The organism is Agromyces litoreus (assembly GCF_040496015.1).
Taxonomy (GTDB): Bacteria; Actinomycetota; Actinomycetes; order Actinomycetales; family Microbacteriaceae; genus Agromyces; species Agromyces litoreus.
In genome coordinates this window covers 1-56185 of sequence record NZ_JBEPKA010000016.1, presented here as the reverse complement: position 1 = coordinate 56185, position 56185 = coordinate 1, and the positions used below count along the sequence as shown (strand labels likewise).

The window sequence follows — 56185 nt, the reverse complement described above, 5'->3', positions numbered from 1 at the left end:
CGCGACATGGCCGACCTCGAGGCGAAGCTGCAGGAGGCGTCGGACGCGCGCCGGAAGGTCGTCGTCACCGACGGCGTCTTCTCGATGGACGGCTACATCGCTCCGCTCCAGGAGATCTGCGACCTGGCCGAGCGGTACGACGCGCTCGTCTTCGTCGACGACTCGCACGCGGTCGGCTTCGTCGGGGAGCACGGGCGGGGGACCCCGGAGTACTGCGGCGTCGAGGGACGCGTCGACATCACGACCGGAACGTTCGGCAAGGCGCTCGGCGGGGCGTCGGGCGGGTACGTCGCCGCCCGGCGGGAGATCGTCGACCTCCTGCGCCAGCGCGCGCGGCCCTACCTCTTCTCCAACACGCTCGCCCCGGCCATCGTCGCGGGCACCGTCGAGGCGCTGCGCCTGGTCAGCGAGTCGGGCGAGCTGCGGCAGCGGCTGACCGCGAACGCGGCGCTCTTCCGCGAGCTGATGACGGAGGCCGGCTTCGACCTGCTCCCCGGCGAGCACCCGATCGTCCCGGTCATGTTCGGCGACGCGGCGCTCACCGCGCGGATCGCCGACGCCCTGCAGGAACGCGGCGTCTACGTCACGGCGTTCTCGTACCCGGTCGTGCCGAAGGGGAAGGCGCGCATCCGCGTGCAGCTCTCGGCCGCGCACTCGGAGGACGAGGTGCGCCGGTGCGTCGCCGCATTCGCCGCGGCGCGCGACGCGGTGCTCGCCGCCACGCCCGCCTGACCGTCCGTCGCCGGCCGCAAGGGGCTGCGCCGCCGGCGCGGTCGGCGTAGCGTCGGACCCGCTCCGGCGCGCGATCCGCGTTCGGCGCGTGGTGCGCGTGCGCCGGCGGTGCTGCCGACGGCGGAACCGACGCGGACGTCGACCCGACGCCGCGCCGCGACGCACCGATGACGGGAGGCCCGAGATGCTGGAAGACCTGGTCGTGACCTCGGCGGTCGAGATCGATGCGCCCGCCGAGCGCGTGTGGGCGGTGATCACCGATCCCGAGGCTGCGCGCGAGTACATGTTCGGCACCCGCCTCGATGCGGAATGGAAGGTCGGGGGAGCCCTGCGCTGGCGGGGCGAGTGGCAGGGCCGGCCCTACGAGGACCACGGGACGGTGCTCGAGATCGAACCCCCGCGCCGCCTCGTGCACACCCACTTCAGCCCGCGGCGTACGAGCGGACTGGAGCCGGACGACCACCACACCCTGACCTGGGCGATCGAGGAGACGGAGGACGGGCCCACCGTGTTCTCGCTCTCGCAGGACAACAACGCGACGCCGGAGTCGGCCGCGCACGCGAAGCGCGTCTGGGACTCCCTGGTGGCGAAGGTGAAGGAGATCGCCGAGCGCGCCTGAGCGCGGCCGGCCGTGTCGAATCGATTCGACCGTACAATCGAAGGGTGAGCCCCGAACCCGCACCCACCACCGGCGCCGTCCCGCGCGTGACGCTCGCCGACGTCGCGGCGCGCGCCGGCGTCTCCGCCTCGACCGCCTCGCTCGCGTTCAGCGGCTCGGGCCCGGTGTCGGATGCCACCAAGGAGCGCGTGCTGGCTGCGGCCTCCGAACTCGGCTACGCCGGCCCCGATCCTCGAGCTCGGTCGCTCCGCCGCGGCCGCTCGGGGATCGTCGGCGTCGTGCTCGAGGAACGCGTACGCGCCGCCTTCCTCGACCCGGTGAAGATCCAGACCCTCGACGGCCTCACCGAGGGCATCGCGCCGCTCGGCGCGGGCCTGCTGCTGTTCACCGACTCGGGAGATCCGTCGGCGCCGGTCAGCCTCGACACCGCGCCCGTCGACGCGATGGTGCTCATCGGGTGCAGCCCGAAGTTCTTCGGCCAGGTCGAGGCGCTGCGCCGGCGCGGCATCCCGATGGTGGCCATCGAGGGCGCGCCGGGCGGCGACATCGCCGAGATCACCATCGACAACCGCGAGGCGACCCGGCTCGGTGCCGAGCACGTCCGGTCGCTCGGCCACACGGACGTCGCGACCGTGACCCTCGCCTTCGAACCGAGCCGGGCCCGCGGCCCGCTCACGCCCCGGATCGAGGCCGCGGCCACCGTCGACACGGCGCTCGAGCGCCTGCGCGGCGTCCGGGACGTCTATCCGGACGTGCGCGTGCAGGTGGGCGCGGCGAGCTCGATCGAGGAGGGCCTCGAGGCCGGGCGAGCCCTGCTCGCCGATCCCGGGACTCGCCCGACCGCGATCATCGCGCAGAGCGACCTGCTCGCGGCCGGCGTCATCCGGGCCGCCGAGGACCTCGGCCTCGACGTCCCCGGCGACCTCAGCGTCGTCGGGTTCGACGGCATCCGGGTCGACGGCCTGCAGCACGACCTCACCACGCTCGTGCAGCCGTCGGTCGCGAAGGGACGAGCGGCCGGCGAGGCGATCGTGCGGATGCTGTCGGGCGAGCCGGCCACCGGCACCGACTTCACGAGCGAGCTGCACGTCGGCGACACGACGGCGCCGCCGCGGCGCTGAGACGAGCGTCGGCCCGTGCGGCCGCACGCCGCGTCCCGACCTCGCCGCGACGGCTCAGGCGGGCCCGATCTCGCCGGAGCCCGACACCGTGCTGCGCACCTGCGGTCGACCCGAGTAGCTGACGCTCCCGCTCCCCGAGAGCGTGACGTCGAGGCTCTCGGCGACGTCGACGTCGATCGAGCCGGAACCGGAGAGCACGACCACCGCCTCGATCGCGCGCAGCCGCGACGTGTCGACGCTCCCCGACCCGCTCACCTGCACGTCGAGGCGGTCGGTCGAGCCGTCGGCCTCGATCTCGCCGGAGCCCGAGATCGACGCCCGCACGGATGAGGCGTCCACGCCCTCCGCCGAGATGCCGCCGGACCCGCCGATCTCGAGCGTGACCTCCTCCGCGCCGTCGAAGTCCGCCGTGACGTCACCCGATCCGGTGATCGCGACGGCCTTCAGGGACGTGAGGGTGATGTCGATGTCGAGGTCGCCGGCACCGACCAGGATCGGCCCGCGCTGGACGTCGATCACCAGCCGGCCGTTCTCGACCTCGGTGCGCAGGCGCGCGAGGACGTTCTCGCCTCCGGTGACCGACAGCGAGGGCTCGTCGCCGAGCCGTACGGTCACGTCGCCGGACGACCTGAGGACCACGCTCGTGGCATCCGGGATGTCGCGTTCCTCGGTCAGCCGCTCACCCGCCGTGACGACCGGCAGGCAGCCCGTCAGCACGGCGAGCACGGATACCGCGGTGAACGCAGCGGCGAGTCGTCGGACCGCCCGGCGCGTGGCGCGATCGACGGGCATGGCGACCTCCCTGGGACGGCTTCGCCTCGACCATAGGAGTCCTGCGGCCTGCCCCTCCGGGCCTTTGGTCACGCGCCGCGGCGGTCGGCCGGCGCCCCGGTCACCATCCACGCGCGACCCCTCGACCGCAGCGAGAGCGTCAGCGCACGCGCCGCGAGGTACCCGAGCGAGAACGCCGCCGTGAGCGCGGCGAGGGCGATCGCGCCCGGCAGGTCGGCGTCCGCCGCCCACCAGACCACGCCGAACGCCATCGGGACGAAGGCCGCGAGGTTCACCAGGCCCGTCCAGGCGAGGTAGCGGGCGTCGCCCGCCCCGATGAGCACGCCGTCGAGCACGAAGACGAGGCCGCCGAGCGGCGCCGACAGCCCGAGCACCACGAGCGACGGCGGCAGCAGCGAGGCGACCTCGGCCGACGAGGTGAAGACCGCAGGCAGCACCCACGCGGTCGCGACGACGAGGGCCCCGATCGCCACGCCCGCGCCGATGCCCCATTCGACGCAGCGACGCAGCACGGCCCGGACCTGCGCCACGTCGCCGGCGCCGAGGCCCTTCCCGATGAGCGCCTGGGCCGCGATGGCGAGTGCGTCGAGCGCGAACCCGAGCGTGAAGTAGATCGTGATCGCCACCTGGTACGCCGCGAGCTCGTCGCGCCCGAGCGAGGTCGCGGCCCAGGTGGCCAGCAGCAGCGCGACCCGCAGGCTGAGCGTGCGCAGGAACAGCCACCCGCCGTCGCGCGCGCCGCGCAGCACCCCGGCGTGGTGCGGCCAGGCGCTCGCGCCGACCCGGGCGACGTGGCGCGCGGTCACCACCAGGTAGACGAGGACCATGCCCCACTGCGCCACCACGGTCCCGATCGCCGAGCCCGCGATGCCCCAGCCGAACCCGTAGATGAACAGTGCGTTCAGGGCGATGTTGGCCGCGAACCCGATACCGGCGACCCAGAGCGGCGTGCGCGTGTCCTGGAGGCCGCGCAGCAGCCCCGTCGCCGCGAACACGACGAGCATCGCCGGCAGGCCCGCCATCGAGATGGCGAGGTACACGGACGCCTCGGCTGCGACCTCCTGCGGCGCGCCGAACGCCCCGACGAGCCACGGCGCCGCGAGCCAGCCGGCCGCCGCGAGCAGCGCGCCGAGCCCGAGCGCCAGCCACAGCCCGTCCACCCCGGCCGAGACGGCGCCGCGCTCGTCGCCGGCGCCGAGGCGCCGGGCGACCGACGGGGTCGTGGCGTAGGCGAGGAAGACCATCAGGCCCACGATCGTCTGCAGCACGGCGCTGGCGAGGCCGAGGCCTGCGAGCGGCGCCGCGCCAAGGTGGCCCACCATGGCGGTGTCGGCCAGCAGGAACAGGGGCTCGGCGATCAGCGCACCGAGCGCGGGCACGGCCAGGCGCAGGATGTCGCGGTCGACGACGCGCCGCGCGGCGCTGGCAGGGGTGCGGTCGGAGTCGAGGGTGCTCATGCGGCCTCCGAGCCTACGCGGCACCGCCGACCGGCCGCGCCGGTGCGCTCATGGGAACCGACGGTGCCGTCTGCAGCCGTTCACCCGTTCAGTCGGCGACGATCTCCTTGCCGAGCGGTGCGAGCGAGACCGGGATGAGCTTGAAGTTCGCGATGCCGAGCGGGATGCCGATGATGGTCAGGCACATGACGAGGCCCGTGACGAGGTGCTCGAGGGCCAGCCACCACCCGGCGAGCAGCACCCAGATGACGTTCCCGAGGAACGACCAGGCTCCCGACGTCGGCTTGGACACGACGCGGCGCCCGAACGGCCAGAGCGAGTAGTTCCCGATGCGGAACGACGCGAGCCCCCACGGGATCGTGACGATGAGCAGGCACATGATCAGCCCGGCGAGCATGTAGCCGATCCACAGCCAGATGCCCGCGAGGATGAGCCAGACGACGTTCAGGATCGTGTTGAGCATGCGTCGATGATGGCACCGTGCGCCGACCCGGCGCGATCCCCTTGCGCGGCGCGCGCCCGAGCGGGCGCACCTGCCCGCGGGAGGCGTATGATTCCGCGGTGACCTCCCGCGAGTCGGTCCGCGCACCGCGGCCGCACCGCTTCCGGCGGGGCATCCGGCTCCACCCGGCGCAAGCCGTGGTGGGGGGATTCGCCGCCGCCGTGACGGCGGGCACCCTGCTGCTCTGGCTCCCGCCCATGACCGTGGACCCGGCGGGCACGACCTTCACGGATGCGCTGTTCACGGCCACGAGCGCCGTGTGCGTCACGGGCCTCACGGTCGTCGACACCGAGCTGCACTGGAGCCCGCTCGGGCAGTCCGTGATCCTGCTGCTCGTCCAGCTCGGCGGGCTGGGCATCATGATCTTCGCCTCCCTCATCGGCCTGGTGCTCGCGCGCAAGATGAGCGTGCGCTCGCGGCTGAACACCGCCGCAGAGGCCAAGGCGGTGGGCTTCGACGACGTGCGCGGGCTGGTGCGGGGCATCGTGCTCATCTCCCTCGGCATCGAGGCCGTGACGTGGGCGCTCCTGTTCCCGCGGTTCCTGTTCGCGTACGACGCCGATGCCGGCCAGGCCGCGTGGCATGCCCTGTTCCACTCGGTCTCCTCGTTCAACAACGCCGGCTTCGCCCTGTACACCGACAACATGATGGGGTTCGTCGACGATCCCTTCATCTGCCTGCCGATGTGCGCGGCGATCATCCTGGGCGGGCTCGGGTTCCCGGTGATCATGCAGCTGCGCAAGGAGATCCGGCATCCGCTGCACTGGTCGATGAACACGAAGCTCGTCCTCTGGGGCACGGCCGTCCTGCTGGTCGGCGGCTTCGCCTACCTCGCCGTCGCGGAGTGGAACAACCCGGACACGCTCGGCCCGCTCGATCCGGGTTCCAAGCTGCTCGCGTCGTTCTTCATGTCGACGCAGACGCGCACGGCCGGGTTCAACTCCATCGACGTCGCGCTCATGCACGACGAGAGCTGGGTCGTGATGGACGTGCTCATGTTCATCGGCGGCGGCCCGGCCGGCACGGCGGGCGGGATCAAGGTCACCACCTTCGCGGTGCTCTTCTTCATCCTGCTCACCGAGTTCCGCGGCGAGGGCGCGGTCAACATCTTCGGCAAGCGGCTCTCGCGCGCGGTGCACCGGCAGGCGATCACCGTCGCCCTCGTCGCGGTCGGAGCGGTGATGACCGCGATCATCCTGCTGATGCACATCACGAAGCTCGACCTCGACCTCGTCGCGTTCGAGGCCGTCTCGGCCTTCGCGACGGTCGGGCTGTCCACGGGGATCACCGCCGACCTGCCGCCCATGGCCGAGGTGGTGCTCGTGCTCCTGATGTTCCTCGGCCGGATCGGCCCGCTGACCCTCGGATCGGCGATCGCGCTGCGCGACCGGCGCATCCTCTACGAACTCCCGAAGGAGAGGCCCGCCATTGGCTAGGTTCCCACTGTTCGGCGGCGCGTCCGACACCTCGCGCCGCATCGCCGAGGCCGACTCGGTCGCCGTGATCGGGCTCGGACGCTTCGGCAGGGCGCTCGCGCTCGAGCTCATGGCCGGCGGCACCGAGGTCCTCGGCATCGACGCCGACGAGGAGATCGTGCAGTCGCTGAACGGCGAGCTCACGCAGGTCGTGCGCGCCGATTCGACGAAGGCCGAGGTGCTGCGCCAGCTCGCCGTGGACGAGTTCGACCGGGTCGTCGTCGCCATCGGCTCCGACATCACCGCGTCGATCCTGACGTGCTCGGTGCTGCTCGGCATGAAGATCCCCGTCATCTGGGCGAAGGCCGTCACCGAGCAGCACGCCGTGATCCTCGAGCAGCTCGGACTGCACAACGTCATCCGCCCCGAGGCCGAGATGGGGCGCAGGGTGGCGCACCTCGTGCGCGGAGCGGCGCTCGACTACATCGAGATCGAGCGCGGCTACGCGATCGTGAAGACCGCCGCGCCGGGCCGCCTGCACGGCGTCCCGCTCGGCCGGACCGGACTGCGCAAGGAGCTCGGCGTGACCGTGGCCGCCTACAAGCACCCCGGCGGCGAGTGGCGCAACGCCGACGCGGACACGGTCCTCTCGGACGGCGACACGGTGCTCGTGGTCGGTCCGACCCGCAAGGCCGAGGGGTTCGCGCAGCTGCGCTGACGGCGGGCGGCGGCTCGCGGCATCCGCCCAGCCTGCGCGCGCCGACGCGCGCCTAGGCTGTGGGGATGACCGATGCGACGATGCCCAGCGGAATCATCCTGGACGAGCTCGACGCCGACGTGCGCCCACAGGACGACCTGTTCCGCCACGTCAACGGCAGGTGGATCGAGCGGACCGAGATCCCGGCCGACAAGGCCCGGTACGGCAGCTTCATCGTGCTGCACGAGGAGGCCGAGCAGGCCGTCCGCGAGATCCTCGAGGAGTCTGCGACCGCCGAGCCCGGGACCGAGGCCCGCAAGGTCGGCGACCTCTACTCGTCGTTCATGAACGAGGAGCGCGCCGAGATGCTCGGGTCGACGCCGATCGCCGGCCAGCTCGTCGAGGCGTCGCTGCCCGGCGACGTCGCCCAGCTCCTCGAGGCCATCGGCTCCCTCGAGCGACAGGGCGTCTCCGGCTTCGCGCAGCTCTTCGTCGACAACGACCCGGGCGACCCGGAGCGATACCTCGTCTTCGTGGAGCAGGGCGGCATCGGCCTGCCCGACGAGAGCTACTTCCGCGAGGAGCGGTTCGCGCCCATCCGCGAGAAGTACCTCGCCCACCTCGAGCGCATGTTCGGCCTCGCCGGCCTGCAGGATCCGGCAGAGCGCGCGAAGCGGGTCTTCGACCTCGAGACCGAGATCGCGGCCGGGCACTGGACGAACGTCGAGTCGCGCGACAGCCGCAAGACCTACAACCTGACGCCCTGGTCGGAGCTGCTCGAGTCCGCCGCCGTCGACCTCGACCTGTGGCGGGACGCGATGGGCGTGCCCGACGGCGCCTTCGCCGAACTCGTCGTGCGCCAGCCGAGCTTCGTCGAGCGCGTTGGCGCCCTCCTCACTGCCGACCGGTTGCCGGCCTGGCGCGACTGGCTCGCGTGGCAGGTCATCCGCAGTTCTGCGCCCTACCTCTCGAGCGACTTCGTCGAGGCGAACTTCGACTTCTACGGCCGCACCCTCACCGGCACGCCCGAGATGCGCGAGCGGTGGAAGCGAGGGGTCTCGTTCGTCGAGGGCGCCATGGGCGAGGCGGTCGGCCGCATCTACGTCGAGCGCCACTTCCCGCCCGCCGCCAAGCAGGCCATGGACGAGCTCGTCGCGAACCTCGAGGAGGCCTACCGGGAGTCGATCGCCGAGCTCGACTGGATGGGCGAGGAGACGCGTGAGCGCGCGCTCGAGAAGCTCCGGAAGTTCACGCCGAAGATCGGCTACCCCGTGAAGTGGCGCGACTACTCCACGCTCGAGGTGGACGCCGCCGACCTCATCGGCAACGTGCGCGCCTCGGCCGAGTTCGAGTTCCACCGGCAGCTGGGCAAGATCGGCTCGCCCATCGACCGCGACGAGTGGTTCATGACGCCGCAGACGATCAACGCGTACTACAACCCCGGGTTCAACGAGATCGTGTTCCCGGCCGCCATCCTCCAGTACCCGTTCTTCGTCGCCGATCGCGATCCCGCGGCGAACTACGGGGCCATCGGCGCCGTCATCGGACACGAGATCGGCCACGGCTTCGACGACCAGGGCTCGCGCTTCGACGGCGACGGCCGGCTGATCGACTGGTGGACCGAGGACGACCGGGCTGCGTTCGAGGATCGCACCAAGGCGCTCATCGACCAGTACGACGTGCTCGTGCCGGTGCAGCTCGCGGCGTCCGACGGCGACGGCGACCCCGCGCACGTGAACGGCGCCCTCACGATCGGCGAGAACATCGGCGACCTCGGCGGGCTCGCGATCGCATGGAAGGCGTACCTGCTCTCGCTCGACGGCGAGGAGGCGCCCGTGATCGACGGGCTGACCGGCGCGCAGCGCTTCTTCCTCTCCTGGGCGCAGGCCTGGCAGATGAAGGGCCGCGACGCCGAGGTCGAGCGACTCCTCGCGATCGACCCCCACTCGCCCAACGAGTTCCGGTGCAACCAGATCGTCCGGAACATCGACGAGTTCTACACTGGCTTCGAGGTCACGCCGGATGACGCGCTCTGGCTCGAGCCGTCCGAGCGCGTGCGCATCTGGTAGGCCTCGACTCCGACCCCCGTCCGAATCCGTCGAGCGCACCGCGATGCCGCGGTGGGGGAGCGCGCGACCCGAACGAAAGCCCTACGACCTGCCGTGGTGACCTCCCAGGGATCCGAGCGCCGCGCTCGGCACGCCGGAGCGCGGCGTGGGCGGCACCGGACCGACGAGGCCGGCGAGGACTTCTCGCGCGGGTTCGACGCGCTCGGCGAGCTCGCGCTCGGCGGCGTGCAGGTGTCGGCGCGTGCGACCGACCTGGCCACCGGCCGGGTGCTCTTCTCGGTCGACGACCACGTGGTGATGCCGACGGCATCGATCGGCAAGGTGCTGCTGCTGGTCGAGGTGGCGGCGAGGCTGGGTGAGGCCAATCCCGACGCGTTCGCGATGCTCGACCGCGCGCCGCGCGACGCGGTCGGCGACTCCGGCATCTGGCAGCACCTGCAGACGCCGTCGCTGCCCATGGCCGACCTGGCCGCGCTCGTCGGCGCGACCAGCGACAACCTGGCCACGAACGTCCTGATCCGGCACATCGGGCTCGAGTCCGTGCGCTCGCGGACCGAGACGCTCGGTCTCACCAGGACCGCACTGCTCGACCTGGTCCGCGACCACCGCGGCCCCGATGACGCGCCCCAGCTCTCCATCGGATCGGCGAAGGAGCTGACGTGGCTGTTCGCGTCGCTCGCACGGGGCGAGATCGTGAGCCCCGAGGTGTCGCAGCGGGTGGTGGGCTGGCTGAGCCTCAACGCCGACCTGTCGATGGTCGCATCGGCGTTCGGCCTCGATCCGCTCGCGCACCGAACGCCCGACCACGGCCTGCTGCTGATGAACAAGACCGGCACCGACGGCGGCGTCCGCAGCGAGGTCGGCGTCCTGCGCGGGCCGCGGGCGAGCGTGGCCTATGCGGTCTCCATGTACTACTCCGACACGCGCCTCGCCTCGCGGCTCGCGGTGCTCGACGGCATGCGGATGGTGGGGGCCGACCTCCTCGAGTACGTGCACTGAGCCGGCCGGAGCGGCCCGGGGGACCACGGTCCCTTCCCGTCTTCGCGCTCCGCCGGTACTCATGGGTACGACTCGTGTTACTACCGGACGCGCCGCCCTTCCGCCCCCCGCATCGCCCGGGGAAGGAGAAGGGCAGATGTCGGAGTCGACGCCGAGGGGCGGGCGGATCAGCAGGAGGGCGTTCATCGCCGCAGCGGGTGCGGCCGGAGCCGGGTTCATGCTCTACGCCGTCACGTCGGGTGGGGAGCGCGTCGCGCTCGCACAGATCCCGGGCGGCACCCTGCCGCCCGGCGACGTGCCGAAGTTCATCACGCCGCTGCTCGTCCCGCCCGTGATGCCGCGGGCGGGGATCATCCCGCAGCCCGGCGGGAAGCCGGTCGACTACTACGAGATCTCGGTACGGCAGTTCGAGCAGCAGATCCTCCCGGTGACCCTGCCGGCCACGACGGTCTGGGGATACGGCGCCGTCTCGAGCCAGGGGAAGAAAGGGCTGCTCCTGCACAACGCGCCGTCGCTCACGATCGAGTCGAAATGGGGCCGGCCGGTCCGGGTGAAGTGGATCAACGACCTCGTCGACGAGGACGGAGGGTTCCTGCCCCACCTGCTCCCCGTCGATCCGACGCTGCACTGGGCGAATCCGCCGGGCGGCGACGCCGGCCGGGACACGCGGCCGACGTTCGCGAGCACGCCCGGCGCCTACACCGGGCCGGTGCCCCTCGTCACCCACCTGCACGGCGCGGTGGGGGTGGGTGACGAGAGCGATGGGTATCCCGAGGCCTGGTACCTGCCCGCGGCCGGCGACATCCCCGCCGGGTACGCGACCGAGGGCACCTGGCACGACTTCTTCGCGGGCAAGGCGGCCGACGCATTCGGCGCGACCTGGGGCCCGGGGTACGTGGTGTTCCAGTACCCCAACGACCAGCGCGAGTCGACGCTCTGGTACCACGACCACTCGCTCGGCCTGACGCGGTTGAACGTGTACGCCGGTCCCGCGGGCTTCTTCCTCGTCCGCGGCGGCCCCGAGGGCGAGAAGGCGGTCCTCGACGCCCGCGACGGCTCGACCGCGGTGCTGCCGTCGCCCGCGCCGATGGAGGGCGACAAGTTCCCGCCCAACAAGACGTACTACGAGATCCCGATCGTGATCCAGGATCGCTCGTTCGACGTCGACGGCTCGCTCTTCTACCCCGACACCCGGCGGTTCTTCGACGAGATCGTCGCGGACTACATCCCAGCCGGCGAGTTCTCGCCGATCTGGCAGCCGGAGTTCTTCGGCAACATGATGACCGTCAACGGCAACACGTGGCCGTTCCACGGCGTCGAGCAGCGCCGCTACCGCCTGCGGTTCCTGAACGGGTGCCAGTCGCGGTTCCTCATCCTCGACTTCGGCGCCATCCCCGGGGTGGAGGTGTGGCAGGTCGGCAACGAGGGCGGCTTCCTCGACGCGCCGGTGGACCTCACCGCCGACCACGGGGGCCGGCTGCTCCTGGGCCTCGCGGAGCGCGCCGACCTCATCGTCGACTTCACGAACGTGCCCGCCGGTCCATACCTTTTGAAGAACGTCGGACCGGACGAGCCCTTCGGCGGCGGCGAACCGGGCATCGACTTCGACCCGGCGGATCCCGACTCGACCGGCCAGGTGATGGTGTTCCTCGTACGGCCCGCGACCGGTCCCGACCCGACCACCCCGCCGAAGTACCTCGTCCTGCCGCCGGTGACGCACCTCCCCGCCGAGGGCGGCACGCGCACGCTCGCGCTCATCGAGGAGTCGGCCGTCGGCGAGGACTCGACCGGGGCACCCGTCGAGGGCCCGGTCGCCGCCCTCCTCGGCGACGTCGCATCGGGCGTCTGGACGAAGCGCCTCTGGGCCGACCCGGTGACCGAGAACCCGTCACTCGGTGCGACCGAGGTCTGGGAGTTCGTGAACACGACGGCGGATGCCCATCCCATGCACGTGCACGAGGTCGCGTTCGAGGTCGTGGATCGCGAGGGGCTCGTGCTGTCCGGCGGCGAGGTCGCGCAGCCCGTGCAGCCCGACGGCCACGTCAGGCTCCCGGAACCCTGGGAGACCGGGTTCAAGGACACCGTCATCGCGTACCCCGGCGAGGTCACGCGCGTGCGGGCGCAGTTCGATCGCCCGGGCCGGTTCGTCTGGCACTGCCACATCGTCGAGCACGAGGACAACGAGATGATGCGGCCGTTCCGCGTCGGTCCGGAGGAGCCGGGCGCCCCGGCCTAGTCGGCACGCGACGGGCCGGTGCGGAGCCGAAGCCCCGCACCGGCCCGTCGGGCGGCCGTGCCCCGGGCTCAGCCCGCGACGCGCTCGATCCGCATCTCGAGGCCAGCGAACGAGACGGAGCCGCTCGGCGTCGCCCAGGCGCGCGTCTGCGGCACCCGGGTGAGCGTCGTGCGGAACTGCGGGTCCTCCTCGATGCTCGTGCCGCTCGCGGCGCGCGCGCTCGACGCGACGGTCTCGCGGGCGAGGTCGCGGAGGGAGTAGGTGCCGCCCTCGCCCTCGAGCGAGTCCCAGACGTCCGAGACGTCGGCGACCGGCCCAGCCGTCGGCCGGACCGCGGTCGAGCCGTCCGCCGTGAGCACCCGGCCCCGCTTCAGGTTGATCCCGTCGCCGGCCGTGGCGTAGCTCCAGCGGACGCCGGTGACGCCGCCGTCCTGCTCCAGCGCCGCGCCGAGGTCGAGCAGCGACGCGCCGTGCTCGCCGATGACGCGGCCCACGCCGGTGGTGCGGTCCAGCACCACGGCGGTCGTCTCGTCGATGCCGAGGACCAGGTCGTGGCCGGTCTCGAGGCCGAGCTTCACCGCTCGGCCCTGGCGGCCCCAGGTGGTGAAGTGGCTGTCGATCTGGACGCCCTCGACGAAGCCGAAGCCGCCCGAGGGCAGGTAGCCGAGCTCGGTCGGGTCGTCGAGGTACCCGGCCTGCGCGCCGTCGCGCCACGCCTCGTAGGACTCGCCGCCGGTGACCATGTCCGGCCCCTGCTGGATGGTCAGCCCGGCGCTCACGCCGGCGACCACGCCGCGGTCGGCCGCGGCGCGCAGCGCCGTGAGCACGGGAGTGTCGGTGCACGAGGTGAAGGCCTCGAGCGGCGCCGGGTCGCAGTCCTGCAGGGTGCGGACGTAGCGCATCTGGTCGCCGCCGCCGAAGAAGACCCCGGTGGCGGTGGCGAGCTCGGCGACGACGGCGGGGTCGTCGGCGCGGTCGGGCGTGTAGGCATCGCCCGGGTAGTCGACCGCGGTGTCGACGGGGACGGCGTACGTCTCGGCACCGAACTGCTGGAACAGGTCCGAGTAGTACAGGCCGTTCGCGGCGGCGTTGTTCAGGGACGAGTCGGCCGCCTGCTCCGGCGTGCGCGCCGTGCGCGCCGCGGCGGTCACGATCGCGATGCGGGCCTTCTCGGGTCCGGCGCCGTCCGGATCCGCCAGGTCGACGATGGCCTGCAGGATCTCGGCGTTCTCGTCGAGGTTGCCGCCGATCAGCACGGCGTGGGGGTGGGGTTCGTGGCCGGGCGTCATGGGCGCGGCCACGGCGGGCGATGCCGTGAGTGCGAGCACGGCGACGGTGCCGGCCGCGATCGGCAGTGGGGCGATGCGCATCGGGGATGCCTCCTTGGAATGAGCGTTACAAATCCGGGTGCTTCGCGCCGTACGCTAACGCACGCTACGGCCGATGGGAAGGGCTCCGAGGCAAGATGTCCGCGACGAGCAGCCACGGTGGGTGTTTGTTACAGATTGAAAAAGTACTAGCAATTCTGAAATGTCTGTTACATACTCGACCCACCCGTTCCACCGCACCCCCGACCAAGAAGGGCCGTCCATGATCGCCACCACCACGCCCCTCCGCACGGCGCTCGCCGTCGCGGGACTCTCCGGTGCCGTCCTCCTCGCCGGTTGCAGCGCCGCAGGCACCGCGGCCGAGCCCGACGAGGGCGCCGCCGTCGAGGTCGCCGGCATCGAGATCGGCGTCGACGAGGCCGCCGCCGAGCTCCTCCCCGCCGACATCGCGGAGGCCGGCACCGTCAAGGTCGCCACCGACGCGCCCTACGCCCCGTTCGAGATGTTCGAGGAGGAGGGCTCGGACGTGCTCACCGGCGTCGACGTCGACCTCGGCCACGCGATCGGCGCGAAGCTCGGTATCGACTTCGAGTTCGAGCAGCAGGCCTTCGACGGCATCATCCCCGCGCTGCAGGCCGGAAACTTCGACGCCACGATCAGCGCGATGACCTCGAGCGTCGAGCGCATGGAGGTGCTCACGTTCATCGACTACTCGGCCTCCGGCACCGGCATCCTCACTTCGGCCGGCAACCCCGAGGGCATCGAGGGCTTCCTCGACCTGTGCGGCCAGTCGGTCGCGGTCCAGGCGGCGACCAGCCAGGTCGACCTCGTGAACGACGTCTGGCAGGGCGAGTGCGAGGCCGCCGACCTCGACCCGATCGAGCTCAGCGAGTTCCCGTCCGACGCCGATGCGCAGCTGGCGATCACCAGCGGCAAGGCCGTCGCGTCGCTGCTCACCAAGCCCAGCGCCGGGTACGTCGCCAAGACCACGAACGACGGCGCCACCTTCGAGGTCGTCGAGGACGCCGACGCGCCCAACGGCTACGACGCGACCCTCAACGGCATCGGGGTGCTCAAGGCGAACGAGGACCTCGCAGAGGCCATCCGGGCCGCGCTGCAGTCGCTCATCGACGACGGCACCTACGAGGCCATCCTCGACCAGTACGGCGTCACCGGCATCGGCATCGACGAGGCCACCATCAACGGCGCCGCCGCCGAGTGACCACCACGGTCACGACCGACACGGAAGCTCCATCCATGACCGCAACGCAGCCGTCATCCACGGCGGCGCCCGCCGGACCCCAGGGGTCCGCGGGCGCCGCCCGCCCCGGCCCCATCGAGGCCGTCCCCGTCCGCCACCCCGGCCGCTGGATCGCCGCGGTGCTGGTCCTCCTCATCGGCATCGGATCGATGGCGTCGATCCTGCAGAACCCCAACCTCGACCTGCCCACGGTGGGCGAGTACCTCTTCAAGCCGCTCACGCTGAACGGCGTGCTCATCACCATCTGGCTCACGGTCGCGTCGATGGTCATGGGCGTGCTCGGCGGCATCGTCATCGCGGTCATGCGGCTCTCGCCGAACCCGGTGCTGTCGGTCGCCGCCATGCTCTTCATCTGGGTGTTCCGCGGCACGCCGCTGATCCTGCAGCTCATCTTCTGGGGCTTCATCGGCGCCTTCATCCCGAAGATCGCCCTCGGCATCCCGTTCACCTCGGTCGAGTTCTGGTCGATCGACACGAGCGACCTGATCCCCGCGACGGTCGCGGCGCTGCTCGCGCTCGGGCTCAACGAGATGGCGTACGCCGCCGAGATCGTGCGGGCCGGCATCCAGTCGGTCGACCGCGGCCAGACCGAGGCCGCGCACTCGCTCGGCATGTCGCCGAGCCGGACGCTGCGCCGCATCGTGCTCCCGCAGGCCATGCGCGTGATCATCCCGCCGATGGGCAACGAGACCATCACCATGCTCAAGAGCACCGCCCTCGTCGCGATCGTGGCCGGCGACGACCTCATGTCGAACATCCGCGAGGCGTACACGCAGAACTACAAGATCATCCCGCTGCTGATCGTCGCGGCGATCTGGTACCTCGCGCTCACCTCGATCCTGTCGGTCCCGCAGATGTGGCTCGAACGCCGCTACGGCCGGGGCTTCGACGGCGCCCGCCCCAGCCTCGGGTCGCGCGTCACGACGTTCACGCAGAGCATCGCGCTGCCGGCGAGCCGGTCGCGTGCCTCGAAGAAGGGAGCGGACGCATGACCGCCACCATCCCCCAGGCGACCCCGGCGGCCGCGACCGCGGCCCGCCCGATGGTCGAGGCCACCGACGTGCACAAGCGCTTCGGCAGCCTCGAGGTGCTGAAGGGCATCACGATGTCGGTCGAGCGCGGTCAGGTCGTGTGCCTGCTCGGCCCGTCCGGCTCGGGCAAGTCGACCTTCCTCCGCTGCATCAACCACCTCGAGCAGATCGACGCGGGGATGATCCGGGTCGCCGGCGAGACGGTCGGCTATCGCGAGCGCAACGGCAAGCTGTACGAGCTGCGCGAGAAGGAGGTCGCCGCCCAGCGCCGCAAGGTCGGCATGGTGTTCCAGCGCTTCAACCTGTTCCCGCACATGACCGCGCTCGAGAACGTGATCGAGGCGCCCGTGCAGGTCGCCCGGCTCCCGCGCGCGGCGGCCAGGGAGCGCGCGATGGACCTGCTCGCACGGGTGGGGCTGGCCGACAAGGCCGGCACCTACCCGGCCCAGCTCTCGGGCGGCCAGCAGCAGCGCGTGGCGATCGCCCGCGCGCTCGCCATGGAACCCGAGGTCATGCTGTTCGACGAGCCCACCTCGGCGCTCGACCCCGAGCTCGTGGGCGACGTGCTCGACGTGATGCGGGGACTCGCGGAGTCGGGGATGACGATGATCGTCGTCACGCACGAGATCGGCTTCGCCCGCGAGGTCGGCGACGTCGCGGTGTTCATGGACGGCGGCGTCGTGGTCGAGTCCGGCGACCCGTCGCAGGTCCTCGGCGACCCGCGCGAGGAGCGCACGCGGTCCTTCCTCTCGAAGGTGCTCTGACGTGGCGGGAACGACGGCGCGCACGGCGCCGGTGCGCACGGCGCCCACGGCGCCCACCGCGCCCACCGTCGAGGCGCTCCGGCGGAGCGCCCGGGCGGGCGACCCCCGCTTCCGGGACGACCTCGCGAGCCTCGTCGGCATCGACTCCGGCTCGCTCGACGCCGACGGCGTCGCGAAGGCCGGGGCCTGGGTCGCGGATGCGCTCGCGGAGGACGGCTTCGCCACGGAGGTGATCCCGACGCCTGAGGTCGACGGATGCCGCTACGGCCCCGTCGTCGTCGGTCGTCGCCGTGGCGGCGGCCGTGCCCGCATCGTGCTGTTCGCCCACCTCGACACCGTGTTCCCCGCGGGGACCGCCTCGGCGCGACCGTTCCGCATCGACGGCGACCGAGCCTTCGGGCCCGGCGTGTGCGACGACGTCGCCGGCATCGCGGCCGGCCTCGCCGCCGCGCGCGTGCTGCGCGGGCTCGGGTACGAGGGGTACGGCGAGCTGGTGCTCGTGTTCACGCCGGACGAGGAGGTCGGTTCGCCGGCGAGCCGCGACATCCTCGCCGGCATCGTCGACGGAGCCGATGCGGCCCTCTGCCTCGAGTGCGCCCGCGAGAACGGCGACCTCGTGGTCGCCCGCAAGGGCGTGGCCGACGTGCTCGTCGACATCCGCGGCCGGGCCGCGCACTCGGGCGTCGAGCCGGAGCGGGGCGTGAACGCGGCGCTCGAGGCCGCGCGATTCGCGCTCGACGTGGCCGCGCTCGCCGACCCCGCGGCGGGGCTGACCGTGAACGTCGGCCGCATGTGCGCCGGGTCGCGGGCGAACATCGTGCCCGAGTCCGCCGAGCTCCACCTCGAGGTGCGCGCGGCCGACCTCGTCTCGCTCACCCGCACGCTCGACGCGATCGACGCCCGTGCGGCCGCCCCGGCGCTCGATGGAGCCCGCATCGTCGCGACGCGCCTGGACGTGTGCCCGCCGCTCGAGTCCGCCGCCACGGAAGACCTCGCGGGTGTCGCCCTCGAGGTCGGCGAGCGGCTCGGGCTCCGGTTCGGCCTCGCCGCGACCGGCGGCGCCTCCGATGCGAACTTCGTCGCCCGGCTGGGGGTGCCCACGCTCGACGGGCTCGGACCGGTCGGCGGCGGCGACCACGGTCCCGACGAGTGGCTCGACCTGGCGACGGCGCCCGAGCGGATCGCGCTGCTCTCCGGCCTCGTCGTGGCGATCGCCGAAGGGGGGTCGCTACGGTGAGACTCGGACGGACCGAGGGGAGCACGGCGATGGCAGCAGCGGACACGTCGGTCTCGGTGGCCGAGGCGATCCGGCGCGGGATGGCCGACTGCACACCGGCCGAGCGCCGCGTCGCGCGGGTGCTCCTGTCGTCGTACCCCTCCGCGGGCTTCGAGACCGTCGCGAAGCTCGCGGCCCGGGCGGGCGTGAGCGGGCCCACGGTGCTGCGCTTCGCGAACCGCCTCGGCTACCGCGGCTTCCCCGACTTCCAGCGGGCGCTGCGCGAGGACCTCGACGAGCGGTCGGCGTCACCGCTGCAGCTCTTCGGACGGCAGTCCTCGACGCCCGAGACCGACGAGAGCACGGCGCTCGGGCGCGCGGCGGCCATCACGCGCGACACCCTCGAGCGCACGTTCTCCTCGCTCTCGCCGGACGAGTTCGCGCGCGCGGTCGAACTGCTCGCCGGTCCGCGCGGGCACCTGCTCGTTGCGGGCGGCCGCTACAGCGGCCTCCTCGCGCGGTACCTCGCCCAGCACCTCCAGCTGCTGCGCGAGGGCGTCACGATGCTCCCGGGAGCGGATGCGGGTCGCGCCGATGCGGTGGCCGTACTGCACCGCGGCGACACCGTGGTGCTGTTCGACTACCGCCGCTACGAGGAGCCCACGCAGCGGCTCGCGCGCGCGGCGAAGGCGCGGCGTGCCACGGTGGTGCTGTTCACCGACTCGTGGCTCTCGCCCATCGCGAGCGAGGCCGACGTGGTCCTGCCCAGCGAGACCGCGGCGCCCTCCGCCTTCGACGCGATGACGCCGGTGCTCGCGCTCATCGAGGCCGTGATCGCGGAGTGCTTCGCGCGGCTCGGGGACGCGGCATCCGAGCGGATGGGGCGGGTCGAGCAGGCCGGTCGCGAGCTCGAGCTGTACTGACCGCCCGGTTCGGACGCGTCGGCCGGGCGGTGGCTGTGAAGCTCCCGTGAGCGCTCCGCGGGTTCGCCCCCCGCGCTTGGCGTGCGCCGCGTCGTCATGGTGTCATCGAAGCGGAGGGGAGTAGTCCCCGAAGGATGCGTCGTCAATCCGGGCCCTCGGCCCCGGCGCATCCGGGCCGCACGGGCCCGGTCGCAGGCCGCCCGCGCGACGCCCGGACGAGACCTCCGGTTGCCACTCGACAACTGGAGGACACCGTGGACATCCCCCTCTTCGCCTGGTTCGCCGTGCTCGGCGCGATCGTCGCCATGCTCGCGATCGACCTGTTCGCCCACCGCAGGGCGCACGTCATCGGCGTGCGCGAAGCGCTCGGCTGGTCGATCGCCTGGGTGCTCGCCGGGGTCACCTTCGGCATCGTGGTCTGGAACGCGTGGGGCGCCGAAGCCGGCCAGCAGTACTTCGCCGGCTACCTGATCGAGAAGTCGCTCGCCGTCGACAACGTGTTCGTCTGGGCGCTCGTCTTCGCCTCGTTCGCCGTCCCGCGCGAGCTGCAGCACCGGGTCCTCTTCCTCGGCGTGCTCGGCGCGCTCGTCTTCCGCGGGATCTTCATCGCGGCCGGTGCCGCGCTCATCGAGGAGTTCGCCTGGATCCTCTACGTGTTCGCGGCGTTCCTGATCGTGACCGGCATCCGGATGCTGCTGCAGCGCGAGCAGCACGTCGAGCCCGAGCGGTCGCGCACGCTCCGGCTGTTCCGGCGGGTCGTGCCCATGACCGACGCCTACCACGGGCCGCGATTCCTCATCCGGCGCGCGGGCGCGATCGTCGCGACGCCGCTGCTCGCGGTGCTCGTGCTCGTCGAGGTGACCGACATCGTGTTCGCGGTCGACTCGATCCCCGCGATCTTCGCGGTCACGACCGAGCCGTTCCTGGTCTTCACCGCGAACGCGTTCGCGATCCTCGGCCTGCGCGCGATGTACTTCCTCCTCGCCGACCTCATGCACCGGTTCCGGTACCTCACGGCCGGCCTCGCGCTGGTGCTCGTCTGGGTCGGCGCGAAGATGGCCCTCCTCGAGGTCGTGAAGATCCCGACCTGGCTCTCGCTCACCGTGGTGGTGGCGATCCTGGCGGTCGCGATCGGCGCGTCGCTCGTCGCGACCCGCGGGCAGGGCCGCCACGAGGTCGAGGCCGCGCCCGCCGGGGCGTTCCGTCCGGCCACCCCGGCCGAGCTCGCCGAGGCCGAGCCGCTCTTCCGCCGGCGGCGCGACGACCGCCCCGGAATCCCCGGCCGAGAGCGGGCGGGCACCCGCGAGCCGGTGGAGCGCCGCTAGCCGTCGACGCGCCCAGTCAGCCGCCGCACGCCCTCGATCACGGCCCGGTGCGTCTGGACGGCGCCGAGGATGCGGAAGTGCCCGGCGACGGGGACGCGGATGTTCGTCGCGCCCTCGAGCAGGCTCCCGTCCGGCACGTGGGGGTCGAACCGCCCGAACACCGACACGATGCGGGCGTTCACCGACGTCGCGCTGCCGAGCAGCACGATCGTCTCGTCGCTCGGCAGCAGCGCCCGCACGCTCGGGTCGAGGATGAGCCGCGCCATCCGGGAGCCGGCGAACGGCGTGCAGATCGCCACGAGCCCGCGCACGCCGTCGTTCCCGCCGCTCGCACCCGTGCCGTCGTGATCGGAGACGAGGAGCTGCTTCGCCACCAGTCCGCCCTTGCTGTGCGCGACGATCACGCGCCCGGCGGGCGGGGCGGGCCGCCGCGCGAGCGCCCGGCCGAGCCGCCCCGCGGTGTCCGGGATGCCGCGCCGGTTGGTGCCGAGGCCGTGCACGACGCGCACGCGGTACCCGGACCGGCTGAGCGTGTCGCCGAGCGGACGGAGGAAGGACCAGTGCTCGTAGATCCCGGGCAGCAGCAGCACCTCGGGCAGGTCGTCGCGCCCGGTCGACCAGGCGCGCGGCGGCATCCAGCCCTCCACGACGACGGCGGCGTGCCGGACCCCGGCGTAGAGGTAGTCGCGGGCCCACCACCACGCCTTCGCGATGCGCGACGGCGCCTCCGGATCAGATACCCGGGCCACCTCGTGCCCGACGTGCTCGCCACGGGCGTGACGCGAAACGAGGTCGGCGACGTGGGCGCCCGCGGTGACCATGGTCTCGTGCCCGCGGTCGGCGACTTCGACGTAGCGCCCGTAGGGGAGCAGGCGCGCCACCTGCTCCGCCCACCCTCGGGGCGCGAGCCGGTCGTGCTCGCCGCGGACGACGAGCGCGGGAGCCCGGACGTCCGGCAGCACGAGCTCGATGCGGTGCTCGAGCATGCACCGCAGCTTGCGGAAGTACCATCGCGGGCCCGCCTGCAGGTACGAGTGCAGACCCAGAGCGATGACCTTCGGCCGGGTGAGCGAGGGGTCCTCGAGCAGGCGGATGCCCTGCATGAGGGCCGACCGCTCCCGCGGATTGACGGTCGGCGCGATGAGCACGACCGCATCGACGAGCTCGGGCCGCTGGGCGGCGGCCTCGGCGACCACCTGCGTGCCCATCGAGTGGCCGACGAGCACGACCGGCCCGCCGTCGCGCTCGGCCTCGACGAGCGCCGCGAGGTGCTCGCCCGACTCGCGCATCGAGTGCGGGGACGGGGGTTCCGGCGCGTCGCCGAAGCCCGGCAGGTCGAGCGCGAGCACCCGCCCCTCACGGGCGAGCGCGTCGGCGAGGTCGGACCAGTAGCGGTGACCCATGCCGATGCCGTGCACGAGCACGAACGTCGGGCGGCCGGCGCCGGACTCGGTGATCACCGTCACCGCGTCGCCGCGGCGGAACTCGCGGGTCCGCGACATCCGCACCCCCTCCCCGCTTCGATCATGCCGGATGCCGCGCCGTCCGCCGGCGTCGGCCGCGTCGCGCTCAGTCGATCAGGCCGGATGCCGCGAGCCGACGCAGCACCTCGACGCCCGCCGGCGGGCAGCGGCCGGCGTCGGCCGTGCCGACCCAGTGCACGGCGCCGACCTCGGCGGACGGGACGGGTTCGTCGTCGGTCTCGGCGAGGAACACGTGCATGCGCACGTGCCGTCCCTCACCCTGTCCGTGCGCGAGCTCGCGCACCGTGAACGCCTCGACGAGCCCCGCCGGGTCGAGCACGAGGCCGACCTCCTCGAGCGCCTCGCGCGCCGCCGCCTCGGCGGGCGTCTCGCCCGGGTCGAGCTTGCCGCCCGGCATGTAGTGCACCTCGCGGTCGCGCGCCGTGACCATGAGCACGCGTCGCTCGCGCACGAGGGCGATGGCGGCGACGTGCAGGTCGGGCAGCGGCATCGCTCCAGCGTAGGCGTCGGCGCCCGCGCGGTGCCGACGCGTCGATGCGGGTCGCCTGCGCGAGTGGACGAGCCTGCCAATCGTGCCCAAGGGCGTGCTCCATCCGGATGACGCCGAGCGCGCGATCGACCACGGCGTCGACGGCATCGTGGTCTCCAACCACGGCGGTCGGCAGGTCGACGGCTCGATCGCCTCGCTCGACGCGCTGCCCTCGGTCGCGGCGCGCGTCGAGGGCCGGGTCCCGATCATCCTCGACAGCGGCGTCCGCGGCGGGGCCGACGCCGTCACGGCGCTCGCGCTCGGGGCGACGGCGGTCGGGCTCGGTCGGCCCTACGCGTACGGGCTCGCGGTCGCGGGTGAGGAGGGCGTGCGCGAGGTGCTGCGGAACCACCTCGCCGAGTTCGACCTGACGATGGCGCTCGCCGGGCACGCCTCGGTCGCCGAGATCGGAGCGGAGACCGTCCGCTCGGCGTGAGCGGTGGGCATCCGCCGGCGCGTTCCGCGGATCAGGGGTGCTGGGGCGAGGTGAAGACGTCGTGCAGCGTGACCGTCTGCAGTCCCCGTTCGGCGAGGATCTCCTGCAGCCGGGGGAGCACGTGGGTCACGGGGTCGTGGTTCAGGTGCCCGATGACGATCCGGCCCGCCCCGAACCACTCGTCCGCGAGGTCGAGGATCTGCTGCTGCGACAGCTCGCCCGAGTCGCCGAGCGAGCCGTACCAGAGGGTGGGCACGGTGTAGCCGATGGCCGCGGCCGCGGCATCCACGCGGGCGTCGTGCAGGCCGTACGGCGGGCGGAAGTAGGGTCGCGCGTCGACGCCGTACACCGACCGCAGGTAGTCGTGGTTGTGCTGCAGCTGCCACTGGATCTCGGCGTCGCTGAGGGTGGTCAGGTCGGGATGCGACCACGTGTGGTTCGCCAGCTGGATCTGCCCGCGCTCGACGAGCGGGCGGATGGCGTCGGCGTTCTCGTCCCACGACGGGTACACGCCGTTGACGAAGTACGTGAGCCGGGTGCCGCTCGAGGCGGCGAACGCCGTGTAGGCGGCGACGACGGACGAATCCGTTCCGTCGTCGACCGTCCAGGCCATCACGTCGCCCGCCTCGGCGGGAAGCTCGGTGAGGGTGGCGTCCGGCGCCGGCACGCGGTCGAGCTCGGGTGCGGGATGCGCCTCGGCGACCTCGTCGTCGCGGCGGTCCGACGCCCATCGACCGAACGCGAGGATCCCCACGACCCCGACCCCGGCCAGGAAGACGCGACGTGTGAAGCCCATGCGGGCACGCTCCTCCCCGTCGCCGTCGGAGGCGACCCCGGTGCTGTTCTACCCCTCGGGCGCCGCGGCGCTCGGTCGCGCCCTCCGCGCGGCGCGAAGCCGCGGCATCGGCGGGCCTCGCGATTTCGTAGGATGGAGGGCGACTTCGCGGGCGCTCGCCCGACGACACCCTCTCCCTTGGACCATTGGAGCCACCGTGGCCGCACCCAGCCGACTCGAATCCGTCATCACGCTCGCCCAGCACCGGGGCTTCGTCTTCCAGGCGGGTGAGATCTACGGCGGGTCGCGATCCGCATGGGACTACGGCCCCCTGGGCGTCGAGCTCAAGGAGAACATCAAGCGCCAGTGGTGGCGCACGATGGTGCAGGGACGCGACGACGTCGTGGGCCTCGACTCGAGCGTCATCCTGCCCCGCCAGGTCTGGGAGGCCTCGGGGCACGTCGACGTCTTCAGCGACCCGCTCGTCGAGTGCCAGCACTGCCACAAGCGCTTCCGCGAGGACCACCTCATCGAGGCGTTCGAGAACAAGAAGGGCCGCGCCCCCGAGAACGGCATGGCCGACATCGTCTGCCCGAACTGCGGCACCCGCGGCCAGTGGACGGAGCCCCGCGAGTTCTCGGGCCTCCTGAAGACCTTCCTCGGTCCGGTCGACGACGCGGCGGGCCTGCACTACCTGCGCCCCGAGACCGCGCAGGGCATCTTCGTGAACTTCGGCAACGTGCTGCAGGCGGCGCGCATGAAGCCGCCGTTCGGCATCGGCCAGATCGGCAAGTCGTTCCGCAACGAGATCACGCCGGGCAACTTCATCTTCCGCACGCGCGAGTTCGAGCAGATGGAGATGGAGTTCTTCGTCGAGCCCGGCACCGACGAGGACTGGCACCAGTACTGGATCGACGCGCGCCACCAGTGGTACATCGACCTCGGCATCGACCCCGAGAACCTGCGCCTGTACGAGCACCCGAAGGACAAGCTCAGCCACTACTCCAAGCGCACCGTCGACATCGAGTACCGCTTCGGCTTCTCGGGCGGCGACTGGGGCGAGCTCGAGGGGGTCGCGAACCGCACCGACTTCGACCTCTCGACGCACGCGCAGCACTCCGGCAAGGAGCTCTCGTACTTCGACCAGCAGAAGAACGAGCGCTGGACGCCGTTCGTCATCGAGCCCGCGGCGGGACTCACCCGCTCGCTCATGGCGTTCCTCGTCGACGCGTACCACGTCGAGGAGGTGCCGAACGCGAAGGGCGGCACCGACACCCGCACGGTGCTCAAGCTCGACCCGCGCCTCGCGCCCGTCAAGGTCGCCGTCCTCCCGCTCTCGCGCAACGAGAAGCTCTCCCCACTCGCGCGCGAGGTGGCGGCGAACCTCCGGAAGCACTGGAACGTCGACTTCGACGACGCCGGCGCGATCGGCCGCCGCTACCGCCGCCAGGACGAGATCGGCACGCCGTTCTGCGTCACCGTCGACTTCGACTCGCTCGACGACGACGCGGTGACGATCCGCGACCGCGACAGCATGGGCCAGGAACGCGTGCCGCTGGCCGAGCTCGAGGGCTACCTGGCCGCTCGCCTCGTCGGCGCCTGACCCGCCCCGGCGCCGGCGCCGGCCGCGGCGCGCGTCGCGCGCTCGCGAGCGTCCGACGGATGTCGCCTCCAGCGCCGCGACGCGACACGCACTGGACACTCGGCGGGCCCAGGTTCGCGACACCTGCGCCACCGGACATCGAAGCGTCGTACGCCGCTGGGGTGAGCCGCATGGACGCGGCATCCGGTGGCTCCGTCGCGATCACCGCCGACGTGCTCGCCGATGCTCCCGCCGGGCGTCAGCATTCCGTAACCCGGTGCGCGGGCGGCGTGCGGGCGCCCGGATTAGCGTGGAAGGCGAGCGGGCGGCCGTCGCCCGCGGATGAGGACGCCCACGATGCCCGCACGACCCGTACGTTCGACCGGAGCCGCCGCGCTGCTCGTCGCCGCGCTCGCCCTGACCGGATGCGCGACGGCCGGCACCGCGGCCGACGACACGACGCCCGCCGCCGCCCCGACGGCCGAGGCCCCGGAGCACGACGCCGCCGACATGGCCGACGACGCCGAGACCGACGACGCGCTGGATGACGCGGCGGATGACGCGGCCGACGCCGTCGCCGCGGGCGCCTACCTCGACTACGAGGACGGCCTCATCGAGGCGACACCCGGCGACAAGGTGCTGTTCTTCCACGCCACCTGGTGCCCGAACTGCCGCGCGCTCGACGAGCAGCTGCGCGCCGAGGGCGCACCCGACGGCCTCACGGTCTTCAAGGTCGACTACGACTCCCGCACCGACCTGCGCCAGAAGTACGGCGTGACGATGCAGACGACGGTCGTCTACGTCGACGACGCCGGCGAGAAGCTCTCGAGCGAGGTGCTCTACCAGGAGCCGTCGATCGACGCGCTCCTCGCCGCGGCCCCGTGACCGCGTCGCTGACCCTCGCGCTCGCGGCGGGCGTCCTGACCGTCGCGGCGCCGTGCGTGCTGCCGCTGCTGCCGGTGGTCGTCGGCGGGTCCATCGTGCAGGGCGGCGACGCCCGCCGTGCGCAGTGGCGACCGTACGTGATCGCCGGCTCGCTCGCGGTCTCCGTCGTCGCGTTCACCCTGCTGCTCAAGGCGACGACCGCCCTGCTCGGCATCCCGCCGCAGGTCTGGCAGGTCATCGCGGGCGGCATCGTGATCCTGCTCGGCATCGACCTGCTCTTCCCGCGGCTGTGGGACCGCTTCTCGACCGCGCTCGGACTGCAGAGCCGCAGCGGCGAGATGCTGGACCGATCGGTGCGCCGGCAGAGCGTCGGCGGCGACATCCTGACCGGGGCGGCCCTCGGGCCGGTGTTCTCCAGCTGCAGCCCGACGTATGCGCTCATCGTCGCCGCGGTGCTGCCGGTGTCGTTCGGCGAGGGCGTGCTGTACGTCGTCGCGTACGCGGTGGGCCTCGCGGGCATGCTGCTGCTGATCGCGCTCCTCGGGCGCCGGCTCGTGCGGCGCCTGGGCTGGCTCGCGAACCCGGAGGGGTGGTTCCGCCGGGTGGTCGGCGCGATCTTCGTGCTCGTCGGCCTCGCGGTCGTGACCGGCTTCGACAAGACGCTGCAGACGTGGATCCTCGACGCCGGGCTGTACGATCCGATCGCACGCCTCGAGGAGGTGATCGGTGGCTGACCAGGCCGACCTGCTGCTCGACGGGCGCCTCGTGCTCCTCGTCGATGACGATCCCACCGTGCTCGAGGTGTGCCGCGCCTACCTCGAGTCGGCGGGGTTCCGCGTGCAGGAGGCGGCCGACGCGTTCGTCGCGCTCGACCGGATCGCCGCCGAGCGGCCCGACCTCGTCGTCCTCGATCGGATGCTGCCCGGCATCGACGGCATCGAGGTGTGCCGCCGCATCCGTGCGACCTCGCAGGTCCCGGTGATCATGCTCACCGCGCTCGGCGGCGAGGACGACCGGATCGCCGGGCTCGAGGCCGGCGTCGACGACTACCTCGCGAAGCCCTTCTCGCCGCGCGAGCTGACGCTGCGCGTGCAGACCGTCCTGCGCCGGGCGCTCGCCGTCGAGGCGGCCGGGCTGGCCCCCGCCGGCTCCGAGTCCGCTGTCGTGTCGCGCGGGCCGCTCCGGATCGACACCGCGGCGCACACCGTCGACCTCGACGGGCGACGGCTCTCGCTCACCCAGCGCGAGTTCGAGCTGCTCGCGTTCCTCGCGCGGCGCCCCGGAACGGTCTTCTCGCGGGAGGACCTCCTGGCGGGCGTGTGGGGCTGGACCCACGGCGACCTCTCGACCGTGACGGTGCACGTGCGCCGCCTGCGCGAGAAGATCGAGGCGGATGCCGCGAACCCGCGGATGCTGGTGACCGTGTGGGGGTACGGCTACCGGTTCGACGACCCGGCCGCGACCGCGCCGCCGACCGGATCGGGGGAGTCGCCGTGAGCGGCGGAGACCTGCTCCTGGTCATCGGCGTCTCGGCCGCCATCGCGGCCGCGGTCGGCTTCGCCGCGTGGCTGCTGCTGCGGAGCTTCGCGTGGGCGCCGATCGTGGTGCACCTGGTGACCGTGGTGGTCGCCGCCGTGGCCTCCGTGGTCGGCGGGGTGCTCGTGGCGACCCAGGCGATGTACCTCTCCGACCACGACGCGCAGATCGCGCTCGCGATCGCGGTGACGAGCGGCGTGGTGGCGATCCTCACCGCGTCGATCCTCGGCACCGAGATCGCGCGCGCAGCGCGCGTCCTGCGCTCGGCCGCGGAGGACCTCGGTCGCGGCGTCCCCGTCGAGCGGCGCCCGCTGCCGATCGGGGAGTTCCGGTCGGTGCTCGACGAGCTGGCGGGCTCCGACGCTCGGCTCCGGGCCGCGCGGGAGGAGGTCGAGCGCCAGGAGCAGGCCCGACGCGAGCTCGTCACGCGCGTCGCGCACGACCTGCGCGTGCCGCTGGCCGGGATCCGGGCCCAGGCGGAGGCCCTGCAGGACGGGCTCGCCCCCGATCCCGACCGGTACCTCGCCCGCATCGGCTCGCAGGTCGACCGGCTCGATGCGCTGGTCGCCGACCTGTTCGCCGTGTCGCAGATCGACGCGGGCTCGCTGCGGCTGCGCACCGACCGGCTCTCGCTCGCGGACATCGCCAGCGACGCGGTCGCCGAGCTCCGCCAGCTCGCCGACGGTGCGGGCGTGACGCTCGAGTTCGTCGCGAACGGGTCCGCGACCGTCGACGGCGATGCGGTGCAGCTCGGGCGGGCGGTCACGAACCTCCTCGCGAACGCGTTGCAGCACACCCCCGCCGGCGGGGGGATCCGGGTCGCGGTGAACGGCGACGGCTCCGGCGGCGACGTGCGCCTCACGGTCGCCGACGCCGGCCCGGGCTTCGCGCCGGACGAGCTCGAGCACGCGTTCGAGGCCGGATGGCGCGGATCGGACGCCCGGTCGCCGCACCGGCTCGACGTGACCGGCGGCGCCGGACTGGGCCTCGCCATCGTCCGCGGCATCGCCCGTGCGCACGGCGGCGAGGCGTCGGCGGCGAACGGCCGCGACGGCGGAGCCGTCCTCACGGTGACCCTGCCCGCCGCGTCCTGAGCGGCGCCTGCCGCGCACCGGCCCTCCCAGCCAGACCCTCCGGCCCGGCTATCGGTCGCGTCGCGCCCCGGCGCGCATCGTTGCCGCGGTCCCGGTCGGATGCGATCATGACGCGGGACCGCAGCCTACGGCGACCGGGGGGAAGCCATGTCGAACGCATCCGGAACCGACCCGCGCGACGAGGACCGCACCGAGGTGATCGACCAGGGCGGGACCCCGCCGGCGTCCGAGGCGCCGCAGCGCAACGGGCTCGGCATCGCCGCGCTGGTCGTGGGCATCGTCGCGGCCGTCCTCGCCGTCATCCCGGTCGCGTGGATCGCGGGCATCGTGCTGGCCGTGATCGGGCTGGTCCTCGGCATCATCGCGCTCACCCGGGCCGACCGGCAGAAGGGCGTCGCGACGGCCGGCACCGTGGTCTCGGCCGCGGCGCTCGTGCTGGCCGTCGTCTTCGGCGTGCTGTACGCCACCGGCGCGCTCGGCGGGAGCCCGGCGCCGACCGCGTCGCCCACGCCCACGGCGACGCCCACCGAGACCCCGACCGAGACGCCCACCCCGACCCCGACGCCGACCCCCGAGCCGACCGTGCAGGAGTGGGCCGACCAGACCTGGGGCACCTTCTCGGCGGTCGACCAGGACGGCACCGGCGACCAGACCGTCGCCATCCCCGCCGGTGCGACCGGCGGCATCGTGACGGCGACCGTCGACGGCGGCGGGCTCACGCTCCAGCCGCTCGACTCCTCGGGCTCGCCGTCCGGTCCGCCGCTCGTGCAGGCCGAGGACGACTACGACGGGACGACCGCGTGGGGCGTGTCGGATGCCGCGGCCGCCGCGTCCATCCGGGTCACGGCGACCGGGTCCTGGACGCTCACCATCGCGCCGATGTCGTCCGCGCCCGAACTGCCCGGTTCGGTCGGACGTGACGGCGACGCCGTGTTCCTGTACGGCGGCGACGCCGCGACGCTGGCCGCGACCCACTCGGGCGACGACGCCGAGGACCCGTTCGTCGTCTCGCAGCAGACCGCGCAGGAGTTCGGCGGAGCGCCGCTGATCGACGTCACCGGGTCCTACGACGACAGCGTGCCGCTCTCGGCCGGACCGTCGGTCCTGACGGTGCACGCCGACGAGGACTGGACGATGACGGTCGGCTAGGCCGGCTCGGCCGGCCGGAGCGGCCGGTTGCGGATGGCCCGCCACTCGCGGCGCAGCATCCCGTAGGACGCCGTGTCCTGCCATTCGTCGTCCGCGAACTCGTCGTCGAGCAGGGTGGCCTCGCGGCGCATGCCGAGGCGCTCGCAGAGCCGCGCGGACGGGGTGTTGCGCGCATCGAGGTGCGCCACGACCCGGTGCGCCGCGAGCCGGTCGAACGCGAGGTCGAGCACGGCGTCGGCTGCCTCGGCTGCGAGCCCCCGGCCCTGGAAGCCCGGGTGCACGACCCAGCCGATCTCGAGTCGCGCCTGCGCGACGCTCGAGACGCGGAGCATCACGTCGCCGATGACGCGCCGCTGGAACACCATCGCGAGGAAGATCGGGTCGCCGTCCGCGCCGAGGCGTCGCATCCGCGATCGCGTGACGGTGTGCTCGCGAGCCTCGTCACGTCCGCGCTCGGGCCACGGGATGTATCGCAGCACCTCGGGCAGGCGCTGGTACTCCCACACGTCGGCGGCGTCCGTCGCCGCGAGCGGGCGCAGCGTCATCCGCTCGGTCGTCAGCGGATGATGCGCGACCTCGGCGACGTCGAAGGGCAGTCGCAGGGCGGGCGGGCCCGCGTCGGCGGCCTCGTCGGGCCGGGCGTGCAGGGTGGAGGACATCGATCCGCAGCGTACCGCGCCGACCTGCGAGGCGGATGCCGCCGGGCGGGGTCAGCCGGCGTCGGCGTCGCGACGCTCGGCGGCGCCGGTCTCGCCCGCCGACTGCGCGGCGGCCTCGGGCCGGATGCCGAACACGGCCTCGAGTCCCTCGAGCCACGCCTGCTGCTCGCCGGCGCGCGCGTACTCGCGCGAGCGCACCATCGGCGTGTGCAGCAGCACGCCCGCCATGTGCCGCAGCGCCGCCTCGGTCCGGCCGTCGTCGTCGCCGCGCGATCGGGCCCGGTCGATCTCCGCATCGAGCACGTCGAACACGTGGCGGCGCAGCGCGACGACCGCGGGGGCGAGGTCGAGCTCCTCGCCGACGCTGCCGAAGTTCCGGGCCGCGCGGTCGACGAGCTCGCGGGCCGCGTCGGTGGCGCCGAACTCCTCGAGCGGCGCGTGGATCTTGATCGTCTCGAGGTCGAGCAGCTCGACGCCGGGCACCTCGACGACGTCGGGGGCGACGTTGCGGGGGAGTCCGAGGTCGATCAGGAGTCGTCGCGACGACTCGGATCGGTCGTCCGAGCGGGCCTCGTGGTCGACCTCGGCGGCGCGGGGCAGCGGTCGCAGTGCCACCGGCGCCCGGTCGGCCGCGATCGCGAGTTCGGCCCGGCCGAGCTCGAGGAGCGCGCGATCGACGACGTGGTCGTCGGCGGTCGTGCAGGTCACGATCAGGTCCGCTCCGGCCGCCGCGGCGGCGAACTCCCCTGCGGCGACGGCGGTGATGCCGTGGTTCGCGGCGAATCGCGCGGCCCGCCCGGAGGGGGAGTGCACGGCGACGTCCACGACCCCGCGGTCGCGGAGCGCCGCCAGCGACGCGCCGGCGTAGCGTCCGGTGCCCACGAGGAGGACCCGCACGCCGGCCCAGTCGGTCAGGCGGCTCTCGGCCAGGTCGAGCGCGAGGCGCACCAGCGACCGGCCCTCGGCGCCGATGCCCGTCCGGTTCTTGACGCGCCGGGAGGTCTGCGAGGCCCGCTGGAACAGGCGCTCCAGCTCGGGCGTCGTGGTGCCGTCCGCGCGGGCCTGCTCGAGCGAGCGCCGCACCTGACCGGCGATCTCGCCCTCGCCGACGACGACCGACTCGAGGCCCGAGGCGACCGAGAACAGGTGGCCGGCCACGGCGTTGCCGTGCACGAAGCCGAAGGTGCTCCGCAGTTCCTCCGGGGCGAGGCCCGCGACCTCGCCGACGGCCCGGATCGCCTCGTGGACGGGCTCGACGGGCGACTCGCCCTCCGGGGTGTCGAGGTCGAGGTACGCCTCGAAGCGGTTGCACGTCGATACGACGACCGCACCGCGAACCGCGTCATGTCCGTCTGCGAGCCGCGTGCCGGCATCCCCGGCGGTGGCCGAGAGACGTTCGAGCGTGTCGAAGCCGGCGTTCTTGTGGCTCGCGGTGAAGCAGATGAGCACCGGTCGATTCTACCCGTGGTCGAAACCGGTGCCGACCAGCCACGTCATGCGGAGGTCAGGCCGCTGATCGTTCGGGGCGGATGATCGGGATCGCGCCCGTGAGCGGGGGCAGTTCGAGGCCCTCGGCGGCGAGTGCGGCGCGGTGGCGGGACTTCCAGGCCCGGACCGTCGCGAAGAAGGGAGCGTCGACGAGCGCGTACCGCCCCGCCCTCGGGTCGTGCAGCATCATCGGCAGTTCGATGCTCGAGCCGTCGCGGCGGATGCGCACGACCACGACCGGCACGCGCGCGCTGCCGGCGACGGTGGCGTCGGCGCGGATGTTGCGGACCTCGCGCCACGGGAAGGCCGCGGCCCGGCGCGGTCGGCGCCCACCGCCCCAGAAGGAGATCCCGGCGTCGTCGGCGACGATCGTGAACCTGCCCGGAAGCCGCGCGGAGCGACCGCCGGGCCGGGTGAGCTCGTCCAGCCCTCGGACGAGGGCGCCGTTGCGGATGCCGCAGCCGACGGCTCCGGCGTGAACGGCCTCGAGCGCGCGGCGCCGGGCGCGCGCCCTGGCCGAGGCCACGCCGCGCCGGAGCGCGGCGACGAGCAGGACGAGCCCGGCGACGGCGGCGAGGCCGAGCGGGATCGCCGCGCCGTCGACGCTCGGCAGCGTCGCGACCACTCGGTCGACGTCGGGTCGGAAGGCCGCGAGTGCGGCGATGAGCAGGGCGGTGGCGAGCGCGACCGTGGTGATGAGTCCGGTGCGGTGCCGCGTTGCGATGCTGGACACTGTGTGGTGCTCCGTGGGTGGCGGAGGCGCGCCGACGGGAGGGGGCCGAGCGGTGCGTCGTCGTGTCGGGGTGCACGACCCGACGACCATAGCGTCGCGCCCGCCACGCCGCCAGCCCCCGTGGGACGCGGGAGGGCCCTCCGGGGGGTCGCGCGACCGTTCCCGCGGATCAGCTTCGATCCAGTGGGATGGGGGAGGATGTCACGGTGATCCTCTCCCCGCAGCATCCGCTCGCCGCCGGCCTCACCCACGACTCGCGCCTCGTCCGCGCCACGCGCGGCCTGCGCAGCGACACGCTGCCCGTCTGGTTCATGCGACAGGCCGGCCGGTCCCTGCCGGAGTACCGGGAGCTCCGGGTCGGCACGCGCATGCTCGACGCGTGCCTCGATCCCGCCATGGCTGCCGAGATCACCCTCCAGCCCGTGCGACGGCACGGCGTCGACGCGGGCATCTTCTTCAGCGACATCGTCGTGCCGTTGAAGCTCGTGGGGGTCGACGTCGAGATCCAGCCCGGCCGCGGGCCGGTGTTCGGCCGTGCCTACGCGGATGCCGCCGCCGTCGCCGAGCTCACGGCGATCGATCCGGCCCGACTCGACGAGACGGTCGCGCCGGTCGCCGAGGCCGTGTCCCGCACGACGGCGGCGCTCGCCGACCTGACCGCGCCCGGCGCCCCGACCTCGACACCGCTCATCGGGTTCGCCGGTGCGCCGTTCACCCTGGCCGCCTACCTCGCCGAGGGCGGCCCGTCGAAGGACCACCTGGCCGCGCGCACCCTCATGCACGCCGATCCCGGCGCGTGGCGCGCGCTCATGGACTGGACCGCGGAGCTCACCGGCCGCTTCCTGCGGGCTCAGGTGCTGGCGGGCGCGTCGGCCGCGCAGCTGTTCGACTCGTGGGCGGGCGCGCTCTCGCTGGCGGACTACCGCGAGCACGTCGCGGCGGCGTCGGCGGCCGCGCTCGCCCACGTGCACGACCTCGCCTACGACGCGGTCGACGCCGACGCCGACGCCGACGCCGACGGCGTCGCGCAGCGGCACTCGGTCCCCGTCATCCACTTCGGCGTCGGGACGGGCGAACTGCTGGGCGCGATGAAGACCGACGTCGTCGACGTGGTCGGCGTGGACTACCGGGTGCCGCTCGACGTCGCCGCCGGTCGCGTGGGGGATGGGGTTCCGCTCCAGGGCAACCTCGACCCGGCCCTCCTGCCCGCGCCGTGGCCGGTGCTCGAGGCCGCCGTGCGCGATGTCGTCAGCCGTGGTCGCGCGGCTCCCGCGCACGTCTTCAACCTCGGCCACGGGGTGCCGCCCGAGACCGATCCGACCGTGCTCACGCGCGTGGTCGAGCTCGTGCACGAGGCCGGCCGATGACCACGGGGCTGCCCGTCGACGCCGGGGCGGGCGGGCCCGAGCGCCGGTCGGCCGATGTCGTCGTGGTCGGCGGCGGCGTCGCGGGGCTGGTCGCGGCGCTGGAGTGCGCGCGCCTCGGCCTCGGCGTCGTCGTGCTCGAGCAGGCCGACCGGGCCGGCGGATGCGTCGGGAGGATCGAACTCGACGGACTCGCGCTCGACAGCGGCGCCGAGTCGTTCGCGACCCGCGGCGGATCGGTGGCGGAACTCGTCGAGCGCCTCGGGCTCGAGGATCGGATCGTGACGCCGAACCCCGCCGGCGCGTGGCTGGCGTGGGGCGACCGAGGCGCCCGGCGCACCGCGCCGATGCCGCGCACGGGCGTGCTCGGCATCCCGGCCAACCCGCTCGGCGATGACGTCCGCGCGATCATCGGGTGGGGCGGCGCGTGGCGCGCGTGGCGCGACCGCATCACGCCGATCCTGCGGATCGGCCGCGCCGAACGACTCGGTCCGCTCGTGCGGCAGCGCATGGGCGACGCGGTCCTCGACCGCCTGGTCACCCCGATCTCGGCCGGCGTGTACTCGACCGACCCGGACGACCTCGACGTCGACGTCGTCGCGCCGGGCCTGAACGAGGCCATGACCCGCGCCGGTTCGCTGTCGGGCGGGGTCGCGCAGCTCGTCGAGGCGCGCCGCGCGGGCAGTGCCGTGCAGGGCCTGCGCGGCGGCATGCACACGCTCGTCGACGCCCTCCTCGCCGAGCTCGCCCGCTTCGGCGCCGAGGTGCGCACGGGTGTGCGCGCGACGGGGCTGCAGCGCGCCGTCGGGGCCGGGGCCGGGGCCGCCGCCGCCGCGCCCCGCGCGGCCTGGAGCGTGTCGGGCGACGTCCTGATGGCGCCGGACGCGTCGGCGGCATCCGGCGCCCGGGCGGATGACGCGGCGGCGGGCGCCTCGGGGATCGTCGTGGACGCGCGCTTCGCCATCGTCGCGACGCCCGCGCACGTGTCGCGGGCGCTCCTCGCCGATGTGCTGCCGGCTGACCAGCTCGCCGAGGAGTGGCCCTCGGCCGCCTCGGTCGAGCTCGTCACCCTCGTGCTCGACGCCCCTGCGCTCGACGCCGCCCCGCGCGGCACGGGTGTGCTCGTCGCCGCCGACACGCCCGGCGTCGCGGCGAAGGCGCTGACCCACTCGACGGCGAAGTGGTCGTGGCTGGCGGACGCCGCGGACGGACGCCACGTCGTCCGCCTCTCGTACGGACGGGCGGGCGGGGCGAACGCGCTCGACGGCCTCGACGACGACGCCGTCGCGGAGCGGGCGCTGCTCGACGCGTCCGCACTCCTCGGCGTCGACCTGGACCGATCGCGCCTGCGCGCGATGGGGCGCAGCGCCTGGCGGGACGCCCTCTCCCAGGCCGCCGTCGGCCAGCGCGCACGGGTGCGCGCGCTCGAGGCCGCGATCCCGGACGACGACGGGCTCGCGCTCGCCGGCTCATGGGTGGCCGGGACCGGGCTCGCGTCGGTCGTCCCGCACGCGATCGAGGCGGCCGAGCGCATCCGCCGCCTGGCCCTCCGGATCGCCGGGGAAGCATAGCCGGACCGGAATACGATCGGCCGGATCGCCCGGCAACCCCCTTGCGTCGCTCGGGTCGGGGTCTACGCTGGAGGGACGCTGTCTGGTGAACCGCAGCGGGGGATGGGGTGCATATGAAGGGCAAGATCCTCTTCGTCGTCGGTCTCGGCGTGGGCTACGTGCTCGGGACGAGAGCGGGACGGGAACGCTACGAACAGCTCCGCAAGGCCGCGGAGAACGTCTGGAACCAACCGGCCGTGCAGGACGGCGTGCAGACCGCGAAGGACTTCGCGATGGCGCGCGCCGGCGACGTCGGCGAGACGGTGCTCGACGGGGCGAAGAAGCTCGTCCGACAGGTCACCGGGAATGAGGGATCGTCCTCCTCCGGGTCGTCGTCCACCACGTCGGGGTCGAAGTCGACCTCGTCCGCGAGCTCCGGGGCGTCGAAGTCCTCGTCGTCGAAGTCCGGCTCCTCCTCCTCGAAGTCCGGCTCCTCCTCCTCGAAGTCCGGGTCGAAGTCGGGCTCCTCGGGGTCCGGCTCCTCCGGCTCGTCGAGTTCGTCCTCGTCCTGATCGATCCGCGGAGGTGACCTCCCGATGGCTGCACCACTGAACGACGACCGGTCGCTGTTCACGCTCGTCGGCGAACTGCCCGACCAGATCTCGGGGCTCGTGCGTGCCGAGATCGACCAGGTCAAGGCCGAACTGAGCTACAAGGCCAAGCACTTCGGCATCGGCGCCGGGCTGGTGATCGTGGCGGCCTTCGTCGGGATCTTCCTGCTCGGCACGCTGATCGCGACCGGCATCCTGGCACTCTCGCTGGTCATGCCCGGCTGGGCGGCGGCGCTGACCGTCTCCGGCATCCTGCTGCTCATCATCGCGATCCTCGTCGGCGTCGCGCTCGTGAACTTCCGCCGCGGCAGCGAGCCGCTGGAGTCGATCGAGAGCGTGCGCCAGGACATCGACGCCATCACCGGAAGGGGCGAGTATGGCGGCCGCAGCTGACGTCCGGCTCGACAAGGCCCAGCAGCGGAACCTCTCGCGGCTGCAGGCCCACGACAACGCGCGCGCCGCGCGCGACCAGCTCGCGGGCACGCTGAACGCACTCGAGGAGAAGCTCAACGTGCCCAAGCGCGTCGCGCGGGCGACCGGCCGAGCGAAGCGGCGCGTCCGCCGCTTCGCCGACGAGCAGCCCGGCGTCGCCGTCGCGGTCGCCGTCGGCGTGGTCGCCGCGGTCGGCGTCGGCGTGTGGCTCGTGGTGCGCGCGAACCTCGATCGCTGACCTGAACCCAACGAGGGAGGCCACGGTGTCCGACGTCCACCGGCCGACCGATCCAGGCGCCGCCGACGGCGCGTCCGCCGTCGACGCCTTCGCCGAACGGGTCTTCGGGGCGGCGCTCGGAGCGCTCGAGACGATGTCCGTGCACCTCGGCGACCGTCTCGGCTGGTACCGCATCCTGGCCGAGCGCGGCGCGCTGTCCTCCGGCGAACTCGCCGACGCGGCGGGCACGGGCGAGCGCTACACGCGGGAGTGGCTCGAGCAGCAGGCCGTGCTCGGCATCCTCGCCGTCGATGACGCCGCTGCCGAGGCGTCCGCGCGCCGGTACGAACTCCCGGCCGCGCACGCGGAGGTCCTCACGGACGCGGGCTCGCTCGCCTACAGCGCCCCGCTCGCGCGGATGATCGCCGGGTCGGCGATCCAGCTCCCGGCGATCCTCGATGCGGCCAGGTCGGGCGGCGGCGTGCCGTGGGAGCGGTTCGGCGCCGATGCCCGTGATGCGCAGGGCGACATCAACCGGCCGTGGTTCGAGCACCGGCTCGCCGAGGCGCTCGCCGGCGTGCCCGAGCTCGACGAGGTCCTCCGCCGGCCTTCGGCCCGGATCGTCGATGTCGGGTGCGGGCACGGATGGTCGACGATCGCGCTCGCCCGCGCATACCCGGATGCCGCGCTCGTGGGCGTCGACGTCGACGAGCCGTCGATCGAGGCCGCGCGCGCTCACGCCGCGGACGCGGGGCTCTCCGATCGGGTGACGTTCGTGCTCGGCGGCGGTGAGACCCTGGCCGACGAGGACGGGTTCGATGCGGGGTTCGTCTTCGAAGCCGTGCACGACATGCCGGCGCCGGTCGAGGTGCTCGCCGCATTGCGGCGGGCCGTTCGCGACGACGGGGCGGTCGTGATCATGGACGAGGCGGTCGCCGAGCGGTTCACCCCCGACGGCGATGAGGTCGAGCGGATCATGTACGGCTACAGCCTGTTCGTCTGCCTGCCCGACAGCCTCTCCACGCCGGGGTCCGTGGCCACCGGCACGGTGATGCGGCCCGCGGTGCTCGAGGGCTACGCCCGACAGGCGGGGTTCGCGGCAGCGGAGATCCTCCCGATCGAGGGATTCGCGGCGTTCCGGTTCACGCGCCTGCTCCCGTGACGGCGGTGCGCGGTCGGGGTCGCGGCCCGCTCGGACTGGTCCCGTCCTTTTTGACCTTTCAGGTTGCGGGGGGAGGATGGTCCCATGTCATTCCCAGCTGCCGACGGGGCAGCCGACGTGCCACAGACCGATTCCGATGCGACCGCCTCACCCGAGGGCTACACGCTCTTCGCCGTGCTCAGGAAGGACCCGGCCCGGCCGGACGACCTCGACGGCCACGACGTACCCCGGTTCGTGGACGAGCTCGACGGCGTGATCTCCCTCGTCGAGGACGAGGGCGTCGTCGTCCGCGGCGTCTACGACGTGTCCGGCCTCCGCGCCGACGCCGACGTGATGCTCTGGCTGCACGGCCCGACCGCCGAGGGCCTGCAGTGGGCGCTCCGCGAGCTCCGTCGCGCTCGGCTGCTCCGGGCGCTGCTCCCGACCTGGAACGCCATGGGCGTGCACCGCGACGCCGAGTTCAACAAGGCGCACGTGCCCGGATTCCTCCGTGGCGTCGAGCCGAAGGGGTGGCTCACCGTCTACCCGTTCGTGCGCAGCTACGAGTGGTACCTGCTGCCGGCGGAGGAGCGCGGCCGCATGCTGGCCGAGCACGGTCGCAAGGGCGCCGCGTTCCGCGGAGTGGTCGCGAACACCGTCTCGTCGTTCGCGCTCGGCGACTACGAGTGGCTCCTGCCGATGGAGTCGGACGAGCTCCTCGACCTCGTCGACATGATGCGCGACCTGCGCGCGACCGACGCGCGTCGGCATGTCCGCGACGAGCTGCCGTTCTACACCGGACGCCGCATCACCACCGCCGAGCTCGTGGAGGTGCTGCAGTAATGGCGGCGACGAACCTCGGCGGTGTCGGCGCCGACGCGCCCGAACGCGTACGCGCCGCGAGCGCGCCCGGCGGGCACCCGCTGCGAGGCGTCAAGCCCGCGCCCGCGACCTCCGCCCCGCTCGCGCCCGGCGCGGTCGTGCCCGGTGCGACCGAGCCCGCCCGTTCGGGCCCGGAGCACGTCGAGACGCCCGTCGCGTACGACGCGATCCTGCTCGCCGGCTTCGGCGGCCCGGAGGGCCAGGACGACGTGATCCCGTTCCTGCGGAACGTCACCCGGGGTCGCGGCATCCCCGACGAGCGCCTCGAGGAGGTCGCGCACCACTACCGCCACTTCGGCGGCGTGAGCCCGATCAACGAGCACAACCGGGAGCTGAAGGCGGCGCTCGAGGCCGAGCTGGCCTCGCGGGGCATCGACCTGCCGGTGCTCTGGGGCAACCGCAACTGGGACCCGTACATGAACGACGCCGTCCGCGAGGCGGGCGAGCGGGGCTTCACGAAGCTCATCGCGATCGCCACGAGCGCGTACAGCTCCTACTCGAGCTGCCGCCAGTACCGCGAGGACTACGCCGACGCGCTCGAAGACACCGGTCTGGCCGGTGTCGTGGAGATCGACAAGGTGCGCCAGTTCTTCGACCACCCCGGCTTCGTGACGCCGTTCGTCGAGGGCGTCCGCGACGCGCTGGCGAAGCTCGTGGCCGAGCACCCCGGCCTCGACACCGCGACCGAGGTCGAGGTGCTGTTCGCCACGCATTCGATCCCGACGACGGATGCCGCGAAGTCCGGCCCCGCCGAGCGCGGGTTCGGCGAGGGCGGCGCCTACGCCGCGCAGCACACCGCCGTCGCCGAGGTCGTCATGCGCGAGGCGGGCGCTGCGGAGGTGCCCTGGCAGCTGGTCTACCAGTCGCGCTCGGGCCCGCCGTCGCAGCCGTGGCTCGAGCCCGACGTGAACGACGCCATCGCCGAGCTTCCCGCGGCCGGCCGCAAGGCCGTCGTGATCGTCCCGCTCGGCTTCGTCAGCGACCACATGGAGGTCATGTGGGACCTCGACGAGGAGGCGATGGAGACCGCCGAGGAGCACGGGCTCGCCGCCATCCGCGTGCCGACGCCCGGCGTGCACCCCGCGTACGTCGCCGGGCTCGTCGACCTCGTCCTCGAGCGGGTGAACGGCACGCCCGCGGCCGAGCGCCCGCACGAGACCGACCTCGGCCCGTGGTACGACGTCTGCCGTCCCGGCTGCTGCGAGAACGCGCGTCTCGGCTTCAAGCCGGCGCTGGCGGGGATCGCACCGTGAACGCCGCGGCGCGGCAGCGCGACGTGATCCGGGTGGGCACGCGGGGCAGCGCCCTCGCCCTCGCCCAGACGCGCCAGATCGCCGAGCGACTGGGCAAGGCGGCCGACGTCGACATCGAGATCGTCACCGTCACCACGCAGGGCGACACCTCGCGCGCCTCGCTGCAGTCGATCGGCGGCACCGGCGTCTTCGCGGCCGCGCTGCGCGAGTCGCTGATCGCGGGGGAGTGCGACGTCATCGTGCACTCGCTGAAGGACCTGCCGACCGCCGACCATCCGCAGCTCCGGCTCGCGGCCGTGCCCAAGCGCGCCGACTCCCGCGACGCCCTGTGCGCGCGCGACGGGATGGCGCTCGCCGACCTTCCCGAGGGCGCCCGCATCGGGACGGGCTCGCCGCGCCGCATCGCCCAGCTCGCCGCCGCCCGTCCCGACGTGACGGCGGTCGACGTGCGCGGGAACATCGACACCCGGCTCGGCTTCGTCGAGCAGGGCGAGCTCGACGCCGTCCTGCTCGCCGCGGCGGGGCTGGGCCGGCTGGGCCGCGCTGAGGCCGCCACCGAGCACTTCGCCCTGAGCGAGTGGCCGACCGCGCCGGGGCAGGGCGCGCTCGCGCTCGAGGTGCGTGATGAGCGGCCGTCGCCCGCGCTGCAGCGCGGCCTCGCGGCCGTCGATCACGTCACCACGCGGGCCACGGTCCTGGCCGAACGGCTCGTGCTCGCCGGGCTCGAGGCCGGGTGCGCGGCCCCCGTCGGGGCGACCGCCTTCGTCGAGGACGAACTTCTGTTCCTCACGGCGACGGTGTACAGTGCCGACGGAGCGCGGCAGGTGACCAGCTCGCACGCCGCGACTCCCGACAGCCGCTCGGCCGCCGCCCTGGCGGACGCGGCTCGCGACGTCGCTGAGCGCGTCGTCGCGGAACTCCTCGGCAACGGCGCCGCCGACCTCTCGCCTGCCCAGGAGTCGCCGTGACCGAATTCGAACCGATGACCGGGGCGATCAAGCTGCCCGGAGCCGACGGCACCAAGCCGCTGGCCGGATGGCGCGTGCTCGTGCCCCGCGGCGGACCGTGGGGCGACGCGGTGGCGGCATCCCTGCGGGCCCGCGGCGCATCGCCGGTCATCGCGCCGATGATCAACTTCGCGCCGACCGACGACCAGCCGGCCCTCGAGGCGGCGCTCGCGAAGCTCGCCTCGGGCGGGTTCGACTGGGTCACGGTCACGAGCGCCACCACGGTCGACGTGCTCGCGTCGTACGGCGTGGTCATCCCGGAGTCGACGAAGGTCGCCGCGGTGGGCGAGACCACCGCGGCCGCCCTCGTCGCCGCCGGGTACCGCGCCGACATCGTCCCGAGCGAGGACAACTCGGCGAAGGGCCTGCTCGAGGAGTGGGAGCTCGCGACCGACGGCGCCCTGCCGCTGCGGGTGCTCGCGCTCCGCTCCGCGATCGCGAAGCAGGTCCTCTCGATCGGCCTGGAGCGCATCGGGCACGACGTCGAGGCGGTCGTCGCCTACCGCACGGTGGGGGTTCCCGTCGCGCAGAAGGTCGTCGACGACGTCCGCGCCGGCAAGGTCGACGCGATCCTCGTGACCTCGGGCAGCGTCGCCGAGCAGGTGCATTCGCAGCTCGGCCCGGTCCCCGATCGGACCCTCGTCGCCGCGATCGGCCCGCAGACGCAGAAGGACGCCGCGGCCATCGGGCTGCGCGTCGACGTGATCGCCGCCGAGCGTTCGGCCGAGTCGCTGATCGACGCCGTGGTGAACTCGGCGCTCGCGAGCGCCTGACCGGTCGCCGCCCTGATCCATCCATCGGGCGCCCAGCCGCGCGCGCGTAGGCTTGGCGGGTGACTTCCGCACCCGTCCCCCGCGTGCGGCCCCGGCGCCTGCGTGAGACGCCGGCCCTGCGCCGCCTCGTGTCCGAGACCCGCCTGCACCCCTCCGAGCTCGTGCTCCCGATCTTCGTGCGCGAGGGCGTGACCGAACCCATGCCGATCGCCTCCATGCCGGGCGTCGTGCAGCACTCGCTGGACTCCGTGAAGGGCGCCGTGACCGAGGCCGCCGAGGCGGGCGTGGGCGGCGTGATGCTGTTCGGCGTGCCCGAGACGCGCGACGCGACCGGCTCGTGCGGTGTCGACCCCGACGGCATCCTGAACGTGGCGACCCGCGTCGTGGCCGACGAGGTGGGCGACGGCCTCGTGGTGCAGACCGACCTGTGCCTCGACGAGTTCACCGACCACGGGCACTGCGGCGTGCTCGACGCGCAGGGCCGGGTCGACAACGACGCCACGCTGGAGCGCTACCGGGAGATGGCGCTCGCCCAGGCTGCCGCCGGCTCGCAGCTGCTCGGGCTCTCCGGGATGATGGACGGCCAGGTCGCCGCCGTGCGCGACGCGCTCGATGAGTCGGGCCGGACGGATGTCGCCCTGCTCGCCTACTCGGCCAAGTACGCCTCGGCGTACTACGGCCCCTTCCGCGACGCCGTGGAGTCGACCCTCGAGGGCGACCGCCGCACCTACCAGCTCGACCCGGGCAACCGTCGCGAGGGGCTGCGCGAGGCCATGATCGACATCGACGAGGGCGCCGACGTCGTGATGGTCAAGCCTGCGGGCTCCTACCTCGACGTGCTGGCCGACGTCGCGGCGGCGAGCGAGGTGCCGGTCTGGGCCTACCAGGTGTCGGGCGAGTACTCGATGATCGAGGCGGCGGCCATGCACGGCTGGATCGACCGTCGCCGCGCCGTGATCGAGTCGGTGCGCGGCATCCGCCGTGCCGGCGCCGACGCCGTGCTGACGTACTGGGCGACCGAGCTCGCCGGATGGCTCCGGGAGGGGACCGAATGACCACCGCACCCACGGCGACGAACGCCGACCTCTTCGCCCGCGCGCAGGCCGCGATCCCGGGCGGGGTGAACTCGCCCGTCCGGGCGTTCCGCTCGGTTGGCGGCACGCCGCGCTTCCTCGTCTCGGCGCAGGGCGCCTACGTGACCGACGCCGAGGGCCGCGAGTACGTCGACCTCGTCGCCGGGTGGGGCCCCGCCATCCTCGGCCACGCGCACCCCGAGGTCGTCGCCGCGGTGCAGGATGCCGCCGGCCGCGGCCTCTCGTTCGGCGCGTCGAGCCCTGTCGAGACCGAGCTCGCCGAGCTCATCGAGGCGCGCGTCGCGCCGGTCGAGAAGCTGCGCCTCGTGTCGACCGGCACGGAGGCGACCATGAGCGCCATCCGCCTCGCCCGCGGCTTCACCGGGCGCGACCTGCTCGTGAAGTTCGCCGGGCACTACCACGGCCACTCCGACGGCCTGCTCGCCGAGGCGGGCTCGGGTCTCGCGACCTTCGCCCTGCCGGGCTCGGCGGGTGTGCCGGCCGACGTCGCCGCGCTCACCCTCGTGGTGCCCTACAACGACCTCGACGCGCTGCGCGCGGTGTTCGCCGAGCACGGCGACCGCATCGCGGCCGTGATCACCGAGGCCGCCGCGGCGAACATGGGCGTCGTGCCGCCGCTGCCCGGGTTCAACCGCGCGCTCGTCGAGCTCGCGCACGCGCACGGCGCGCTCGTCATCAGCGACGAGGTGCTCACGGGCTTCCGCGTCTCGAAGGCCGGTTGGTGGGGCGTCGAGGCGGGTACCGACAGCGAGTCCACGCCCGACCTCCTCACGTTCGGCAAGGTCGTCGGCGGCGGCATGCCCGTCGCCGCGCTCGGCGGCCGCGCCGAGGTCATGGAGCGCCTCGCGCCGCTCGGCCCGGTCTACCAGGCGGGCACGCTCTCCGGGAACCCGGTCGCGGTGACCGCGGGCGTCACGACGCTGCGCCTCGCCGACGACGCGGTCTACGCGAAGCTCGACGAGGTCTCGGCGCTCCTGCAGCGCGAGGTCTCGGCGGCGCTGTCGGCCGAGGGCGTCGCGCACGGCGTGCAGGTCGCCGGCAACCTCTTCAGCTTCCTGTTCGGCGAGTCCGTCGCCGGCGGCGCCCGCGACTACGCGGGCGTGCTCGCGCAGGAGTCGTGGCGCTACGCCCCGTTCTTCCACGCGATGCTCGACGCGGGGGTCTCGCTGCCGCCGAGCGTCTTCGAGGCGTGGTTCGTGACGGCCGCGCACGACGAGGCCGCCGTCTCGCGCATCCTCGACGCCCTCCCCGCCGCGGCCCGCGCCGCGGCATCCGCTCGCCCGCCCGCCTGAACCGCACGCCGCGGTTCTCAGGAGTTGTCCGGCGTGTCGCGTCGCACGGCGGCGTGCCGTCCTGAGCAGCGGCGCGATCCAGGCACGCGCTCCTGAGCAGCGCGCGGTTCGGGGCCGCGATAGGAGGAATCGTGCACCGCCCGCTTCGGCGTTTGTGGAGCGTCGACGACCTGAGCGCGCGAGGGCTCGGGCAGGATGGGACCATGGCCAACCTGCGCGTGCACGACGACCGGCTCGAGGTCCACCTCACGCCGGCCGAGAAGTCGCTCGGGTTCCGCAGCGCCGACATCGTGGTGCAGCGCGACGACATCCGCTCCGCGATCATCACCGACGATCCGTGGATCTGGATCCGCGGCATCCGCCGCCGCGGCACCGAGGTCCCGCTCGTGGTCGCCGTGGGCACCTGGAAGACGCACAACGGCAGCGACTTCGTGATCGTCAAGCGGAAGCGGCAGGCCGTCGTGCTCGAGCTCTCGGGCGGGGAGTTCTCGCGACTGCTGCTGAGCACCAGTCACGCCGCCCAGCTGATCGACCGGCTCAAGGTCGGCGGTCCGGACGACGACGCCGAGCCCCAGCCCATCGACTCCGACGACTGAGGGCCGCTCGAGCGCGCTCAGGCGAACAGCAGCAGCACGAACCCGATGAGCGGGAGGACGCCCTGCACGAGCGCGGGGCGCAGGTAGCCGGGGCCGGTCGTGGTCAGCACGACCGCCGCGCCCGCCATGGCCGCGGTCGAGAACAGCGCCAGCACGCGGCCGGACTCCGCGGACCCCGTCCACAGCAGCACGAGCCCCGCGATCGCGCCGATCCCGAGGAAGAGGTTGTAGAAGCCCTGGTTGTACGCCATCGGGCGCAGCGTCCGCGCCTGCTCGTCTGACCTCACGCCGAAGATCCGCCGGGTCGACGGCTCCATCCAGCGGATGCTCTCGAGCACGAAGATGTAGACGTGCACGAGTGCCGCGAGCGCGACGACCACGCTCGCGAGGATCGCCACGAGGCTCATGTCGGTCTCCCTCCGTTCCCGTCGCGGCTCACGAGACGTCCCGTCGCCATGTGGTCGCCCCGCCGACGATCGCCGTCACGACCGCGATGGCGAGCAGCACGAGCCCGCCCTGCCACCAGTCGAGCGCGTCGGTCGCGCCGATGGAGACGACGCCGTAGAACGAGGCCCCCACCAGCGCGTCGCTCGCCGCGCCCGGCAGGAACCGGCCCAGGCTCGCCGTCACGTCGTTCAGCGACGCCACGAGCCGCAGCACCGGCTCGACGAACTGCGTGAACGCGATGACGATCACGATCGCCGCGACCTGGTTCGGGACGATCGCGCCGAGTCCGACCCCGATCGCCCCCCAGAGCGCCATCGCGAGGATGCCGCGCCCGACGAGCGCCCACGTGTCGCTCGCGTCGAGCGCCGTGTCGAGGTCCCACGCTGCGAGGGCCGCGGCGCCGGATGCCACCGAGGTCGCGAACGCGATCACGCCGAAGAGCGCCCCGATCACGAGCTGGGAGACGAACTTCGCCGACAGCACGGCCGTCCGGTGCGGCTGCACCAGGAAGGCGCCGGTGAGCGTGCGATGGCGGAACTCGGTCGTGACCGCGAGCGCCCCGAGCAGGACCGGGAACACGTACCCGATCGACGACGCGAAGCTGTAGAGCAGGGGGGCCAGGTCGGCACCGGGCGGCAGCGTCGTGGTGCCGCCGGCCGAGGCCGCCTGCTCGGGGTTCTCGAGGGTCCAGCCGAAGAACGCGCCGAGCCCGCCGGCGAGCATCGCGACGTAGGCGACGAGGACGAGCGCGAGCAGCCACCACATGCGCGTGGTGAACACCTTCTGGAACTCCGCGGCGATCGATCGCATGCCCGGCCTCACTCCCCGCCCTCGCCGACGAGCGCGAGGAACGACTCCTCGAGCCCGGACTTCAATGGATGCAGCGAGCTGACCTCGACCCCGCCGAGGAATGCCGCGTGGCCGACCACCCCGGCGTCCGGTTCGGAGACGATGAGCCCGCCGCGCCCCTCGGCGTACTCCAGCCCGGCCTGGTCGAGCGCCGCGGCGAGCCGCGCCCGGTCGGGGGAGTCGATGACGGTGCGCGGCGACGCGTCGAGCTCGAGGCTCGAGAGGCTTCCGATCCGGACCAGCCGGCCTCGGGAGATGATGACGACCTCGTCGACCGACTGCTGCACCTCGCTGAGCAGGTGCGAGCTCACGAGCACGGTGCGCCCCTCGCGCGCGAGCGATTGCAGGAACACGCGGATCCACTTGATGCCCTCGGGGTCGAGGCCGTTGATCGGCTCGTCGAGCACGAGCACCCCGGGATCGCCGAGCAGCGTGGTCGCGAGCGAGAGCCGCTGCCGCATGCCGAGCGAGTACCCGCCGACGCGCCGGTCGGCGAACTCGGTCAGGCCGACCTGCTCGAGCACCTCGTCCACGCGCCTCGCCGGGATGCCGGCGCCGGTCGCCGTGACGCGGAGGTGGTTGCGAGCGGTCCGTCCCGGATGGAACGCCGCGTCCAGCGCAGCCCCGACCGCCCGTGCGGGGTCGGGCAGGTCGCGGTACGCGGTGCCGCCGAAGGTCGCGGTGCCCGAGCTCGGCCGCACGAGCCCGAGCAGGGCGCGCAGGGTCGTGGTCTTGCCCGCCCCGTTCGGCCCGAGGAATCCCGTGACGTGCCCGGGCTCGACCCGGAAGGTGAGGTCGTCGACCGCGGTGACCGCGCCGAAGCGCTTGGTCAGGCCGGTGATCTCGATGGGCATCCCGTCGCTCATGCACGCTCCTCGGTCGAGGCGGGGTCGGTCGGTGGCGCGTCCAGCCTACGGATGCCGGGCGGCACGACGCCGCCCGCGTACAGCATCGCGGCGAGGTCGTGCAGCGCGGCCAGCACGACGCGCTGGGGGAGGGGGCCGTAGGACACGCGTGCGACGCCGAGCTCGGCGAGCCGGTCCGGCGGCGGGACGGAGGGCAGGCCGATGACGCTCACGCGGCGCCATCCGATGCCCTCCACGAGCTCGCTGATCTCCGGCTCGCCGAGATCGCCCGGCACGAACACGCAGGTCGCGCCCGCGTCGAGGTAGGCGCGCCCGCGCTCGACGGCATCGGCGATCCACGTCGCGCGGGGCCGGTCCCGCCCGAGGATCCAGGCGTCCGTCCTCGCGTTGAGGGCGAACGGGACCCCCTCGGCCTCGGCGGCCGCGACGGCCGCGCGGACGGCGGCGACGGACTCGGCGAGCGGCGCGAGACGGTCCTCGAGGTTGGCGCCGACGACGCCTGCGCCGACGGCACGGCGCACCGTCTCGCCCGCGTCGCCGTATCCCGCCTCGAGGTCGGCGCTGACCGGCAGGTCGACCGCGGCGGCGATGCGACCGGTGACCGCGAGGACCAGGTCGAGCGGGATGCGCTCGCCGTCGGGATAGCCGTGCGCGGCGGCGATCGACGCGCTCGCGGTGGCGAGGGCCCGGCTCTCGGGCACGGCGGCGACGGCCGCGGCGCTGGCCACGTCCCAGACGTTCACGACCTGGAGGAGGTCGTCGTCGGCGTGCAGGCGCCGGAGCTCGGCGCCCGCGTCGGCGGGGGTCATGCGCCCAGACTATGGCCGAGCGGGGGCGGTGTGACGGGAGTCGGGGCGGGGCGGCGCCCGTCCGGGGCCCGGGCGTCCCCCGGATTGGGGGCGTCCACGGCCGGCTACGCAGCCCGGTCGCCGACCGCCCGGCGGAGGCCGGCGACGAGCCGGTCCACGTCCTCGTCGTCCGTGTACGGGGCGAGTCCGACTCGGAGCCCGCCCGCGTCGCCGAGGCCGAGGTGCCGCGATGCCTCGAGCGCGTAGAAGTTGCCGCTCGGCGCGAGCACGCGATCGGCCGCGAGCGCCTCCGACAGCGCTGCGGCGTCGGTTCCGTCGACGGTCAGGAGGAGGGTCGGCGTGCGGCGGCGGGCGTTCGAGCGCACGCGCACGCCGGCGATGTCGTCGAGCTCGGACTCGAGGCGAGCCAGCAGCCGTGACTCGTGCGCGTGCAGGGCCGCGTACGACGCGGCCAGGCGCGCGCGGCGCGGCTCGCTCTCATCCTGCCCGTCGTCGAGCGCGGACAGGACGTCGACGGCTGCGGTCACGCCCGCGAGCAGCTCGTAGGGCAGGGTCCCGAACTCGAACCGTTCCGGGACGGCGTCGGTCGCGGGCAGCAGCTTGTCGGGGTGCATGCGCTCGAGCAGCGCCGGATCGGCGACGAGCACGCCGCAGTGCGGCCCCAGGAACTTGTACGGCGAGCACACCATCAGGTCGGCACCGAGCGCGCCCAGGTCGGGGAGGGCGTGCGCGGCGAGGTGCACGGCGTCGACGAACACGAGCGCGCCCGCGGCGTGCGCCGCGCCGGCGATCGCGGGGAGGTCGGGCATGGTGCCGACCAGGTTCGACGCGGCGGTGACCGCGACGAGTCGCGTGCGTTCGTTCAGGACGGCGGAGACCGACTCGACCGGCAGCTCGCCCGTGGCCGGATCGAACGCGGCCCACCGCACGACGGCGCCCGCCCGCTCGGCGGCCTGCACCCACGGCCGGACGTTCGAGTCGTGGTCGAGCCGGGTCACGACGACCTCGTCGCCGGGGCCCCAGTCGCGCGCCAGGTGACGGGCGAAGTCGTAGACGAGCTGCGTCGCGCTGCGGCCGTGGACGACCCCGCGCGGGTCGGCCCCGGTGAGGTCGGCGACCGCCGCGCGGAACGCCGCCACCGCGGCATCCGCCCGTCGCGCCGACTCGCCGAGCCGGCCGCGGTTCGAGAGGGGGCCGGTCAGCGTCGACGCGATCGCGTCGCCGACCTGCCGCGGCGTCTGCGTTCCGCCCGGCCCGTCGAACAGCGCCCAGCCGTGCTCGAGCGCAGGGAACCAGGAGCGGATGCGGTCGACGTCGTAGGCCATGGGCGCGAGCCTAACGGGCCCGAGAACGGGTCGGACCGGCCGATCAGGCAGCGCGAGTACGATGCGCCCCATGGCCGCGCACTCGGCGGCGCGCCGGCGTCGGCGTCGGAACTCGCGCATCCTGACGGTGGTCGCGCTGTCGCTCGCGGCGGCGACGACCGGCGGCTGCGCGTCCGGGCCGCCGTACGACCAGCTCCTCAGCGGCGACGAGGAGCTCATCGCGATCGCGCGCGAGGGATCGACGCAGGCCAGGGACCGCGTCGCCCTGGCCCTCATCGATGGCGACGACGTGCGCACGGCCTTCGTGTCGGCCGATGCCGGCACCGGGTTCGGGCTCGGCGGGGCGACGCGCGGCCTCACCGGACTGCTGCTCGCCGACGCGGTCGAGCGAGGGGAGGTCTCGCTCGACGACGCGGTCGGCGCCCACCTCGACCTCGGGGACGCTCCGGCGGCGACGCTCACCCTCCGCGACCTCGCGACCAACCGCTCGGGGCTGCCGCAGGATCCGCTCGGCGCGGCCGCCGCCGCTCCGGCGCCCGGTGGGGGCGCCGACGCGGTCGATCGGGGCGGCCTGGCAGCGCTGCTCGACGAGGTCGCGGCGGTCGACCTCGTGCCCGAGCTCGAGTACAACCCGAGCGACTTCGCCGCGGCACTGGTGGGACAGGCCGTCGCGTCGGCGGCGGGCGCGCGGTTCGCCGACCTGCTCGCCGAACGCGTGTTCGCGCCCGCCGGGATGACCGGCGCCGTCGTGGTCGAGTCCGGGGCGCTGACGCCCGACGGCCTCGCGCAGGGCCACGATCGGCGCGGTGAGCGGGTCGCGGCGCGCGGCAGCGGCGCGTATGCACCGGCGGTGGGCGTCGTGGTCGACCTCGACGACGCGGTGGCGCTCGCCCGCGCGATCCTCGACGGACCGTTCGCCGGAAGCGCCGCGCTCGCTCCGATCGCCGACACGAGGTGGCCGCAGATCTCCGTGGGCCTCTTCTGGGAGCAGGTCGAATCCGACAGCGCCGCCGCCGTCTACGTCGTCGGCTCGGCGGAGGGCTTCACCGCGGCGATCCTCGCCGATCCCGAGGCCGGGCGCGCGGTCGCCCTGCTCTCGAACGCCGAGGTGGCATGGCCGTGGTCGCGCCTGCGACCACTCGTGGACCTGCTCGGCGGCTGACGATTCAGCGCGTGCCCGGTGCGGCGAGTCGCCGGTCGGCGACGAGTTCGCCGAGCAGCGCGTCGGCGAGGGCCGCGACCGTCGCGTCGTCGTCGCCCGGGTAGCGCACGGCGAGCTCGGCGCCGTCGAGGGCGCCGCCGGTCGCGGCGAAGCGCGATCCGCGCTGCTGCATCCACTCCAGCGCCTGGCCGTCCCACGCCGATCCGGCGAAGACGAGCGCGCGGTAGTCCTGGGTCTTCGTGAGGTAGACGTCGACGTGGGACCAGTCGCCGGTCTCCGACGCGAACGCACCCAGGCGCGGCACCTCGCGCAGCATGAGCGCCGACTGCTGGGCGCTCGAGAGGCGTTCGGCGGGCGCGAGCACCCACGTGCCGTCGGGACCGGCGAGCAGGTCGGCGAGCGGGTCGAGCCAGTCGGTCGACGACTCGAGCAGCGCGGCGTTCGCCTCGGCGCCGCGCCGCAGCGCCGCGGCATCGAATCGCGCGGGCGGCGCCGTGCCGAGCAGCTCGCCGAGCACCTCGTCGAGCACGGCGAAGGTCGCGCGGAACGTGCGGCACGCGACCCCCGAGGCCTCGACTCCCGCGTGCAGCGGCACGACCACGTCGGCGGCCGCGGCGAGGGGCGACGCGCTCCGGTTGGTGATCGCCACGAGCCGGCCGGTGCCGCGGTAGCGTTCGACGGCGCGGAGCACCTCGACGCTCCCGCCCGTGGCGGAGACCGCGACGACGACCAGGTCCGGCGCGGCGGGCGGCAGCAGCTCGACGCTCGCGAGCTCGACGAGCACGTTCGCCCCGACGGCGCGGAAGCGGCGCGCGACGACGTCGGCGGCGTAGCGGCTCGAGCCCATGCCGACGACGAGCACCCGGGAGGCGCCGAGGAGGCCGAGCCGGTCGAGTCCGGGGAGCCCCGCATCGATCGCGTCGGCGAGGCGGCCGAGGGACTCGGGGATCAGGTCGAGGTCGGCTCGAAAGGCGGCGGTGTCCACGGGTCCTCCGGGAGGTCGTCGGTCGGCGGGTGGCGGTGCGTGACGGCCGCATCGGGCGCATAGCGCCAGCGCGGGAGGAAGCGGTCCGCATAGGTGAGTTCGGCGGCCAGCTGCTCGGCCTCGAAGCCGGGCAGGAGTGCCGGATCGAACAGCTCGCGCTGCACGAGCGTCGAACGGTAGGCCGCGAGCAGTGCGTCGCGGGCGCGGTCCGCCCACTCGAACGCGGCGGGTTCGGATCGGCCGAGGCGCTTCTGCGCGACGGCGGCGACGAGGTCGAGCGACACCAGCAGGTGCGCCACGTCGCGCGCGGCCGCATCCGTGCGCTCGCGGCCGGCCGCATCGAGCTGGGGATCGCCGTCGAAGTCGATGACCGTGTACCGGTCGGGCGTACCGGGGGAGCGGAGCACCTGCCCGACGTGCAGGTCGCCGTGCAGGTCGAACACGAGGCCGGGCGCGGCATCGCCGAGCGAGCGGATGTCGCGGCGCAGCGCCTCCGTGCGGTTCCGCAGGCGAGCGGCGGTCGGCCCGCCCGAGCGGCGGGTCGCCTCGATCGCGGCGTCGAGTCCGGCGTGCGCGCGCCGCTCCCTGGCGGCCGGCGCGTCGGCCGACGCGGGGATCGCCCGCGCGCCGAGGACGTCGTGCAGCCGAGCGACGGTCGCGCCGAGCGCGCGGGGGAACTCCGGTTCCGGGCCGCCGTGCCCGAGCAGGGCCGTCACGTCGTCGACCGCCCAGTCCCACCCGTCCTGCGCGTCGGGCAGGTACTCGGTCACGATGGCGAGGGTCGAGGTGCCGAGCGACGGATGGCGCCATCCCACTCGCCCCGCGAGCGCGGCGACGTCCCTCGAGCCCGCGTCGGCGAGGCGCTCGAGGAGCATTCCGGCGCGGTCCGCCGCCGCCCAGCTGCCGACGACCTTCACGACGAGGCGTTCGTCGACGATGACCGAGGTGTTCGTCTGGTCGACCGCGATCGCCCGCTCCGCGGCATCGGCCGGCACGCCCGGATCGACGAGCCGCGCGAGGGCCCGCGCGATGCCGTCGCCCGCGGCCGGACGAGCGCCGTCGAACGCGACCTCGCCCGTGGGCGCGACGGAGAGCATGCGGCCGGCGATCTCGGGCCGCTCGCCGCCGAGCAACGAGTTCATTGAATTCGGATTGTAACAACTGTGCAAAACAGGCTCCAGAGCGTCCCGAAGACCATTGCGGTTTCTTGATGCCCGGTGCAACAATTCCTCAACCTTTCCGACGTCCCCAGGAGGTCCCTCATGCCCACCACGCGTCGCATCTCCATCGCAGCGGCCGGAACCGCTGCCGTCGCACTCGCCCTCACGTCATGTGCCGGCGGCGACGCCGGCGAGGGGTCGGGAGTCGACCGCAGCGCCGACATCACGGAGCAGACGCTCACCGTCTCGATCTGGGCCGACTACTACCCCGAGGACCTCGCCGAGCAGTTCGAGGAGGCGACGGGCGTGAAGACGACGATCGTCAACCACGCCACGAACGAGGACGTGGTCGCGAAGCTCACCGCGAGCTCCGACCCCGGCATCGACGTCGCGTTCGTCTCGGGCCAGTACGCGCAGGCGCTCGCCGAGCAGGGCCTGCTGCAGGAGCTCGACAAGGAGCTCGTGCCGAACGAGTCGAACCTGTACCCCGAGGCGCTCGAGCTCGCCTACGACCCGGGCAACGTGTACTCCGAGCCGTACGCCTGGGGCACCACGGGCCTCTGCTACCGGCCCGACCTCACCGGCTTCGACCCGACCTCGTGGAACGACCTGCTGGACCCGAAGCCCGAGCTCGACGGCAAGACGACCATGCTCTCGACCGACCGGTGGCTCGCGCTTCCCGCGCTGAAGGCGGCCGGCTACTCGGTGAACACGACCGACGACGCCGAGCTCGAGGACGCGAAGGCCCAGCTCCTCGAGACGAAGCCCACGCTGCTCGCGTACGACGACACGACGTTCTACTCCAAGCTCGTCTCCGGCGAGGCCGCGCTGGTCGAGGCGTGGGACGGCTGGTGCAACTACGGCATCGCCGAGAACCCCGACATCACCTTCGTGGTGCCGGAGGAGGGCGCCGACCTCTGGGTCGACACCATGACGGTGCTGAAGAGCTCGGAGAACAAGGAGGCCGCCATGGCCTTCATCAACTACATCCTCGACCCCGAGGTGCAGACCTGGGTCGCCGAGAACATCCTCTACAAGGTGCCGAACCAGGTCGCCATGGAGGCGCTCGACCCGTCGCTCGTGGAGTCGTTCCCGACGCTCGGCATCACGGTCGACGAGCTCTTCGAGCAGGAGGTGATCGTCGACCTCGGCGAGGACTCGCTGAAGTACGTCGACCTGAACGCGGAAGTCCTCGCGACCAACTGATCCGGAGCGCCGTGACCACCGAGACCCGGCAGGCGGCCCCCGCCGTGCGCGCCCAGCGCGCCCGGCGGGGGCTCGCCGCGGCGCCCTTCCTCGCGCCCGGCATGCTCTTCCTGATCGTCTTCATGGCGATCCCGGTCGGGCTCCTGGCCTTCTACACGTTCTTCAAGCGCGGCCGCTTCGGCGGCCTCGTCTTCGAGTTCACCCTCGACAACTGGGCCAAGCTCGCCGAGCCCCTCTACGTCGGGGTCATCCTGCAGTCGATCGGGCTGGCGCTGGTCGTCACCCTGCTCGCCCTGCTCCTCGGCTATCCGATGGCGTACGCGATCGCCGGCCTGTCGCAGAAGTGGCGGACCGTGGCCCTCGTCGCGGTCGTGCTGCCCTTCTGGACGAACTTCCTGATCCGCACGTACGCGTGGATCCTGCTGCTGAACAACGCGGGATTCGTGAACCAGTGGCTGCAGGCGATCGGGCTCACGGACGAGCCGATCTCGATGCTGTACACGCCCCAGGCCATCGTGGTCGGGCTGCTGTACATGTACCTGCCGCTCATGGTGCTCCCGCTGTACGCTTCGCTGCAGCAGCTCGACCCGTCGCTGCGCGAGGCGGCGACGAACCTCGGCGCGTCGCCGTGGCGCGCGTTCCGCACGGTGACCCTGCCGCTGTCACTGCCCGGCGCACTGACCGGCTGCATCTTCGTCTTCGTCCCGGCGATGTCGAACTTCGTGATCCCCGAGCTGATCGGCGGCGGCAAGACGGTCATGGTCGGCAACCTCGTGCGCGACCAGTTCTACGAGGCCCGCGACTGGCCGTTCGGCGCGACCCTCGCGCTCGTGCTCACGATGCTCCTCGTCGTCGTGATCGTCGCCCAGGCCGCGGTGTCGCGCCGCATCACGGAGGGACCCCGTCGTGGCTGAGACGACCCTGCAGGCGACCGATCGCGCCGGCGCGACGGCGACGGCGGATGGCGCGTCCGCGCCGAACCCGCCCACCCGCGGCCGCGCCAGGGGACGCGGCATCCTCGTGCCCCTCTGGCTCGGCTACGTCTTCCTCTACCTGCCGATCCTCATCGTCGTCGTGATGAGCTTCAACGAGTCGCGCAACCTGTTCGTCTGGACGGGATTCTCCCTGCGCTGGTACCCGGAGCTGTTCGCCGACGGCGCGATGATGCAGGGCCTGGCGAACACGCTCATCGTCGCCACGGGCGCCACGCTGATCGCGACCGTGCTCGGCACGCTCCTGGCGTACGGCATCCACCACTACACGCGCGGCGGCCTGATCCGGGCGTTCGCGATCGCCCCGGCGATCCTGCCCGACCTCCTGCTCGGCATCGGCCTGCTCACGTTCTTCTCCCTGCTGAGCGTGACGCTCGGCCTCCACTCGGTGATCCTCGCGCACGGCGTGTTCGCGACCGCGTTCGTGACCGCGATCGTGCTCGCCCGGATGGCGAACCTCGATCCGAGCCTCGAGGAGGCGTCGCGCGACCTCGGCATGGGACCGGCGGGGACGTTCCTGCGGATCACGCTGCCGCAGCTCGCGCCCGGCATCGTCGCGGGTGCACTGCTGGCGTTCACGCTCTCGCTCGACGAGTTCGTGATCGCGTTCTTCACGACCGCGCCGACCCAGCCCACGCTGCCGATCGTCATCTACTCGATGGTCCGCTTCGGCGTCACCCCCGAGGTGAACGCCCTCGCCACCCTCCTGCTGCTCGTGAGCATCGTCGCGGTGATCTCGGCGCAGCGCCTCACCCGACTGACAGGACCAGAACGATGACCGCCGAACCCCTGCTCCGCGTCGACGGCGTCCGCGCCGTGTACGGCGACACCGTCGCCCTGCACGACATCTCGCTCGACATCGCGCACAACGAGTTCTTCGCGCTGCTCGGTCCGTCCGGCTGCGGCAAGACCACGCTGCTGCGCTCGATCGCCGGGTTCGAGACCCCGGCCGCGGGCCGCATCAGCGTCGACGGGATCGACCTGCTCGCGCTGCCGGCGCACAAGCGGCCCGTCAACATGATGTTCCAGAGCTACGCGCTGTTCCCGCACCTCTCCGTCGAGAAGAACATCGCCTACGGCCTCGAGGCCGAGGGCGTCGGCCGCGCCGAGATGCGCACCCGCGTCGGCGAGGTCATGGAGGTCGTGCGTCTCGGGCACCTCGCGAAGCGCCGGCCCGCGCAGCTCTCGGGCGGCCAGCGGCAGCGCGTCGCGCTCGCCCGCGCGATCGTGAAGCGGCCGAAGCTGCTCCTGCTCGACGAGCCGCTCTCCGCGCTGGACCGCCAGGTGCGCGCGTCGATGCAGCTGGAGCTCAAGCGCCTGCAGCACGAGGTCGGG

General features: G+C 73.3%; 56 protein-coding genes (1 of these 56 cut by a window edge). 38 read left to right on the top strand and 18 right to left on the bottom strand.

Annotation, left to right across the window (positions count from 1 at the left end):
- The 3 genes from ABME01_RS12580 to ABME01_RS12570 all read left to right on the top strand — a co-directional run.
- Positions 1–732 carry the 3' portion of a glycine C-acetyltransferase gene (locus ABME01_RS12580; RefSeq protein WP_353828766.1) on the top strand. The gene continues 462 nt to the left of window position 1, outside the view, so the window shows 732 of its 1194 coding nt (coding positions 463–1194); its start codon lies beyond the left edge, outside the window; its stop codon occupies positions 730–732.
- Between the two features lie 184 nt (positions 733–916).
- Positions 917–1351: an SRPBCC domain-containing protein gene (locus ABME01_RS12575; RefSeq protein WP_353828765.1), complete on the top strand. Its 435-nt coding sequence runs from the start codon at positions 917–919 to the stop codon at positions 1349–1351.
- A gap of 44 nt (positions 1352–1395) precedes the next feature.
- Complete coding sequence (locus tag ABME01_RS12570) at positions 1396–2472, top strand: LacI family DNA-binding transcriptional regulator (protein ID WP_353828764.1); 1077 nt, start codon at positions 1396–1398, stop codon at positions 2470–2472.
- Positions 2473–2526: 54 nt separating this feature from the next.
- On the opposite strand, the gene ABME01_RS12565 is transcribed toward ABME01_RS12570, so the two are convergent.
- The 3 genes from ABME01_RS12565 to ABME01_RS12555 form a co-directional block, all read right to left on the bottom strand.
- The gene (locus ABME01_RS12565) at positions 2527–3264 is read right to left on the bottom strand and encodes a head GIN domain-containing protein (RefSeq protein WP_353828763.1); all 738 of its coding nucleotides are present in this window, start codon (positions 3262–3264) and stop codon (positions 2527–2529) included.
- 68 nt (positions 3265–3332) lie between these two features.
- Positions 3333–4721 (bottom strand): MATE family efflux transporter, encoded by a 1389-nt coding sequence (locus ABME01_RS12560; protein ID WP_353828762.1) that lies wholly within the window; start codon positions 4719–4721, stop codon positions 3333–3335.
- A gap of 88 nt (positions 4722–4809) precedes the next feature.
- Complete coding sequence (locus ABME01_RS12555) at positions 4810–5184, bottom strand: YccF domain-containing protein (RefSeq protein ID WP_353828760.1); 375 nt, start codon at positions 5182–5184, stop codon at positions 4810–4812.
- 98 nt (positions 5185–5282) lie between these two features.
- Between ABME01_RS12555 and ABME01_RS12550 the strand changes: the two genes are divergently transcribed.
- The 5 genes from ABME01_RS12550 (at position 5283) to ABME01_RS12530 (ending at position 12639) form a co-directional block, all read left to right on the top strand.
- Positions 5283–6659 carry a TrkH family potassium uptake protein gene (locus ABME01_RS12550; protein WP_353828759.1) on the top strand — a complete coding sequence of 459 codons (1377 nt, stop codon included), beginning with the start codon at positions 5283–5285 and terminating at the stop codon, positions 6657–6659.
- On the top strand, positions 6652–7356 hold the full coding sequence (locus tag ABME01_RS12545; protein WP_353828758.1) for a potassium channel family protein: 705 nt from the start codon (positions 6652–6654) through the stop codon (positions 7354–7356). The genes ABME01_RS12550 and ABME01_RS12545 overlap by 8 nt, the downstream gene beginning before the upstream one ends.
- Before the next feature lie 65 nt (positions 7357–7421).
- Positions 7422–9404: a M13 family metallopeptidase gene (locus ABME01_RS12540; RefSeq protein ID WP_353828757.1), complete on the top strand. Its 1983-nt coding sequence runs from the start codon at positions 7422–7424 to the stop codon at positions 9402–9404.
- Positions 9405–9497: 93 nt separating this feature from the next.
- Positions 9498–10403 (top strand): serine hydrolase, encoded by a 906-nt coding sequence (locus ABME01_RS12535; RefSeq protein ID WP_353828756.1) that lies wholly within the window; start codon positions 9498–9500, stop codon positions 10401–10403.
- 136 nt (positions 10404–10539) lie between these two features.
- Positions 10540–12639, top strand: a complete 2100-nt coding sequence (locus ABME01_RS12530; RefSeq protein ID WP_353828755.1) for a multicopper oxidase family protein — start codon at positions 10540–10542, stop codon at positions 12637–12639.
- Positions 12640–12707: 68 nt separating this feature from the next.
- On the opposite strand, the gene ABME01_RS12525 is transcribed toward ABME01_RS12530, so the two are convergent.
- Positions 12708–14009, bottom strand: coding sequence for a cyanophycinase (locus ABME01_RS12525; protein ID WP_353828754.1), 1302 nt, complete (start codon positions 14007–14009; stop codon positions 12708–12710).
- 220 nt (positions 14010–14229) lie between these two features.
- Between ABME01_RS12525 and ABME01_RS12520 the strand changes: the two genes are divergently transcribed.
- From ABME01_RS12520 to ABME01_RS12495, 6 genes are all read left to right on the top strand, one after another.
- Positions 14230–15189: an ABC transporter substrate-binding protein gene (locus ABME01_RS12520; protein ID WP_353828753.1), complete on the top strand. Its 960-nt coding sequence runs from the start codon at positions 14230–14232 to the stop codon at positions 15187–15189.
- Positions 15190–15224: 35 nt separating this feature from the next.
- A complete protein-coding gene (locus tag ABME01_RS12515) occupies positions 15225–16220 on the top strand; it encodes an amino acid ABC transporter permease (RefSeq protein WP_353828752.1) in 996 nt (331 codons plus the stop codon).
- Positions 16217–17023, top strand: coding sequence for an amino acid ABC transporter ATP-binding protein (locus tag ABME01_RS12510; protein WP_353828751.1), 807 nt, complete (start codon positions 16217–16219; stop codon positions 17021–17023). Before ABME01_RS12515 ends, ABME01_RS12510 begins: the two co-directional genes overlap by 4 nt.
- 1 nt (position 17024) lies before the next feature.
- Positions 17025–18260 (top strand): M20/M25/M40 family metallo-hydrolase, encoded by a 1236-nt coding sequence (locus ABME01_RS12505; RefSeq protein WP_353828750.1) that lies wholly within the window; start codon positions 17025–17027, stop codon positions 18258–18260.
- 29 nt (positions 18261–18289) lie between these two features.
- The gene (locus ABME01_RS12500; protein WP_353828749.1) at positions 18290–19162 is read left to right on the top strand and encodes a MurR/RpiR family transcriptional regulator; all 873 of its coding nucleotides are present in this window, start codon (positions 18290–18292) and stop codon (positions 19160–19162) included.
- Positions 19163–19416: 254 nt separating this feature from the next.
- Entirely contained in the window at positions 19417–20487 is a 1071-nt protein-coding gene (locus ABME01_RS12495) for a TerC family protein (protein WP_353828748.1), read from the top strand.
- Here ABME01_RS12495 and ABME01_RS12490 read toward each other — a convergent pair.
- Complete coding sequence (locus tag ABME01_RS12490) at positions 20484–21989, bottom strand: alpha/beta hydrolase (RefSeq protein WP_353828747.1); 1506 nt, start codon at positions 21987–21989, stop codon at positions 20484–20486. The two genes, ABME01_RS12495 and ABME01_RS12490, sit on opposite strands and share 4 nt — an antisense overlap.
- A 67-nt stretch (positions 21990–22056) precedes the next feature.
- On the bottom strand, positions 22057–22461 hold the full coding sequence (locus ABME01_RS12485; protein ID WP_353828746.1) for an NUDIX domain-containing protein: 405 nt from the start codon (positions 22459–22461) through the stop codon (positions 22057–22059).
- Positions 22462–22516: 55 nt separating this feature from the next.
- Between ABME01_RS12485 and ABME01_RS12480 the strand changes: the two genes are divergently transcribed.
- A complete protein-coding gene (locus ABME01_RS12480) occupies positions 22517–22936 on the top strand; it encodes an alpha-hydroxy-acid oxidizing protein (RefSeq protein ID WP_353828786.1) in 420 nt (139 codons plus the stop codon).
- A 31-nt stretch (positions 22937–22967) separates the two neighbouring features.
- On the opposite strand, the gene ABME01_RS12475 is transcribed toward ABME01_RS12480, so the two are convergent.
- The gene (locus tag ABME01_RS12475) at positions 22968–23732 is read right to left on the bottom strand and encodes a polysaccharide deacetylase family protein (RefSeq protein ID WP_353828745.1); all 765 of its coding nucleotides are present in this window, start codon (positions 23730–23732) and stop codon (positions 22968–22970) included.
- Positions 23733–23928: 196 nt separating this feature from the next.
- On the opposite strand from ABME01_RS12475, the gene ABME01_RS12470 reads away from it, so the two are divergent.
- The 6 genes from ABME01_RS12470 to ABME01_RS12445 all read left to right on the top strand — a co-directional run bounded on the left by ABME01_RS12470 (position 23929) and on the right by ABME01_RS12445 (position 29957).
- Positions 23929–25314 carry a glycine--tRNA ligase gene (locus ABME01_RS12470; RefSeq protein WP_353828744.1) on the top strand — a complete coding sequence of 462 codons (1386 nt, stop codon included), beginning with the start codon at positions 23929–23931 and terminating at the stop codon, positions 25312–25314.
- A 336-nt stretch (positions 25315–25650) separates the two neighbouring features.
- On the top strand, positions 25651–26178 hold the full coding sequence (locus ABME01_RS12465; protein WP_353828743.1) for a thioredoxin family protein: 528 nt from the start codon (positions 25651–25653) through the stop codon (positions 26176–26178).
- Positions 26175–26912 (top strand): cytochrome c biogenesis CcdA family protein, encoded by a 738-nt coding sequence (locus ABME01_RS12460; RefSeq protein WP_353828742.1) that lies wholly within the window; start codon positions 26175–26177, stop codon positions 26910–26912. The genes ABME01_RS12465 and ABME01_RS12460 overlap by 4 nt, the downstream gene beginning before the upstream one ends.
- On the top strand, positions 26905–27675 hold the full coding sequence (locus ABME01_RS12455; protein ID WP_353828741.1) for a response regulator: 771 nt from the start codon (positions 26905–26907) through the stop codon (positions 27673–27675). Before ABME01_RS12460 ends, ABME01_RS12455 begins: the two co-directional genes overlap by 8 nt.
- Positions 27672–28808, top strand: a complete 1137-nt coding sequence (locus ABME01_RS12450) for a sensor histidine kinase (RefSeq protein ID WP_353828740.1) — start codon at positions 27672–27674, stop codon at positions 28806–28808. The genes ABME01_RS12455 and ABME01_RS12450 overlap by 4 nt, the downstream gene beginning before the upstream one ends.
- A gap of 147 nt (positions 28809–28955) precedes the next feature.
- A complete protein-coding gene (locus ABME01_RS12445; protein ID WP_353828739.1) occupies positions 28956–29957 on the top strand; it encodes a DUF4190 domain-containing protein in 1002 nt (333 codons plus the stop codon).
- Here the strand turns inward: ABME01_RS12445 and ABME01_RS12440 are convergent.
- From ABME01_RS12440 to ABME01_RS12430, 3 genes are read right to left on the bottom strand one after another with little or no spacing between them, the layout of a single operon-like run.
- A complete protein-coding gene (locus ABME01_RS12440; protein WP_353828738.1) occupies positions 29954–30616 on the bottom strand; it encodes a GNAT family N-acetyltransferase in 663 nt (220 codons plus the stop codon). The two genes, ABME01_RS12445 and ABME01_RS12440, sit on opposite strands and share 4 nt — an antisense overlap.
- Positions 30617–30667: 51 nt before the next feature.
- A complete protein-coding gene (locus tag ABME01_RS12435) occupies positions 30668–32065 on the bottom strand; it encodes a glutamyl-tRNA reductase (RefSeq protein ID WP_353828736.1) in 1398 nt (465 codons plus the stop codon).
- A 55-nt stretch (positions 32066–32120) separates the two neighbouring features.
- Positions 32121–32837 (bottom strand): hypothetical protein, encoded by a 717-nt coding sequence (locus tag ABME01_RS12430; RefSeq protein WP_353828735.1) that lies wholly within the window; start codon positions 32835–32837, stop codon positions 32121–32123.
- Positions 32838–33025: 188 nt separating this feature from the next.
- On the opposite strand from ABME01_RS12430, the gene hemE reads away from it, so the two are divergent.
- Together hemE and ABME01_RS12420 are read left to right on the top strand one after the other, a co-directional pair.
- Positions 33026–34204 carry a uroporphyrinogen decarboxylase gene (gene hemE / locus ABME01_RS12425; protein WP_436407433.1) on the top strand — a complete coding sequence of 393 codons (1179 nt, stop codon included), beginning with the start codon at positions 33026–33028 and terminating at the stop codon, positions 34202–34204.
- Positions 34201–35772, top strand: coding sequence for a protoporphyrinogen/coproporphyrinogen oxidase (locus ABME01_RS12420; protein ID WP_353828733.1), 1572 nt, complete (start codon positions 34201–34203; stop codon positions 35770–35772). The genes hemE and ABME01_RS12420 overlap by 4 nt, the downstream gene beginning before the upstream one ends.
- 187 nt (positions 35773–35959) lie before the next feature.
- Here ABME01_RS12420 and ABME01_RS12415 read toward each other — a convergent pair whose 3' ends face one another.
- Positions 35960–36385: a hypothetical protein gene (locus ABME01_RS12415; protein WP_353828732.1), complete on the bottom strand. Its 426-nt coding sequence runs from the start codon at positions 36383–36385 to the stop codon at positions 35960–35962.
- On the opposite strand from ABME01_RS12415, the gene ABME01_RS12410 reads away from it, so the two are divergent.
- The 10 genes from ABME01_RS12410 (at position 36348) to ABME01_RS12365 (ending at position 45049) form a co-directional block, all read left to right on the top strand.
- Positions 36348–36755 carry a phage holin family protein gene (locus tag ABME01_RS12410; RefSeq protein ID WP_353828731.1) on the top strand — a complete coding sequence of 136 codons (408 nt, stop codon included), beginning with the start codon at positions 36348–36350 and terminating at the stop codon, positions 36753–36755. The two genes, ABME01_RS12415 and ABME01_RS12410, sit on opposite strands and share 38 nt — an antisense overlap.
- Positions 36739–37032 (top strand): DUF3618 domain-containing protein, encoded by a 294-nt coding sequence (locus tag ABME01_RS12405; protein WP_353828730.1) that lies wholly within the window; start codon positions 36739–36741, stop codon positions 37030–37032. The genes ABME01_RS12410 and ABME01_RS12405 overlap by 17 nt, the downstream gene beginning before the upstream one ends.
- Before the next feature lie 25 nt (positions 37033–37057).
- The gene (locus tag ABME01_RS12400) at positions 37058–38173 is read left to right on the top strand and encodes a class I SAM-dependent methyltransferase (RefSeq protein ID WP_353828729.1); all 1116 of its coding nucleotides are present in this window, start codon (positions 37058–37060) and stop codon (positions 38171–38173) included.
- Between the two features lie 84 nt (positions 38174–38257).
- Positions 38258–38995, top strand: coding sequence for a hydrogen peroxide-dependent heme synthase (gene hemQ, locus ABME01_RS12395; protein WP_353828728.1), 738 nt, complete (start codon positions 38258–38260; stop codon positions 38993–38995).
- Positions 38995–40287: a ferrochelatase gene (locus tag ABME01_RS12390; RefSeq protein WP_353828727.1), complete on the top strand. Its 1293-nt coding sequence runs from the start codon at positions 38995–38997 to the stop codon at positions 40285–40287. Before hemQ ends, ABME01_RS12390 begins: the two co-directional genes overlap by 1 nt.
- The gene (gene hemC / locus ABME01_RS12385; RefSeq protein ID WP_353828726.1) at positions 40284–41255 is read left to right on the top strand and encodes a hydroxymethylbilane synthase; all 972 of its coding nucleotides are present in this window, start codon (positions 40284–40286) and stop codon (positions 41253–41255) included. The genes ABME01_RS12390 and hemC overlap by 4 nt, the downstream gene beginning before the upstream one ends.
- A 14-nt stretch (positions 41256–41269) precedes the next feature.
- Positions 41270–42067, top strand: a complete 798-nt coding sequence (locus ABME01_RS12380) for a uroporphyrinogen-III synthase (protein ID WP_353828785.1) — start codon at positions 41270–41272, stop codon at positions 42065–42067.
- A gap of 59 nt (positions 42068–42126) precedes the next feature.
- Positions 42127–43122, top strand: coding sequence for a porphobilinogen synthase (hemB, locus tag ABME01_RS12375; protein WP_353828725.1), 996 nt, complete (start codon positions 42127–42129; stop codon positions 43120–43122).
- Positions 43119–44453: a glutamate-1-semialdehyde 2,1-aminomutase gene (gene hemL / locus ABME01_RS12370; protein WP_353828724.1), complete on the top strand. Its 1335-nt coding sequence runs from the start codon at positions 43119–43121 to the stop codon at positions 44451–44453. Before hemB ends, hemL begins: the two co-directional genes overlap by 4 nt.
- 203 nt (positions 44454–44656) lie before the next feature.
- Positions 44657–45049, top strand: a complete 393-nt coding sequence (locus ABME01_RS12365; protein WP_353828723.1) for a hypothetical protein — start codon at positions 44657–44659, stop codon at positions 45047–45049.
- Positions 45050–45066: 17 nt separating this feature from the next.
- Here ABME01_RS12365 and ABME01_RS12360 read toward each other — a convergent pair whose 3' ends face one another.
- The 5 genes from ABME01_RS12360 to ABME01_RS12340 form a co-directional block, all read right to left on the bottom strand.
- Complete coding sequence (locus ABME01_RS12360) at positions 45067–45456, bottom strand: DUF1304 domain-containing protein (RefSeq protein WP_353828722.1); 390 nt, start codon at positions 45454–45456, stop codon at positions 45067–45069.
- A 28-nt stretch (positions 45457–45484) separates the two neighbouring features.
- On the bottom strand, positions 45485–46306 hold the full coding sequence (locus ABME01_RS12355; RefSeq protein WP_353828721.1) for an ABC transporter permease: 822 nt from the start codon (positions 46304–46306) through the stop codon (positions 45485–45487).
- Positions 46307–46314: 8 nt separating this feature from the next.
- Positions 46315–47211, bottom strand: a complete 897-nt coding sequence (locus ABME01_RS12350; RefSeq protein WP_353828720.1) for an ABC transporter ATP-binding protein — start codon at positions 47209–47211, stop codon at positions 46315–46317.
- Complete coding sequence (locus tag ABME01_RS12345; RefSeq protein ID WP_353828719.1) at positions 47208–48020, bottom strand: isocitrate lyase/PEP mutase family protein; 813 nt, start codon at positions 48018–48020, stop codon at positions 47208–47210. The genes ABME01_RS12350 and ABME01_RS12345 overlap by 4 nt, the downstream gene beginning before the upstream one ends.
- A 104-nt stretch (positions 48021–48124) precedes the next feature.
- Positions 48125–49345: a cysteine desulfurase-like protein gene (locus ABME01_RS12340; RefSeq protein WP_353828718.1), complete on the bottom strand. Its 1221-nt coding sequence runs from the start codon at positions 49343–49345 to the stop codon at positions 48125–48127.
- A 70-nt stretch (positions 49346–49415) separates the two neighbouring features.
- Between ABME01_RS12340 and ABME01_RS12335 the strand changes: the two genes are divergently transcribed.
- Complete coding sequence (locus ABME01_RS12335; RefSeq protein WP_353828716.1) at positions 49416–50507, top strand: serine hydrolase domain-containing protein; 1092 nt, start codon at positions 49416–49418, stop codon at positions 50505–50507.
- A 4-nt stretch (positions 50508–50511) separates the two neighbouring features.
- Here the strand turns inward: ABME01_RS12335 and ABME01_RS12330 are convergent, their stop codons facing one another.
- Positions 50512–51492 carry an SIS domain-containing protein gene (locus ABME01_RS12330; protein WP_353828715.1) on the bottom strand — a complete coding sequence of 327 codons (981 nt, stop codon included), beginning with the start codon at positions 51490–51492 and terminating at the stop codon, positions 50512–50514.
- Positions 51456–52634, bottom strand: a complete 1179-nt coding sequence (locus tag ABME01_RS12325; protein WP_353828714.1) for a hypothetical protein — start codon at positions 52632–52634, stop codon at positions 51456–51458. The genes ABME01_RS12330 and ABME01_RS12325 overlap by 37 nt, the downstream gene beginning before the upstream one ends.
- A 120-nt stretch (positions 52635–52754) precedes the next feature.
- Here ABME01_RS12325 and ABME01_RS12320 point away from each other — a divergent pair, with 120 nt between their 5' ends.
- The 4 genes from ABME01_RS12320 to ABME01_RS12305 all read left to right on the top strand — a co-directional run.
- The gene (locus ABME01_RS12320) at positions 52755–53858 is read left to right on the top strand and encodes a polyamine ABC transporter substrate-binding protein (protein ID WP_353828713.1); all 1104 of its coding nucleotides are present in this window, start codon (positions 52755–52757) and stop codon (positions 53856–53858) included.
- 11 nt (positions 53859–53869) lie between these two features.
- Positions 53870–54772 (top strand): ABC transporter permease, encoded by a 903-nt coding sequence (locus ABME01_RS12315; RefSeq protein WP_353828712.1) that lies wholly within the window; start codon positions 53870–53872, stop codon positions 54770–54772.
- A complete protein-coding gene (locus tag ABME01_RS12310) occupies positions 54765–55628 on the top strand; it encodes an ABC transporter permease (protein ID WP_353828711.1) in 864 nt (287 codons plus the stop codon). Before ABME01_RS12315 ends, ABME01_RS12310 begins: the two co-directional genes overlap by 8 nt.
- On the top strand, positions 55625–56185 hold a 561-nt coding region (locus ABME01_RS12305), incomplete at its 3' end, for an ABC transporter ATP-binding protein (protein ID WP_353828710.1). The genes ABME01_RS12310 and ABME01_RS12305, both read left to right, overlap by 4 nt.

What these genes read in the sequence shown, in the direction of transcription:
- ABME01_RS12555 (WP_353828760.1), bottom strand. Translation starts at nt 5,184, where the DNA reads ATGCTCAACACGATCCTGAACGTCGTCTGGCTCATCCTCGCGGGCATC.
- ABME01_RS12560 (WP_353828762.1), bottom strand. Translation starts at nt 4,721, where the DNA reads ATGAGCACCCTCGACTCCGACCGCACCCCTGCCAGCGCCGCGCGGCGC.
- ABME01_RS12485 (WP_353828746.1), bottom strand. Translation starts at nt 22,461, where the DNA reads ATGCCGCTGCCCGACCTGCACGTCGCCGCCATCGCCCTCGTGCGCGAG.
- ABME01_RS12355 (WP_353828721.1), bottom strand. Translation starts at nt 46,306, where the DNA reads ATGCGATCGATCGCCGCGGAGTTCCAGAAGGTGTTCACCACGCGCATG.
- ABME01_RS12515 (WP_353828752.1), top strand. Translation starts at nt 15,225, where the DNA reads ATGACCGCAACGCAGCCGTCATCCACGGCGGCGCCCGCCGGACCCCAG.
- ABME01_RS12525 (WP_353828754.1), bottom strand. Translation starts at nt 14,009, where the DNA reads ATGCGCATCGCCCCACTGCCGATCGCGGCCGGCACCGTCGCCGTGCTC.
- ABME01_RS12345 (WP_353828719.1), bottom strand. Translation starts at nt 48,020, where the DNA reads ATGACCCCCGCCGACGCGGGCGCCGAGCTCCGGCGCCTGCACGCCGAC.
- ABME01_RS12540 (WP_353828757.1), top strand. Translation starts at nt 7,422, where the DNA reads ATGACCGATGCGACGATGCCCAGCGGAATCATCCTGGACGAGCTCGAC.
- ABME01_RS12340 (WP_353828718.1), bottom strand. Translation starts at nt 49,345, where the DNA reads ATGGCCTACGACGTCGACCGCATCCGCTCCTGGTTCCCTGCGCTCGAG.
- ABME01_RS12575 (WP_353828765.1), top strand. Translation starts at nt 917, where the DNA reads ATGCTGGAAGACCTGGTCGTGACCTCGGCGGTCGAGATCGATGCGCCC.
- hemL (WP_353828724.1), top strand. Translation starts at nt 43,119, where the DNA reads ATGACCACCGCACCCACGGCGACGAACGCCGACCTCTTCGCCCGCGCG.
- ABME01_RS12410 (WP_353828731.1), top strand. Translation starts at nt 36,348, where the DNA reads ATGGCTGCACCACTGAACGACGACCGGTCGCTGTTCACGCTCGTCGGC.
- ABME01_RS12445 (WP_353828739.1), top strand. Translation starts at nt 28,956, where the DNA reads ATGTCGAACGCATCCGGAACCGACCCGCGCGACGAGGACCGCACCGAG.
- ABME01_RS12360 (WP_353828722.1), bottom strand. Translation starts at nt 45,456, where the DNA reads ATGAGCCTCGTGGCGATCCTCGCGAGCGTGGTCGTCGCGCTCGCGGCA.
- ABME01_RS12490 (WP_353828747.1), bottom strand. Translation starts at nt 21,989, where the DNA reads ATGTCGCGGACCCGCGAGTTCCGCCGCGGCGACGCGGTGACGGTGATC.
- ABME01_RS12405 (WP_353828730.1), top strand. Translation starts at nt 36,739, where the DNA reads ATGGCGGCCGCAGCTGACGTCCGGCTCGACAAGGCCCAGCAGCGGAAC.
- ABME01_RS12320 (WP_353828713.1), top strand. Translation starts at nt 52,755, where the DNA reads ATGCCCACCACGCGTCGCATCTCCATCGCAGCGGCCGGAACCGCTGCC.
- hemQ (WP_353828728.1), top strand. Translation starts at nt 38,258, where the DNA reads ATGTCATTCCCAGCTGCCGACGGGGCAGCCGACGTGCCACAGACCGAT.
- ABME01_RS12520 (WP_353828753.1), top strand. Translation starts at nt 14,230, where the DNA reads ATGATCGCCACCACCACGCCCCTCCGCACGGCGCTCGCCGTCGCGGGA.
- ABME01_RS12350 (WP_353828720.1), bottom strand. Translation starts at nt 47,211, where the DNA reads ATGAGCGACGGGATGCCCATCGAGATCACCGGCCTGACCAAGCGCTTC.
- ABME01_RS12565 (WP_353828763.1), bottom strand. Translation starts at nt 3,264, where the DNA reads ATGCCCGTCGATCGCGCCACGCGCCGGGCGGTCCGACGACTCGCCGCT.
- ABME01_RS12420 (WP_353828733.1), top strand. Translation starts at nt 34,201, where the DNA reads ATGACCACGGGGCTGCCCGTCGACGCCGGGGCGGGCGGGCCCGAGCGC.
- ABME01_RS12365 (WP_353828723.1), top strand. Translation starts at nt 44,657, where the DNA reads ATGGCCAACCTGCGCGTGCACGACGACCGGCTCGAGGTCCACCTCACG.
- ABME01_RS12335 (WP_353828716.1), top strand. Translation starts at nt 49,416, where the DNA reads ATGGCCGCGCACTCGGCGGCGCGCCGGCGTCGGCGTCGGAACTCGCGC.
- hemE (WP_436407433.1), top strand. Translation starts at nt 33,026, where the DNA reads ATGGGGGAGGATGTCACGGTGATCCTCTCCCCGCAGCATCCGCTCGCC.
- ABME01_RS12465 (WP_353828743.1), top strand. Translation starts at nt 25,651, where the DNA reads ATGCCCGCACGACCCGTACGTTCGACCGGAGCCGCCGCGCTGCTCGTC.
- ABME01_RS12380 (WP_353828785.1), top strand. Translation starts at nt 41,270, where the DNA reads ATGACCGGGGCGATCAAGCTGCCCGGAGCCGACGGCACCAAGCCGCTG.
- ABME01_RS12390 (WP_353828727.1), top strand. Translation starts at nt 38,995, where the DNA reads ATGGCGGCGACGAACCTCGGCGGTGTCGGCGCCGACGCGCCCGAACGC.
- ABME01_RS12325 (WP_353828714.1), bottom strand. Translation starts at nt 52,634, where the DNA reads ATGAACTCGTTGCTCGGCGGCGAGCGGCCCGAGATCGCCGGCCGCATG.
- ABME01_RS12530 (WP_353828755.1), top strand. Translation starts at nt 10,540, where the DNA reads ATGTCGGAGTCGACGCCGAGGGGCGGGCGGATCAGCAGGAGGGCGTTC.
- ABME01_RS12500 (WP_353828749.1), top strand. Translation starts at nt 18,290, where the DNA reads ATGGCAGCAGCGGACACGTCGGTCTCGGTGGCCGAGGCGATCCGGCGC.
- ABME01_RS12475 (WP_353828745.1), bottom strand. Translation starts at nt 23,732, where the DNA reads ATGGGCTTCACACGTCGCGTCTTCCTGGCCGGGGTCGGGGTCGTGGGG.
- ABME01_RS12510 (WP_353828751.1), top strand. Translation starts at nt 16,217, where the DNA reads ATGACCGCCACCATCCCCCAGGCGACCCCGGCGGCCGCGACCGCGGCC.
- ABME01_RS12440 (WP_353828738.1), bottom strand. Translation starts at nt 30,616, where the DNA reads ATGTCCTCCACCCTGCACGCCCGGCCCGACGAGGCCGCCGACGCGGGC.